Origin of the sequence: Catenulispora subtropica (assembly GCF_039531675.1) — a bacterium.
GTDB classification, from domain to species: domain Bacteria; phylum Actinomycetota; class Actinomycetes; order Streptomycetales; family Catenulisporaceae; genus Catenulispora; species Catenulispora subtropica.
Genome location: NZ_BAAAQM010000042.1, coordinates 1 through 55,214, shown reverse-complemented (window position 1 = coordinate 55,214; position 55,214 = coordinate 1). Strand labels below are relative to the sequence as shown.

Here is a 55,214-nt window from a genome sequence, read left to right as displayed (position 1 = left end):
TCTGACCTCCACCCGCCGTCTGGTGGCCGGCGCCCGTCAGCACTTCAGCGACGTGGCGTTGGTGATCCACCCCGATCTGCTGCGCGGCCGCCGCCTCGGCAACCTGGTCCTTGTGGCCTCCGACTCCCCGTTGCCGGTCGACGGGCTGGCGGCGCGCACCGCTTCCGACTCCTTCGGCCACCAGGTGCTGCACGGCCCCGCCCTGGACGATTTCCAAGGCGACGCCGAGCCGCTGACGGACGCCGAACTGGCCGTGTAGAGCCCTGACCGTCACCCCGCCAGCGACCCGGCGATCCCCTCCGCGCCGTCTCTGCCGCCCCCACGCCGCGCCGCCCGCCACGAGTACCCGGCCACCAAAGACCGCAGCCTCTGCTCCGTCACCGCGTCGACGGGTGTCAGCACCACGATGCGCTGCTCGGCTCCGCCGCCGGCGGCGAGCATGTCGTAGGCGACCGTCATCAGGCCCGCGGTGGGATGCGCGATGCGCTTCACCCCGCTGGTGCGTTCGTCGACGGTGTGGTCTTCCCACCAGCCGGCGAACTCAGGGCTCTGGTCGCGCAGCTCGGCGACCAGCTCCTCGAGACGGGCGTCATGCGGGTAGCGGGCCAGGTTCGCACGGAGCGCGCCGACCGTCTCGCGGGCGATCTGCTGCCACGACAGCTGGGTGCGGCGCGAGCCCGGATCCAGGAACAGCAGATGGGCCGCGTTGGCGGCCGGGCCCCTGCCGAAGTCCTCGCCGAACATGGCCGAGGCGGCGGCGTTGTGGGCCAGGATGTCGAAACAGTGGTCGATGATGTAGGCCGGGAGCAGGGGCATGCCGTCCAGGACCGCGCGCAGGGAGGACGCCACCTCGGCGGTGGGGCAGGGCAGCCGGCGCGGGGGTGCCTCGCCGCGCGCCGTCAGGTGCAGGTACTCGCGCTCGGCCGGCGACAGGCGGAGCGCTTCGCCGATGGCGTCCAGCACGCCGGAGCCGGGGGCGCCGGCCCGGCCCTGCTCCAGCCGGATGTACCAGTCGATGCTCACCGCGGCCAGTTCGGCCACCTCCTGGCGGCGCAGGCCCGGGGTGCGGCGGCGGCCGGTGCTGCGCAGCCCCACGTCGTCCGGGCTCAGCCGGCCGCGCATGGCGACCAGGAACTCCCCCAGCGCGTTCCGGCGGGTGGTACGCGGGGTACCAGGCTTCGAAGACTCTCCCTGGACTTCCCCGCCGACGCGAGACTCGTGACCCATGAACAAGAAGACGAAGGTCACGGTCGCCGGCGTTGCGACCGCCGCCACATTCGCCGCCGGGGCCGCGACCGCCTACGCGGTGGTCTGCGACAAGTTCGGCTACAGCCCGGTGCGCAACGGGATCCAGAAGTCCGCGGCGCACTTCAAGGTCACGTCCCCCGACCTGACCGACGGCGGCTGGTTCCCGGCCGCCGACGTGTGCGCGGGTCCGGAGACCACACCGCGGCTGGCCTGGTCCGGCGCCCCGGCCGCCACCAAGAGCTTCGCCGTGGAGATGTTCGACCCGGACGCCCCCACCGGCAGCGGGTTCTCGCACTGGCGGGCCTGGGACATCCCGGCCGGCACGAGCACCTTCGGCGGCCAGGCGCCGGTCCCGGCCGGGACCGTGGTGGGCGTGAACGACGGCGGCGACGCCTTCTACGACGGGCCGTGCCCGCCGGCCGGCGACGTCACCCACCACTACAAGATCCGCGTGCTGGCGCTGGACACCGCCGACCTGGGCCTGCCCTCGGCCGGCACCAGCACCGCGCTGTCCGGGTTCGTGCTGGGACGGCACGTCATCGGGGTGGCCGAGATGACGGTCCTGGCGAAGCAGTAGCCTGCGACAGGCGTATCAAAAAGGCCTCGTGTCTGCCGGATGGTGGACATCCGGCCGTTATCCGCCCGGATGTCCGTTACCGGAGCTCCGGAGATGTCGTTGAGGCCCCGGGGAGTCGTTGTCGGCTCCCCTCAATCCACGACATCCGAGGAAGATCCATGCACGCCTTTGTCAGGAAGGGCCTGCTGCTGTCGGTCGCGACCGGCACAGTGGTCCTGGGCGGCGCGGCCGCCGCCAGCGCGGCGACGTCCGCCACGGTCAACGGCTTGACGGCTGACAGCCCCGGCGCCGTCGCCGGCAACACGGTCCAGGGAGCGGGCGACGCCCCGATCCAGGTCTGCGGGGACACCGGCGCGGCCGGCGCCGCGCTCGACGGCGCGTACGGCGACGACTGCCGGGTGCTCGGCGGCCGCGCCGCGGCCGACGGGTTCGCCGCGCACAGCCCCGGCGCCGTGTCCGGCAACGTCGGCTCGCTGGCCGCGAACGTCCCGGTGGAGGCCTGCGGCCTGGACGCCGCGGCGGTCGCCGCCGCGGTGCAGGCGGACGGCGACCACTGCGTGGACGGGCACACCGCGGCCGTCGCCCACGGCGCGGCGGTCGACTCCCCCGGCCTGGTCTCCGGCAACGTCCTGCAGCTGGCCGCGAACGCGCCGATCTCGGTCTGCGGGGACTCGATCGCGCTGATCGGGTTCCACGACCAGGCCGACGGCAACACCTGCGTGAACGGCGGGCCCGAGCACTCCGGACCGCCGATGGGCCCGCCGGCGGGGACTCCGCCCATGGGCCCGCCCTCGATGGACCCGCCGCCGATGGGTCCGCCCCCGATGGGCCCGCCGCCCCCGGTGCCGTGCCCGCCGCACGCCGCCTAGAACGCGACTGAACGCGACTGAACGCGGCTGGAACACGGCTGGAACACGGCTGGAGCCGGACCTTCCGAGCACCGCGGCCCCCGGCGGGGACCGTACGCGGTAGCCGGCCGGACCCCCTGGCAGGACCTGTTCAGCAGCGCAACCGCGGGATCCCCCCGCGCCGGAGCCGACGTCACTCCGGAACGGGCCCACGGTCAGGACACTGGACAGCATGAAGGACGCCCACCCGCGTACGGGGTGGGCGGCCTTCGTCGTCCTCCGGGCTACCGGCTACCGGCTACCGGCCGCCGGTGCCGGCGGCCGGCCCGGCGTCAGGCGCTGACCGGCGGCGTGGCCTCCGGCGCGGCCGGCGGCAGCGTCCCGGACTCCAGCTGCGAGGCGTCCTCCGGCACGTTCTCCTTCGGGCCGGCGGTGAACGTGAACCGCTGGTCGGACTCGGCGGCACCGGTCTCCTTGGAGACGTCCACCGTGATCAGCTGGCCGGCGCGCACCTCGCCGAACAGGATCTTCTCGGACAGCGGGTCCTCGATGTAGCGCTGGATCGCGCGGCGCAGCGGGCGGGCGCCCAGCACCGCGTCGTAGCCCAGCTCCGCGATCAGGCCCTTGGCGTCGTCGGTGAGGACGATGCCCATGTCCTTGTCCTTCAGGCGGGCGTCGACCTTGCTCATCATCAGGTCCACGATCGCCTTGATGTCGGTCGTCGACAGCTGCGGGAAGACCACGGTGTCGTCGACGCGGTTCAGGAACTCGGGGCGGAAGTGCTGCTTCAGCTCGTCGTTGACCTTCGCCTTCATCCGCTCGTACGGGGCCTTGGTGTCGCCCTGGGCCGCGAAGCCCAGGCCGAAGCCCTTGGAGATGTCCCGGGTGCCCAGGTTGGTGGTCATGATGATCACCGTGTTCTTGAAGTCCACGACCCGGCCCTGGGAGTCGGTCAGGCGGCCGTCCTCCAGGATCTGCAGCAGCGAGTTGAAGATGTCCGGGTGCGCCTTCTCGACCTCGTCGAACAGCACCACCGAGAACGGCTTGCGGCGCACCTTCTCGGTGAGCTGGCCGCCCTCCTCGTAGCCGACGTATCCGGGCGGGGAGCCGAACAGCCGCGAGACGGTGTGCTTCTCGGAGAACTCGGACATGTCCAGCTGGATCAGCGCGTCCTCGTCGCCGAACAGGAACTCCGCCAGCGCCTTGGCCAGCTCGGTCTTACCGACGCCGGACGGGCCGGCGAAGATGAACGAACCGCCGGGGCGCTTCGGGTCCTTCAGGCCCGCACGCGTGCGCCGGATCGCCTGGGACAGGCCCTTGATGGCCTGGTCCTGGCCGATGACGCGCTTGTGCAGCTCGTCCTCCATGCGCAGCAGGCGGGAGGTCTCCTCCTCGGTGAGCTTGAACACCGGGATGCCGGTGGCGGTCGCCAGGACCTCGGCGATCAGCTCCTCGTCGACCTCGGCCACGACGTCCAGGTCGCCCTGCTTCCACTCCTTCTCCCGGCGCGCCTTGGCGCCCTGGAGCTGCTTCTCCTGGTCGCGCAGGGCCGCGGCCTTCTCGAAGTCCTGCGCGTCGATCGCGGACTCCTTCTCCTTGCGCACGTTCGCGATCTTGTCGTCGAACTCGCGCAGGTCCGGCGGCGCGGTCATCCGGCGGATCCGCATCCGGGAGCCGGCCTCGTCGATCAGGTCGATGGCCTTGTCCGGCAGGAACCGGTCGGAGATGTAGCGCTCGGCCAGGGTCGCCGCGGCCACCAGGGCGCCGTCGGTGATGGACACCCGGTGGTGCGCCTCGTAGCGGTCGCGCAGGCCCTTGAGGATCTCGATGGTGTGCGCCACCGAGGGCTCGGCCACCTGGATCGGCTGGAAGCGGCGCTCCAGGGCGGCGTCCTTCTCGACGTACTTGCGGTACTCGTCCAGCGTGGTCGCACCGATGGTCTGCAGCTCGCCGCGGGCCAGCATCGGCTTCAGGATCGACGCCGCGTCGATGGCGCCCTCCGCCGCGCCCGCGCCGACCAGCGTGTGCAGCTCGTCGATGAACAGGACGATGTCGCCACGGGTGCGGATCTCCTTGAGCACCTTCTTCAGGCGCTCCTCGAAGTCACCGCGGTACCGGGAGCCGGCGACCAGGGCGCCGAGGTCCAGGGTGTACAGGTGCTTGTCCTTGAGCGTCTCCGGGACCTCGCCCTTGACGATGGCCTGGGCCAGGCCCTCGACCACCGCGGTCTTGCCGACGCCGGGCTCGCCGATCAGCACCGGGTTGTTCTTGGTGCGGCGGGACAGCACCTGCATGACCCGCTCGATCTCCTTCTCGCGCCCGATCACCGGGTCAAGCTTGCCCTCGCGGGCGGCCTGGGTCAGGTTACGGCCGAACTGGTCCAGCACCAGGGAGGTGGACGGCGTGCCCTCGGCCGGGCCGCCGGCCGCCGCGGCCTCCTTGCCGCCGCCGGAGTAGCCGGACAGCAGCTGGATGACCTGCTGGCGCACCCGGTTCAGGTCCGCGCCCAGCTTCACCAGCACCTGTGCCGCGACACCCTCGCCCTCGCGGATCAGGCCGAGCAGGATGTGCTCGGTGCCGATGTAGTTGTGGCCCAGCTGCAGCGCCTCGCGCAGCGACAGCTCCAGGACCTTCTTGGCACGCGGGGTGAAGGGGATGTGGCCGGACGGGGCCTGCTGGCCCTGGCCGATGATCTCCTCCACCTGCTGGCGGACCGCCTCCAGCGAGATGCCGAGGCTCTCCAGGGCCTTGGCGGCCACACCCTCACCCTCGTGGATGAGGCCGAGGAGGATGTGCTCGGTCCCGATGTAGTTGTGGTTGAGCATCCTGGCCTCTTCCTGGGCCAGGACGACGACGCGCCGTGCGCGGTCGGTGAACCGTTCGAACATTCCTCATCGCTCCCCGGAGCGTCGCGGGCTGACGTGTGGATCCAGTAACTGCGATCGTTCGCTTGCCCTGGTGTGTTGCTAGTTCCGTGCGGTGCCAAACCAGTTGTCCCCGCCTGGGGTACAGGCGGGCTCGCAACCGATGCTAGTCCCGCCTTCCCTCGCAGGTGGCGCGACTTACCCGGGGTGGGTCCGGCCGCCGCGTCCCGCAAGGCCTTCCGTCAGTCCAACTCGCCGCCTCTGACGTGGTGTTCCCGGTGCCGGGGTGGAAGACCCGAATAGGGTGTACGCCAAGAGCGAACGGGGAGGTCGATCCACATGCCGGACGTGGTCTCCGTACCGGAAGCCGCGGGGCGCGAGGCGCTGGCGAGACTGCTGGGGTACGGGCAGCCGGCGGTGGCCCCGGGGCCGGTGGCGCTGTCCGCCGGCGGGCGGGTGCTGTTCTACGTGGCCACCGGGGGTGCCGAGGACCTGCCGGAGCTGCTGGAGTGGCTGGACTGGGGCGGGGTGCGGCTGGACCTGACCGCGGTCGCCGAGGCCGAGCTGACCGATCCGCCGGTGCGCTGGCTGCACCCGGCCACGGTGCCGATGCAGCGTCCGGGGGACGGCGGGGCCGAGGGGGCCGACGGGGCCGCTGGAAGTCCCGGGCCCGCCGGGTCCGAGGGGACGGCCGCGCGGCGTGACGCCTATCCGACACCCGGGCTGCCCGAGCCGCCGGAACTGATCGCGCTGCTGGCCACCATCGCGGCCGCCTGCCACCGGCTGGCTGTCGCCGCGGCCCGCTGAGCGGGCGCTCAGCGCGCCGGGGCGCCGTCCCCGGGCAAAGATGCGGGGATCGCGGCGCGAACCGCTCTGAGACCCCGCCCAGGGCGCGGAAGATCACCCTGAAGTGCGGGCCGCCCGGCCGGCCCGGGGCGAACCAGGCCGACCGTTCGACCGGGCTCGCCGCGGACGCTATTAGTGGGCGGCGTTGTAGCGATTCATGAGGTCGGTCGGAATACGGCCCCGGTCGCTGATTTCCACGCCCTGGGAGCGCAGCCATTCACGGATGTGCTTGGTGTCCCGCCGCGCCGGACCGGTGCCGTACTTCCGCCGGCCGGAGGAGGCGGCGTTGTGCGCCGTCACCTGGGTCGCGGCGGCGACGTACTTCTCGAGCACCTTGCGCAATTCCTTCTCGTGCCCCTCCGAGAGATCGATCTCGTAGGACTTCCCGTCGAGGCCGAACTTCACGGTGCTGGCACCCTCGGAGCCGTCGAGGTCGTCGTGAATCACCACGGTCGTGCGCTTGGCCATCGGGCGGCCCGCCTTTCTCGGGTACGGGTTATTCCGCCAGTCAGCAAAGCGCATTCCGCTGGTGAAATCAAATCCCGTCTCGCGGTGCGCGCACCGTCCTACAAGATCCGCAGCATGCGCGTATTGCCCAGAGTGTTGGGTTTGACCTGCTCCAAGTCCAGGAACTCCGCGACCCCGCCGTCCGCCGACAACGACAGTTCGGCTTCGATCTGGGGCGGGACCGGGACCCCGCTGATCTCGGTGAATCCGTGCGCGGCGAAGAAGTCCACTTCGAAGGTGAGGCAGAACAGCCGCCGGACCCCGATGCGCGCGGCGGTACGCACTAGTTTGTCAAGGATTCGCGCGCCGATCCCCATCCCGCGGCATTCCGGGTCCACCGCCAGCGTGCGCACTTCCGCGAGATCCAGCCAGAAGACGTGCAGCGCCCCGCAGCCGACGATTCGGCCGTCGCCGTCGTGTTCGGCCACCCAGAACTCCTGGATGTCCTCGAAAAGTGTGACGTCCGGCTTGTCCAGGAGGATGCCTTTGTAACGGCCGAGGAGTTCCCGGATCGCCGTGACATCGTCGGTGCGGGCCCGGCGCACGGTGAAATCGGAGGGCCGGGGGGCTGGAGTCATCCGAACAGGTCGCTTCTCACATCGGCGGGATCGGCCCCGGCGGACGCCAGGACGTCGAGGCAGGCCTGGACCGTCGCGGTCGAGCCCACGGCCACGCCGCCCCACCCGGACAGCGTCCCCCCGCCGGCCAGCGCCCGGACGTACTCGTCCAAGTGCTGGGGCAGCTCCTCGGCGGCGCCCAGGTGGACCACGGTCGCGTTGCCGTGCGCGGCGGCCAGCTCGGCCAGGCGTTCGGCCAGGTAGTGGGTGTCGCCGGCGTCCTCGGCGGGGACCGGGCCCGCCTTGGCGGCCTTCGCGGTCTTGGCGGTCTTCTTCGCGGCGCCGGAGGCCGCCTTGCCCGCGGCCGGCGCGGCCTTCTCGGCGGCCGTCTTCTTCGCCGCGGACTTCTTCGCCGGCTTGGCGGCCCGCAGCGAGTCCCCCACCACCACGTGCACCGGCCGGTCGTCCCCGGTCCGCGCGGCCTCCTCCAGGAGCGCCACGATCGGCGCGAGCCCGGTCCCGTGCCCGACCGCGATCAGACGCGAGGCGCCGGCCGGGAACGCCAGCTCACCGACCGGGGCCGCGATCCGGATCCGGTCGCCGACCTCCAGTTCGTCGTGCACCACGGCGCTCAGCCGGCCGCTCTCGGAGCGCTGGACGTGGAACTCCAGGACGGAGTGCTCCGCACCCTGCTCCTCGGCGGGCGCCGCGGCGAACGAGAAGTCCCGCCACACCCACGGCAGCCGCCCGAGTTCGATGGCGGCGTACTGCCCGGCCTGGTACGGATACGGGAAAGCGGTCTTGGCCCGAAGCCGGACCACGTCCTCCGCCATTCGGTCTACGGCGACCACTTCGGCCTCCCAGTAGGCGGGCCCCTGGGCGTCGGCCTCGGCGGCGATCCCGAGCATCGCCGAGGCCACCATCGTCAGCTCGTCCACCCAGGCCACAGCGGCCTCGTAGGTCCACGCCTCACCTATGGTGCGCTCCAGGGCCGTCATCACCGACCCGGCGAAGGCGCGGTAGTGCGGTTCGCGCACCCCGTACTTGCGGTACTCCAGCGCGAGGCGGCGCAACAGGGGAAGCAGGGCGCCGGGGCGGTCCAGTTCGGTGACGACCCGCTCGGCGACCTCCAGGGTCCGCTCGTCGCGGCGCTTCGGATCGCCGACGAAGTACTTCTGATAGCGCGGGTTCGAGGTGAAGAAGTCCTCGTACAAGGCGGCCGTGAATACCTCCGGCCGGGCCACGACGGCCGCGAATCCCTGCCGGACCAGCGTCAGGGCTTGCGCGCGGTGGGCCATCAGATCGTCGTTGAGGGATTCGCCGTCCACAGCCAGAACTTCCGTCACGCGCGCCACATTACAGGGACGCTATGCGGCGCCGGACCGCGTACCGTCCTTCGGTCCGAACCGCGGGTCGTTCCGTTCCGCTTCGAGTTCCCGGGCGCGCGCCTCGGCACGCTTCTGAGGGTTCTGCGACACGACGATGAGCCGGATCACATAGATGAACACGCCCGCCATCAGGATCGAGGGCACATATAGCCCCGCATTGCCCATCATCGTGTCGCTTCCCCCTCGGGACGAGGTGATTGAGAACCCTGTCGGAATGTTTTACACGGGCTTGACGAACGGGAACAGGATGGTCTCCCGAATCAGCTTGCCGGTCAGCGCCATCAGGATCCGGTCGATGCCGGCTCCGATGCCGCCGGCCGGCGGCATGGCGTACTCCAGCGCCCGCAGGAAGTCCTCGTCCAGCTGCATCGCCTCCGGGTCGCCCCCGGCGGCCAGCAGCGACTGCTCGGTGAACCGCGCGCGCTGGTCGACCGGGTCGATCAGCTCGGAGTAGCCGGTGCCCATCTCCGCGCCCCAGCCGACCAGGTCCCAGCGCTCGGCCAGCCGCGGGTCGGCGCGGTGCGCCCGGGTCAGCGGCGAGACGTCCTTCGGGAAGTCCCGGTAGAACGTCGGCAGCACGGTCTTGTCCTCGACCAGGTGCTCGTACATCTCGAGCACGACCTGGCCGCGGGTCCAGTCCGGCGCGTAGGGGATGCCGGCGGCGTCGCACAGCTTCTTCAGCGCACCGATCTCGCTGTCCGCGCTCACCTCTTCGCCGAGCGCCTCGGAGATCGCCTCGTTGACCGTGGTCGAGCGCCACTCGCCGCTGATGTCGAACTCCTCGACCTCGCCCTCGGCGTTCACCCGGCGCGCCACCTGGGCGCCGAAGATGGCCTCCGCGCCCTCCTGGATCACCTGCTGCGTCAGCTTCTGCATGACGTTGTAGTCGCCGTAGACCTCGTAGGCCTCCAGCATGGTGAACTCGGGGCTGTGCGTGGAGTCCGCGCCCTCGTTGCGGAAGTTGCGGTTGATCTCGAAGACCTTCTCCACCCCGCCGACCAGCAGCCGCTTCAGGTACAGCTCCGGCGCGATGCGCAGGTAGAGCTTCATGTCGTAGGCGTTGATGTGGGTCTCGAACGGCCGGGCGTTGGCGCCGCCGTGGATCGGCTGCAGCATCGGCGTCTCGACCTCGGTGTAGCCGCGGTCGGCCAGGCTGCCGCGCAGCGAGCGCACCAGGTCCGAGCGCGTGAACAGCATCCGCCGCGCCTCGGGGTTCACGATCAGGTCGACGTACCGCTGCCGCACCCGGGCCTCCGGATCGGTCAGGCCCTTGTGCTTGTCCGGCAGCGGCCGCAGGCACTTCGCGGTGATCGCCCAGCTGTCGACCATGATGGAGAGCTCGCCGCGCCGCGAGGTGATGACCTCGCCGGTGACGCCCACGAGGTCGCCGAGGTCGATGTCGCCCTTCCAGGCGTCCAGCGACTCCGGGCCGAGCCGGTCCAGGGAGAACATGGCCTGGATCTCGAACTCGCCCTCGCGCAGCGTGGCGAAGCACAGCTTGCCGCCGGTGCGGGACAGCACGACCCGGCCGGTGACCCCGACCTGCCGCCCGGTGGCGGTGTCGGGCTCCAGGCCGGTGTACTCCGCCCGCAGCTCGGCGATGGCCGTGGTCCGCGGGTAGCCCACCGGATACGGATCCACCCCGCGCTCGCGCAGTTTGTCCAGCTTCTCCCGGCGGATGCGGATCTGCTCGGGAGCGTCGGACTCGGGCTGCGCCGGAGGCGGGGTGGTTTCGGTCATGGGTCAAGGCTACTTGGCCCGGTTCCGCGGCTCGCAACCGAATACCAGTCAGTGGTTACGTGGCGCCCGGCCGCGGACGGTCAGCCGCCGAAGGCCGGGTAGGCGGGCAGGTCGGCCGCGCGCCAGTGCCCGGTCGCGGCCAGCAGCGCGCGGAAGGCGGCCGCGACGGCCGGGAGCTCACCGGCCCGCTCGAGCGCGGCGGCCGTGGTGTCCCAGCGGTAGCGGAGGATCTCGCGGATGCTGGCGACCTTCCGGGTGCGGTGCATCGGGCGGTCCTCCTCGCGGACGCGGTCGAACAGCGCCACCGTCATCGCGGCGACGAACGCCACGGTCGCGAGCCGGACGCCGGGCCGCCATACCCGGTCGTCGGCGAGCTCGGGGTACGCCGCGACGACCTCGCCGCGGTACGCCCGCTCGGCCTCCAGCGAGAACGTCTTGGGAAGGCGGAACACACACCAGCAGGTGGCGAACGGCATCCGGGTGTAGGCGGCGTCCAGGAACACCGAGTGGAAGCCGGCGCCCTCGAAGTCGATGGGCCGCAGCCCCTCGGCGGTCAGAAGGTTGTTGTCCGGGCAGATGTCGCCGGGCGAGAAGACCTGGAAGCGGTCGCCCTGGAGCGCGGTGATCGCGTCGAGACCGTCCGGCGCCGCGATGCCGAGCCCTTCCAGGAAGGCGGAGAACTTCCCGACGTACTCCTCGAGCCACGGATCCGGCGCAGTGGACAGCTCATGCCCGCGCCCGACGCTGGCGGCCGCCATCCGCCCGTAGACGGTGGCCCACTCGACGAGCGCCGTGCGAGCCTCCTTCTCGTCCCCGCCCAGCAGAACGTCTGCGAGGTTCCGTGCCGTGCCGAGGTCCTCCATGACGATCAGCCGGAGCTCGTCGTCGGCGGCCAGCAGGCGCGGGCCCAGGTCGGTGAACCGCAGTCCGCCGGACTCGGCGGCGTAGGCTCCCTGCTCCCCGTGCGCCTTGAGGATCACCGTCGCGCCGTCGTCGGCCCGGCGGACCCGCAGAACCGTGCTCCGCAGGCTGCCGCCCAGATCCACCGGACCGCTCAGCCCGGTCCCCAGCAGCATCTCGGCCGCCGAGACGATCTCCGACGTTTCCATCAGCCCCCCGTGGGTCTTCGTCAGTTCCCGGTGTTGCGCTCGTACACCAGCCGCAGCCCGACCAGCGTGAGCCACGGCTCGTGCGCGTCGATCACGTCGGACTCGTCCAGCACCAGCGACGCCAGCCCGCCGGTGGCCACCACGGTGACGTCGTCCGGGTCCTCGGCCATCTCCTCGGCCATGCGGTGCACGACGCCGTCCACCTGACCGGCGAAGCCGTACAGGATCCCGGACTGCATGCACTCGACGGTGTTCTTGCCGATGATGCTGCGCGGCTTGGTCAGCTCGATCTTCCGCAGCTGGGCCCCGCGCATGCCCAGGGCCTCGACCGATATCTCGATGCCCGGCGCTATGGCCCCGCCCAGGAACTCGCCCTTGGCCGAGACCGCGTCGAAGGAGGTCGCGGTGCCGAAGTCGACGACGATGACCGGGCCCTCGTACAGGTAGTGCGCGGCGAGGGCGTTCATGATGCGGTCGGCGCCGACCTCCTTGGGGTTGTCGACCAGGATCGGGACGCCGGTCTTCACCCCCGGTTCCACCAGCACGGTCGGTACGTCGCCGTAGTGGCGGCGGCTCATGTCCCGCATCTCGTGCAGCACCGAGGGCACCGTGGAGCAGATCGACAGGCCGGACAGGCCGCCCGGCTTGCCGGCCGTCGGGTGCTGGTTCAGCAGGCCCTGGGTCATCACCGACAGCTCGTCGGAGGTGCGCCGCGGGTCGGTGGCCACGCGCCAGTGCTCGACGATCTCCTCGCCGTCGAACAGGCCGTAGACGGTCTGGGTGTTGCCGACGTCTATGGTCAGGAGCACGGGGCTACTTCCCTTCTTCGCGGAAGTCCGAGCCGATGTCCAGGATCGGTGCCGAGTGGGTCAGCGCGCCCACCGAGATGTAGTCCACGCCGGTCTCGGCCACGGCCCGCGCCTGGTCCAGGGTCAGGCCGCCGGAGGCCTCCAGCCGGGTCCGGCCGTAGAGCTCGTTGCGCCCCGTGATCTGCACGGCGGCGCGCATCCGCTCCGGTGTGAAGTTGTCCAGCAGGATCAGCTCGGCCCCGGCCGCGAGCACGCCCGGCAGCTGGTCGAGGGAGTCGATCTCGACCTCGATCGGCAGCTCGGGGCGGGCCTTGCGGAGCGCCTCGAAGGCCTCGACGACGCCGCCGGCGGCCACCACGTGGTTGTCCTTGACCAGCCCGGCGTCGGACAGCGACATCCGGTGGTTCACACCGCCGCCGCAGCGGACCGCGTACTTCTCCAGGGCGCGCAGGCCCGGGGTGGTCTTGCGGGTGTCGCGGATCTTCGCCCCGGTGCCCTCGACCGCGTCCACCCAGAGCCGGGTCTGGCTGGCGACACCGGACAGGTGGCACAGGAGGTTGAGCGCGGTGCGCTCGCCGGTCAGCAGATCGCGGGTGCCGCCGGTGACGGTGAGCAGCACCGAGCCGGGCTCGACGCGGTCGCCGTCCCGGGCGACCCGCGTGACCTTGGCGGTGCCCTGGGAGATCAGGTCGAACACGGCGGCGGCGACCGGCACGCCGGCGGCCACGCCCGCGGCCCGCGCCGTGAAGTCGGCGGTGGCCGTGGCGGCGGCCGGGACGGTCGCCTCGGTCGTGGCGTCCGGGCCGTCGGCCAGATCCTCGTCCAGCGCCATCATGATGACCGAAACCACATAGTCCGGGTCCAGGCCGGCGTCGGCCAGGGCCTTGGCGGTCTCCGGGGACAACGAGCTCATCAGGGCCTCACTCCATCCGTCTCCGCGCTGCGCAGCGGTTGTTTCTCGGTGACCAGCCGTCCGGTGGCCGGGTCCAGGTGGTGGACCAGGCGCACCAGCCACCGGTCGGCGCTTTCCGGGAAATCCTCGCGCCAATGCGAGCCGCGTGTCTCGTTCCTCAGGGCGGCGCCCTTCACCAGGGCGCTGGCCAGCAGATGGAGGTTGGTGGCCTCCCACGCCTCCACGTGCGGGCTGTCGGCGGTCCGGGCGGCGAGCCGCTCCAGCTCGTCGGCGGTCCGGTCCAGGGACTGCGCGCTGCGCAGCACGCCGGCGCCGGTCGTCATGGTGTGCTGCACCTCGGCCATCACGCCGGGCTCCAGCAGCACGTCCTGGGCGTCGGCCGGCGCCTCGACCGGGACCGGCGTCTCGGTCCAGGGCAGCCCCTTGGCCAGGTCGGCGCCGATCCGCTCGGCGAAGACCAGGCCCTCCAGCAGCGAGTTGGACGCCAGGCGGTTGGCGCCGTGCACCCCGGTGCACGCGGCCTCGCCGCAGGCGTAGAGCCGGGGTATGGAGGTGCGGCCCCAGGTGTCGGTGCGGATGCCGCCGGAGGCGTAGTGTTCGGCCGGCGCGACCGGGATCCGGTCCTTCGCCGGGTCGATGCCGTGCTTGAGGCAGGACTCGAGGATGGTCGGGAAGCGCTGGGCCCAGAACTCCTCGGAGAACTCCGCCACGCCGGTGCGGGCGTCCAGCCACATGTGCGGCTCGCCGGTCTCGGCCATCCGCCGCATGATGCCCTTGGCGACGACGTCGCGCGGCGCCAGCTCGGCCAGCGGGTGCTGCCCGACCATGAACCGCACGCCGGCGGCGTCCACCAGGTGCGCGCCCTCGCCGCGGACCGCCTCGGAGATCAGCGGCTGCTGGCCGCGGGCCGCGCCGCCGAGCCACATCACGGTCGGGTGGAACTGCACGAACTCCAGGTCGGCCACCCGGGCGCCGGCCCGCAGCGCCATGGCCACGCCGTCGCCGGTGGCCACCGACGGGTTGGTGGTGGCGTCGAAGACCTGGCCCATGCCGCCGGTGGCCAGCACCACGGCCTTGGCGTGCACCGCGCCCACGCCGTCGCGCGCGCCCTCGCCCATGACGTGCACGGTGACGCCGGCCGCGCCGCCGTCCTCGTCCTTGAGCAGGTCCAGCACCAGCGCGTGGTCGATGACCTCGATCTCGCCGATGGTGTGCTCCAGGGCCGCGATCAGGGCCCGGGAGATCTCCTTGCCGGTGGCGTCGCCGCCGGCGTGCGCGATCCGGTCGGCCAGGTGCCCGCCCTCGCGGCCCAGCGCTATGGAGCCGTCGGCGGTCTTGTCGAACTCGGCGCCCAGGGCGATCAGGCGGCGCACCGCCGCCGGGCCCTCGGTGACCAGGATCCGCACCGCGTCCTCGTCGCAGACCCCGGCGCCGGCGACCAGGGTGTCGCGCATGTGCGCCTCGGGGCTGTCGCCGACGCCGAGCGCGGCGGCGATGCCGCCCTGGGCCCAGCGCGTCGAGCCGTCTTTCAGGCGGGCCTTCGTCACCAGCAGGACGCTGCCCGCCTGGCGCGCCGCCAGCGCCGCGGTGATGCCGGCCACGCCGGATCCCACCACGACCGTGTCCGCGTACGCCCGCCACCCCGGCCGGGGCGCCCTCAGCCGCTGGACCATCTCTCGCCCACCCGTCTCCGTACCGATCGCCGGTACCCGTCAGTTCGCGGTCACGTCGCCCCGGGTCAGGACCTCCGAGCCCGGGATCGCCTCGGCCGGATCGGCGCCCAGGGCGATGATCCGGTTCTCGGTGTCGACGTGCACCACCTTCGGCTGAAGCGTACGCGCCTCGGCGTCGTCCACTTGCATGTAGGAGATCAGGATGACGAGGTCTCCGGGGTGCACCAGGCGCGCGGCCGCGCCGTTGATGCCGATCACGCCGGTGCCGCGGGCCCCGGGTATGACGTACGTCTCCAGGCGGGCGCCGTTGTCGATGTCGACGATCGCGACCTGCTCGCCGGGCAGCAGGTCCGCGGCGTCCATCAGGTCCTCGTCGACGGTGACCGAGCCGACGTAGTGCAGGTCGGCCTGGGTGACCGTGGCCCGGTGGACCTTGGACTTGAGCATCGTGCGGTACATCAGTGCGCTCCGGGGTGTGAGGAGACGGTGAGGGTGAGGGGGACGTTGTCGATCAGGCGGGTGCCGCCGACGCGGGCCGCCATCGCGAGCACAGCATCACCTGTGAACGCTGGAGGCACCTCGGAAAAGTCCTCGGGGTCGACTAGCGCGAGGTAGTCCACGCTGAGCCGGCCGGCGGCGACGGGCTCGGCGAGCACCGCGTCCGCGGCCGCCCGGACGGCGTCGGCGCCGGCTCCCCCGGCGGCCGCGTCCCGGCCCGCGAACAGCGCCCGCGAGAGGCTGAGCGCGATGGTGCGCTCCTCGGAGCCCAGATAGCGGTTGCGGCTGGACTTGGCCAGGCCGTCGGCGTCGCGCACGGTCGGCACGCCGACGATCTCCACCGGCATGTTCAGGTCCAGCACCATGCGGCGGACCAGGGCCAGCTGCTGGGCGTCCTTCTCGCCGAAGAACGCGGCGTCCGGACGCGTCAGATTGAGGAGCTTGTTCACCACGGTGAGCACACCGGTGAAGAACCCGGGGCGGAACTCGCCCTCCAGGACCTCGCCCATCGGCCCCGGGGCGACCTTCACGATCGGCTGTCCGCCGGGGTAGACGTCGTCGACGGACGGCGCGAAGGCCACGTCCACACCGGCCTCGGCGCACAGCTTCAGATCGTCGTCGAGGGTGCGCGGGTAGCGGTCGAAGTCCTCGTTCGGGCCGAACTGCAGCGGGTTCACGAAGATGGTGGCGACGACCAGGTCGCAGTCGTGCCGGGCCTGCCGCAGCAGCTCCAGATGGCCCTCGTGCAGGGCGCCCATCGTCATCACGACGCCCCTGCGGCCGTTGGCGAAGCCGTCCAGGTAGGGCTGGAGCCCGGCCCGGGTGGAAACGAGCGCGGTCATGCGTCGGCCTCCTTGTTCAGCACTCCGAGCAGGGATTCGGCTTTCTCGGCGGACAGCTGCCCGGAGGCCAGCGCGCGGTCGGCGGTCAGCCGGCCGAGCGCGCGGTAGCCCTGGGCGGCCTGCGGGTCCTCTTTGCGGAGGACGGCCAGGTGCGCGGCCACGGTCCCGGCGTCGCCGCGGACCACGGGGCCGGTCAGGGCCAGGTCGCCGGAGCGCAGCGCGTTGTCCAGGGCGGCGCCGAGCAGCGGGCCCAGCATCCGGCCGGGCTCGCGCACTCCGGCCGCCGCCAGCAGGTCCTCGGCCTGCGCGACCAGGGTGATCAGGTAGTTGGAGCCGTAGGCCAGGGCGGCGTGGTAGAGCGGCCGGGCCGCCTCCTCTATCCACTCCGGCTCGCCGCCCATCTCCACCACCAGCGCCTCGGCGATGGGGCGCAGCGGGTCCGGGGCGGTGACGCCGAAGGAGCAGCCGGCCAGGCGCGCGACGTCCACCTCGGTGCCGGTGAAGGTCATCGCCGGGTGCAGCGCCAGCGGGAGCGCCCCGGCCCGGGTGGCGGGGTCCAGGACGGCGTACCCGTGCCGGCCGGAGGTGTGGACCAGGATGGTGCCGGGCCGCACCGAGCCGGTCGCGGCCAGGCCCTCGACCAGGCCGGGCAGTATGTCGTCGGGGACGGTGAGCAACAGCAGATCGGCGGCCCGTACCACGTCCTGCGGCGGCAGGAGCGGGACGCCGGGCAGCAGCTTGTCGGCGCGGCGGCGGGACGCCTCGGACACGCCCGAGGCGGCGACCACGCGGTGGCCGGCGCGCTGCAGGGCGGCGCCGAGGGCCGCGCCGACGCGGCCGGTGCCGACCACGCCGACCGCCAGGCGGGACTCTGCGGAATCCATGGGCTCTCGATATCTGTCGATCCAGTCCGCGGGGGTACCGGTCGTATCAAAATGATGGCGGGATCAGGGTATCCCGTCGGAGCCCGCCGGTCACCACTCGCCCACCGCGGCGCGCGGGGGACGCGGCGTTTTCCGGTATCCGAGCTGGTCTGACGGGTTCGACTTCCGTTCTGCCAAGATCTACCCATGCCACGCGACGCGGGCTCGGTCGGCGAGTTCACCCGGGAGATGCTGGGCCGTGGCCAGACCACCCTGCGCGCCGGCGTCGAGCGCTCCGTGCGGGCGCTGCGGCTGCACGGCGTGCGGCACTGGTTCCGGCGCGAGCGGGACGCGTTCCGCCAGACCCTGAAGACCGCCCTGGCCTGCGCCGTGGCCTGGGAGCTGGCCAAACACGTGATCTACCACGGCAGCCCGCAGGTGCACGCCGTCCTGGCGCCGGTCGCGGTGCTGATCACGATACAGGTGACGATCTACCAGACCTTCCGCCGCGGCCTGCAGCAGGTCGCGGCCGTGGTGCTGGGCGTGTTCGCGGCCCTGGCGCTGGCCAACTACGTCGAGCTGAGCTGGTACACGCTGTCCGTCATGGTGATCATCGCGCTGATGATCGGCCGGACGCTGCGCCTGGGCACCCAGGTCAACCAGGTCGCCACCACTTCGCTGCTGGTCTACAGCCTGGGCCGGGGCTACGGCCTGGAGCGGGTCTGGGACACGCTGATCGGCGCCGGCGTGGGGATCGTCGCGAACGCCGCGGTGGCCCCTCCGACGTACAGCGACACCGCGGCCAAGGAGCTGGCCGACCTCGCCGACGACCTGGCCCAGCTGTGCCGGGACGTGGCCATCGCGCTGCGCGACGGCACCTGGACCGCGGCCGACGCCCGCAAGTGGCTGGACCGCTCGCGCGGCCTGTTCGGCGACTCCCAGGACACCGAGGACGTCGCCGACCAGGCCGAGGAGGCGGTCCGCTACCACCCGCGCCGCTCGTCGCTGGAGGCCGAGGTGAACCGCGTGGACCAGGCCGCGATCTGCCTGAGCCACGTCGCCGCGCAGCTCAACGGCCTGCTCCGGGGCCTGTACGACCTGGCCAACGGCAACCGCGGGCTCCCGGCCACCACCGAGGTCCCCCGGGCGCTGGGGATACTGCTGCTCGACGTCGGCCGGGCCCTCAACCGCTTCGGCCGCCTCCAGATCCCGGACCGCAACAGCCGTCAGGTGCTGGAGGAGCTGAAGGTCATCATCACCGCCGCGGACGACCACCAGCTCTCGGCGATAGAGGACATGCTGCCGATAGGGGCGCACGCGGTCGAGCGCTGGTCGGTCCACGGCGCCCTGCTCGACAACGCCCGCCGGATGCTCTACGAACTGGACCCGGTGGGCGGTCCGCACACCCTCGCCATCCCGCCGATCGCGCCCGCGCCGGTGGCGAGCGCCTCGACTTAGAGATGATCAGCGTATGACTTTCCTGGACCAGGTCGACCGCACCTCGCTCGCCGCCGCCCGGCACTTCGCAGCCCACGAGGACGGCGCGGTCGTCCGTGAGGACGCCGGGCTGTTCATGGTCGCGTCGGCGTATCCGTTCGTGCGGTCGCTGTTCTACAGCTCGGCGCGCCGCTTCGACCGCGGCGTGCCGGCCGAGAAGGCGATCGCCGCCCTGCGCGCCTTCGACGACGAGCACGGCAGCCACCTGAACCTCTGGCTGTCCCTGGAAGGCGACCCGGACCTGGTGGCCGCCGCCGAAGCCGCCGGTCTGACGCGCGGCATCGAGCTCGAAGACATGGCGACCGCGACGCCCCCCGCGCTGCCCGAGCCCGCGCCCGGCGTCGAGCTGGTGCGGGTCGCGGACGCGGCGACGGCCGACGCGTTCGGCGACGTCCACCGCGCTCTGCGGGCCGAGGCCGATCAGGACCCGGAGTCGGTGCTGCACTTCGCGTCGCACGCCGTGCTCCTGGACCCCCGCGTCCACGCCTACGTCGCGTACCTGGACGGCGCTCCGGCCGCCTGCGCCATGGCCTTCCGCCACGAGGAGACCGCGGGCCTGTTCTGGGTCGCGACCAAGACCGAGGCCCGCAACCGCGGCCTCGGCGCCCTGGTCTCGGCCGCGCCGGTGCGCTCGGTGTTCCAGGACGGCGCGGAGTCGGTGACGCTGACGGCGACCGCGCTGGGCGCGCCGGTCTACCGTCGACTGGGGTTCGAGCGCTTCTCGACCCGCACTCGCTACAACTCCTGACTCCCCAGAAAACGCAGTAGGGCGCGCCCCTTATATAAGGAGCGCGCCCTGACTGTCTCGGACCGGTCGGACTACTTCAGCTTCGTCCCCACGGAACGCAGGTCCTGGCAGGCCTCGACGACGCGGGCCGCCATCGCCGCCTCCGCCGACTTGCCGTAGGTGCGCGGGTCGTAGGTCTTCTTGTTGCCGACCTCGCCGTCGACCTTCAGGACGCCGTCGTAGTTCTTGAACATGTGGTCGGCCACCGGCCGGGTGAAGGCGTACTGCGTGTCGGTGTCGATGTTCATCTTCACCACGCCGTAGTCCAGCGCCTCGCGGATCTCCTCCAGGGTGGAGCCGGAGCCGCCGTGGAAGACCAGGTCGAAGGGCTTGTCACCGTGGCCGGGGTGCTTGGCCGCGACCGCGTCCTGGATGTCCTTCAGGATGCTCGGGCGGAGCTTGACGTTGCCCGGCTTGTAGACGCCGTGCACGTTGCCGAAGGTGGCCGCCAGCAGGTAGCGGCCCTTCTCGCCCAGGCCGATGGCGTCCGCGGTGCGCAGGACGTCCTCGGCGGTGGTGTAGAGCTTCTCGTTGATCTCGTTGGCGACGCCGTCCTCCTCGCCGCCGACGACGCCGATCTCCAGCTCCATGATGATGTTCGCCGCGGCACACTTGGCGAGCAGCTCCTGCGCGATCTGCAGGTTCTCGTCCAGCGCCACCGCCGAGCCGTCCCACATGTGGGACTGGAACAGCGGGTTCTGACCGGCCTTCACGCGCTCGGCGGAGATGTCGACCAGCGGCCGCATGAAGCCGTCGAGCTTGTCCTTCGGGCAGTGGTCGGTGTGCAGGGCCACCGTGATGTCGTACTTCGCGGCCACCACGTGCGCGAATTCGGCGAGCGCGACCGAGCCGTCGACCATGTTCTTCAGCGAGCCGGACAGGTACTCCGCCCCGCCCGTGGAGACCTGGATGATGCCGTCGCTCTCGGCCTCGGCGAAGCCGCGCAGCGCGGCGTTCAGCGTCTGGGAGGAGGTCACGTTGATCGCGGGGTAGGCGAACCGGCCGGCCTTGGCCCGGTCCAGCATCTCGCGGTAGACCTCAGGGGTCGCGATAGCCATCGCTCTGTCTCCTCGGTTGGGACGGTCGCACTCGGATTAGCGCTGCTGGGGCGCAGTTTAGCGGCTTCGGTGCCGTCCGCCCGAAGCGACCGAATCGCGGTCGTCCCCGCCGGCCGCGGCGGGCGCGCCGGCCCCGGCCTTGCGGGCCTTGCGCCACTCGAAGAAGATCGGCGTGACCGAGAGCAGCACGATGACCAGCGTGATCGGGATGATGTACTTGTCGACCTTGTCGGCGCTGATCGCGTTGCTGGCCAGCCGGCCCAGCAGCAGCACACCCTCGGCCCAGATCACACCGCCGATCACGTTGGCGACGAAGAACTTCTTGGCGGGCATCTCCAGCACCCCGGCCACCGGGTTCATGAAGGTGCGCACGATCGGGATGAAGCGCGCCAGCACCACGGCCTTGGTCGGGCCGTACTTGTTGAACACGTCCTCGGCCTTGTCCACGTGCTCGCGCTTGAACAGGCGGCTGTCCGGCTTGTCGAACAGCGGCCGCCCGAAACGGGCGCCGAGGAAGTGACCCAGCTGGGCCCCGGCGACCGCGCAGACCGGCACGGCGACCATGAGCAGCGGCAGCGACAGGTGGTGGGTGTTGGTCACCCCGTCGGAGCTCTTGCCCGACAGGGTGAGCAGACCGGCGATGAACAGCAGCGAGTCGCCGGGCAGGAAGAAACCGACCATGAGGCCGGTCTCGGCGAAGATGATCGCGCAGACGCCGAGCACGGCGAAGTTGCCGAGCGCGTTGATCCAGTCCGTCGCGGAGATCGGATTGAAGGCCAGCAGGTGGGCGGCCAGGGAGGAGGTCACAGGTCGAGGCTACCTTGTCGTTACTACAGCGTGTGGCAGATGGACGGGGACGAGCCCGGGGGAACCGGGCCGGGGCGAGCCGGGACGATCCGAGACGGGCCTGGAGCGCTCCGGTCAACCCGCCAGGTGCAGCGAGCCCACCATACCCAGCAGCGCCGCGTCATAGGCGGGGTCGGATGACACCACCGTCACCACGGCGGCCTTCGGGCCGCCCGCCGTACCGCCGGCCGGGACCAGCTCCCACAGCATCGGCCGCACGCCGGAGCCCTGGTCACACGTCACCGCCCACTCGTGGTAGACGGCGGTCTGGGCCCCCGCCGAGCTCCCCGCGCCGCCCAGCACGTACTTCGCGGACGAGCGCAACGGCATGGAGTCCTGGACCTTGTCGGCGGAGCCGGGCTTGGCGGTCGGGCAGGTGATGTCCGAGGCGGCGTCCACGGCCTTCGGCCACCAGCCGGTGGCCTTGGTCGCGGTGCTGCGCGGCCACGCGTCCGAAGCGGCGTCGGACTTGAGGTACAGCGCGTCCACACCGCAGGGCAGGCCGGCGGCCGCCGCGGCGGCGCCACCTCCGGCGCCGGTGGTGCTCGCGCCGCTCGGCGCCGCGCCGGCGGCCTTGGCCTTGGGCGTGACGCACGCCGAGGTGGCGTCGAGCGGCGCGACCTGCCAGCCGTCGGCGAGCGCGAAGTGCAGCGTGGCGACCGACGTCTCGGCCGCGGCCGGCGTGGGCGTGGCACTCTGGCTGCTCTCGGTGCTCGGAGCGCCCTGCGCGCTGGGCTGGGTCGCCTGGGTGTCCGGCGCGGCCGCGGTCGACGGGGCCGTGGAACCGGGCACCGAGGTCCCGCCGGACCCCGCGCCGACGGTGTTGCTCTTGTCGTCCGGCAGCTGGGCCCCCACGAAAACGCCGCCGACCAGCGCGGCGGCGACGGTGGCGGGCACCAGGAACCGTCGCCAGGACCACAGCCCGGCGCGCTTGGCCTTCAGTCCCGCGGTGTGCTCGTTCGGCGGGATGCCGGGCCGGAGCGTGGAATGCGTGACGAGTTCGCTGCGCGCGGTCAGTGCGGCGCGCAGTCTCGTCTCGATCTCTAGCTCGTCCCGCTGTTCCACAGCCCGCACCCCAAAGTGTTGACACCCGCAAAGATTCCGGCAGGTAGACGCACGAGGCGCCCTTCCGGTTGCGTCGGTTCGGCAAAGAGTCCGTGCCGAACCGCCCGCCCCTTTCTCAAGTACTACACGCCCAGGTCGTCCAACGTATAGGCCGTGTAGTAAGGAAGCTGTTCGGCCGCGATCGCCTCGGCGGCCCCGGTGGCCCGGTCCACGATGGTGGCCACCGCCACCACCTCGGCGCCGGCCTCGCGGAGCGCGCGCACCGCCTCCAGCGGCGAACCGCCGGTGGTCGAGGTGTCCTCGACGGCCAGCACCCGGCGGCCGGCCACCTCCGGGCCCTCGATGCGGCGCTGCATGCCGTGCGCCTTGGCGGTCTTGCGGACGACGAACGCGTCCAGGGCCCGGCCCTGCGCGGCCGCGGCGTGCAGCATCGCCCCGGCCACCGGGTCCGCGCCCATGGTCAGGCCGCCGACCGCGTCGAACTCCAGGTCCTTGGTGAGCTCCAGCATCGTGATGCCGACCAGCGGAGCCGCGGCGCCGTCCAGAGTGATCCGGCGCAGGTCGAGGTACCAGTCGGCCTTCAGACCGGAGGAAAGGGTGACTTCTCCGCGCACCACCGCCTTGGCCTGGATCTCCTTGAGGAGGGCTTCGCGGGCGGGGCTGGGCTGGGCGACGATCGGCGCGTGAGACATGTCCTTAAGGGTACTAAGGGTAGCCGCCGCGTCGCCGCCCAGGACTGCCTCTCGCCTCAGGCGGCGGACTACGCCTAGGCTCGACCGGGTGAGCGCGGTGTCCGTGCCGTGGCCGAAGCTGTCTAGTTGTCTGCTTTTGGGAGCCGTCCGTGGCGATGATGTGTGCCGTCAGCTTCACCCGCTATGGCCGTCTCTATTACTACGCGCCGGGACCGATCACCCCGCGGGTCGGGGACAAGGTGCTGGTCCCGACCTCCGCCGGACCCGAGGTCGCCGAGTGCATCTGGGCGCCGCAGTGGGTGGACACGTATGAGGACGCGGAGATCGGCGGCCTGGAGGACCTGGTCGGCTTCGCGAGCCCGGACGACCTGGCGCGCGACGAGCGCGGCCGGGAGCGGCGGGCCCGGGCACGCGTGGTGGCCAAGCGCCAGATCCGCGAGCAGGGCCTGCCGATGAAGGTCGTCGGCGTGGACTACGTGGAGGCCGAGAAGCAGATCACCGTGTACTTCTCCGCGCCGCAGTACGTCGACTTCCGCGAGCTGGTGCGGACGCTGGCCCGGGAACTGGACGCGCGGATCGAGCTGCGGCAGCTGGGCGCCCGGGACGAGGCGCGGATCCAGGGCGGGATCGGCCCGTGCGGACGCGACACGTGCTGCTCGACGTTCCTGAAGGACTTCGAGCCGGTGTCGGTGCGGATGGCCAAGGACCAGGACCTGCCGGTGAACCCGCTGAAGATCTCGGGGGCGTGCGGACGGCTGATGTGCTGCCTGAAGTACGAGCACCCGTTGTACATCGACACGAAGGCGAACGCCCCGGCGCGCGGAGAGAAGGTGATGACACCGGAGGGGCCGGGACGGGTGGTCGGGCTGAACGTGCCGTCGGAGACGGTGAAGGTGCGGCTGGACGAGACCGGCCGCACGTGCTCGTGCTCGCTCGCCTCGGTTTGCGGATCGCGGCAGGAGTACGAGTCGTCCCGTAAAGACGGCTCCATGAGGTGGGACGCTGAGGACGATGCTGCTGGCCAGTAGCGCTCTGCGCGTGCGGGACTGAACCACTCGCGACTTAAGGGACTTTCAGCCCTATTTTGGCCGCGACCGCCGTGCGACGGTGAGTGGGAGACCGCAGTTTCGATCACGCCCTGTAGCCGTCGTGTGGCGGCCCAGGTGGTCGTCGACCCGAGGCGGTCATCGTCGGAGGGCGCGCTATGCGGGCGACAGACGACGCTCCACAACAGCCATCTCACGGGCGCTCGGCCGCGGACCAGAAGGCCGCCGTAGACAAGTCATCGCACCGCAGCATGGCGCCGCATCGGCCCGAGTTCCAGCGGACTCGGCGAGCGACCAAGTGGGCGAAGGCGAAGTATGCCGGGTCCTGGGCTGAGGATCTGTGGGATCGGCTCGGTGCCATCGATTTCATGAATCAGGCCATGTTGCTGGCGGCCATCCTGTTGTTGTGCGCCATTCCCTTCATGCTGATCGCGGCGGCTCTGGCGGGACGATCGGCGGTGTCGGGGCTGGCGGTGCGGTTGGGACTGAGCCAGCAGGCCGCCGAAGACGTCGGCCACCTGTTCACCTCCTCCGAGGCGACTCGCGCGGAGGTCACGGGCCTGTCGTGGCTGTTCTTCGTCCTCGGCGGGGTCGCCGCGGCCAGCTCGATCCAGGTCCTGTACCAGCGGGTGTTCCACCTGCCGTCGCGGGGCGCGCTGGACAGGCTGCTCGCCCTGATCTGGCTGGCGCTGGCCGTCGGCTGGTTCTTTGTAGAGACCTCGATGGAACAGCCCTTCCACAAGAGCGCGCCGGTGCTGTGGTGGATCGTCAACGTCCCGGCCTTGTGCGGCTTCTGGTGGTTCACAATGTGGTTCCTGCTGGCCAAACGGGTGGCCTGGCGGCAGCTGCTGCCGTGCGCCGTGTTCACGGGCCTGTTCTGGGTCGGCATGCTGGTGGTGTTCCACATCATCTTCTCCGGCATGGTCACCGGCTACTACCGGGAGTACGGGGCGATCGGCGTGGTGTTCGCGCTCATGTCGTTCCTGATCGCGGTGGGGGTCGTGATCATCCTGGGAGCGGCCTGCGGCATGGTGTGGCGCGAGCGCGACATGTCCTTCCGGGCCGCCGCCGCGAAACGGCGGAGACCGTCATGAACGCCGGCGGCGGAACGGCGCCCCGACCCTCGCTCCGGGCGGTCACCTGGACCGCCGTGCGTGCCACCGGATCGACAGCCGGGCTGGTGACCTTGTATTACCTGATGCCGCTGGACCACACCTCGGCACCCCTGGCCCTGACCATTCTGCTCATCGGACTGGTGGGGTTCACCGCCCTGGTCGCGAGTCAAGTGACCGTGATCGTCCGTTCCGGCCATCCCGCACTCCGCGCCGCCGAGGCGCTGGCCATCACCGTGCCCTTCTTCGTACTGCTGTTCGCCGGCACCTACGTGGCGCTGGCCAACCTCTCGCCCGCCAGCTTCGGCATCCACCTCACCCACACGGACGGGCTCTACTTCACCGTCAGCGTGTTCTCCACCGTCGGCTTCGGCGACATCACGGCGAAGACCGAGACCGCGCGGTTGCTGGTCACCGTCCAGATGCTCGCCGACCTGATCATCATCGGCTTGGCCGTCAGGGTGATCCTGCGCGCGGTCGACCGCGGCCGCCGGCGCCGCACAGCACGAGACGGTTCGGTCCACGACGAATGAACCGATGATCGGCGCCTGCCACGATGCGGTGGGACGCGGAGTAGCTCTGGTGTGGAATCGGACGTTTGTGGATAGCAACCCACACAACTATCCGTACCGTATATAGCGCACCCCTGAGGTAATGCGTAGAAGGAGAGCCACCCGTGAACCCGAGTCCGACAACACGGCGGGCCCTGGCGTTGACCGCCGCCGGCGCTCTCCTGACCACCGGGTGCGGCGGGAGTACGCACGCGACGCAGAAGGCTTCGGCGCCGGGCGGACGCGGCAGCTCCACGGGCTCCGCCGCTTCGGCGCGTGCCGCCGGGGACGCGATCCCGGCGGACCTGAAGCGGTTCTACGACCAGAAGCCGAACTGGAAGCCGTGTGTGACGGACACCAGCGGACCGGGGTGGACGTGCGCGAAAGTCGACGTGCCGCTGGACTACTCCGACCCCGCGAAGGGGTCGACGTATGTGATGGTGACACGGCGCGCGGCGACCGGGCCCGCGAACCAGCGGGTGGGCTCCCTGCTGCTGAACCCCGGCGGTCCGGGCGGCGCGGGGATCGAGTACGCGCAGGACCCGGAGGTCGTCACGAAGAACATCTCCGCGCACTACGACCTCGTCGGCTTCGACCCGCGCGGCGTCGGCCAGTCCGATCCGGTCCGGTGCTTATCAGACGACCCGAAGGCCATGGACGCGTTCGTGGCCACCGACCCGATGCCCCGCACCGAAGCGCAGGTCGCCGAGGTCGTGAAGCAGGCGAAGACGATCGGCGCCGCGTGCCAGGACAAGTCGGGCCGCATCCTCCCCTACGTCGGCACCCCTAACGCGGCCCGCGACATGGACGTCATCCGCGGCGTCCTGGGCGACGACAAGCTGCACTACCTGGGCAAGTCCTACGGCACCTACCTGGGCGCCGTCTACGCCGGCCTCTTCCCCCAGCGCACCGGCCGCCTGGTCCTCGACGGCGCGATCGACCCCACCCTCTCCGCCAAACAGATGAACATCGCCCAGGCCCAGGGCTTCGAGAAACTCATCCGCGAATTCGCCACCGACTGCACCACCAAGCCGAAATGCCCCCTCGGCACCGACCCGAACAAAGCCGTCGGCAAACTGATGAGCTACCTCCAGTCCCTCCAAGACCACCCAGCCTCCACCCGCGACGGCGACCGCACAGTGAACTACGCCCTAGGCCTGACCGCAGTCCTCCAAGTCATGTACGTCCCCCAGTACTGGAGCGACCTCCGCGAAGCCCTCAGCGCCGCCATGGCCGGCGACGGCAGCCGCCTCCTCCAGTGGGCCGACCTCTACAACGACCGCACCAACGGCGTCTACGACAACCAAACCGACGCCAACATCGCCATCAACTGCCTGGACCGCCCCGACCCCGACGCCCGATCAGCCCAGCAAATCCAGGACAAAGAAATCCCGGACTACAAATCCCAAGCCCCCCTCCTCGGCGAAATGCTGGCCTGGGCCGACCTCTCCTGCGCCACCTGGCCCACCAAACCCCAAACCACCCCCGCCCCCATCACCGCCCCAGGCAGCGCCCCCATCCTGGTCGTAGGCACCAAAGACGACCCCGCCACCCCCTACCCCTGGGCCCAAGGCCTGGCCAAACAACTCCAGAACGGCCACCTCCTCACCTTCACAGGCAGCGGCCACACCGCCTACACCCGCGGCTCCCAGTGCATCGACAACGCAGTGGACGCCTACCTCCTCCAAGGCACCGTCCCCGCCAACGGAATCACTTGTGACGTCAACCCCTAGCGTCAGGTACACTCGTGCACCGGCCCGCGGTGCATGCTGACGGGTCGGGCCTCCTTAGCTCAGTCGGCCAGAGCGACGCACTCGTAATGCGTAGGTCGTCGGTTCGATTCCGACAGGAGGCTCTTCCTAGAGGCCAGGTCAGAGACTTCTGACCTGGCCTTTTAGCATCTCCGGCGACGCATCGCCTCGCCGAGCAGACCCCCTCGCATAGCCTGGTCCCATGAGCGGCGACTACCGAGTGAAGCGGGCATATGACGCACCGTCGAAGGCTGACGGGAAGCGGGTTCTGGTGGATCGGTTGTGGCCTCGGGGGGTGCGCAAGGAGGAAGCGGAGCTCGATGAGTGGGCTAAGGATGCGACGCCCTCGAATGAGCTGCGGAAGTGGTACCACGAGAACCCGGATGGGTATCCGGTGTTCGTGGAGCGGTACGACGCCGAGTTGGAGGGGGAGCCGCAGCGGAAGGCGATGGAGCAGGTACGGGCGTTGCATGCCGAGCACACCGTCACGCTTGTCACCGCTGCTAAGGACGTTGAGAGCTCGCATGTGCCGGTGTTGCTGCGGCGCCTTGAGGAAGGGGCGTAGGGGGTCGGCGTCGGGGGTGTTAGGGCCCTGCGGTACAAAGGAATCCGGAGGGAATGCCATGAGATTCCAGACGCAGGTTGACATCGACGCTGGCGTTGAAGCGGTGTGGCGGGTCCTCACCGATGTGGAGGACTGGCCTAAATGGACTGCCTCCATGACCTCTGTGCAGCGCCTTGAGCGGGGAGAGCTCGGGGTCGGGAGTAGTGCGCGGGTGGTGCAGCCGAAGCTGAAGGCCGCCGTTTACACCGTCACGGAATGTGAGCCGGGGAAGTCCTTCACGTGGGAGATGAAGACCACCGGGGTGAAGGTGCGGGCTGGGCATGACCTGGAGGATCTGGGTGGGGGCCGGACGCGGATGGTCCTCAGTGTGGAGCAGTCCGGGGCGTTGAGTGGGCTTGTCGCTGCCCTGTTCGGGAAGCGCGCTCGAGAGTACGTCAGCATGGAGGCCCAGGGCCTCAAGAAGGCGGCGGAGTCGCTCGCGACGGGCACGGGGGCGGAGTAGCGACGGGGCCGGGTTAGTGGCCCGGGGCCGCAGAGTCTTCCTCAGTTCACCGTGGCCGTCGTGTCGAGCTGCCAGCTGCTCGAGCCGATGTCGTAGTCGTAGATCGGGCGTCCCTTGGCGCCGCTGGTCTGGAACGGTCGGCCGTGGTCGTCGATCCGCACGGTTCCGCTGCGGTCCCCGCTGCTCCAGTCCAGCTCCAGGTACCAGCTGACGTTCGACGACATGGCGTGCGCGTAGACGGTCAGCACCTGCGGGTCGGTCTTGGAGACCTTGAAGGGGAAGTCCACCGCGGGGACCACTGTGTCGCCTTCTGCGCCGGCTTTGGCGTGGACGAGCGGTCGGTCGGCGTCGAGGTTCACGTCGAACGAGGCTGGTACCAGGCCACCACCGCAGCCCGACGCCATCGAGTAAGCCGACCACGGCAGCGATGCCGCCTTGCTCATGGTGCGGACATGGAGGGAGTGCAGGACCACGGTGTCGCTGGACACTCCCTGCACCGCCAGTTCCAGCTTCATCGTCCCGGCGGGCACGGCCCCGAGAGCCTTGGCCCACCCCCGTGCGTCCTGCTCGGCGGGCGGCGGCGGGACTTCAGACGGCTTTCGGTTGAGGAGGTACCACTGCCCGCACTTGTCCTCCCACTGGTAGGGGCGAATATCTACCGATATGGGGACGGGGAGGGAAGACGAAGAAGAGGGAGAGGTAGGAGGAGCAGGTGTAACTGAAGCGCTGAGGGAAGGAGAAGCCGCCGGAGAAGTAGTTGGAGAAGTGACCGGGGAAGAAGAGGGCGCGGAAGGTGAAGAAGTCCCGGCCCCTGCCGCATCCGACGCCCCGGACGACCCCGACGCCGCGAAAGCCACCCCCGCCACCACCGCTCCGACCCCCAGCACCGCGACCACCGCGAGCGCGGGAAGCAGTCTGCGTAGTGGCTCCGGCCGTTGCTCTGGTCCTGGTTCCGGTCCTGGTTCCGGTCGTGATTCCGATCGAGGCGCCAGCTGAGGCTCCATAGAAGCGCCCAGTCGCGGTTCCAAAGGCGCCGGCACTGGCGACTCGCGGGGAATCTCCACCACAGCAGGAGCCACCTCAGCGCCCGTTGAGGAACGCCCCTCCACCGCCGCCATCCACAGCCGGTAAAGCTCGGCCATCTCCGCCTGCGTGGCGCCCGTCAGTCGTGCGAACTTCTCGATCGTCGCGTACTCCGGAGGGACAGACTCGCCGCGCACATACCGGTGCAGTGTCGACGTCCCCACGTGCAGGCGCTTGGCGAGGACCCCGTAGCTGAGCTCGGAACGTTCCTTCAGCGTCGCCAGCAGTTCTGCGAAACCGCCCGTCCCCGAGGCCACGCGGCCCACCTCCCGTCCCGGATCCGCGTCCCATCCCCTGCGTGAATCCGCAGCTCATGGTACGGGAATGCGTCCCACCCCCGGCAGAAGACTGTTCCACCCCCGGTGCGGGCCGTTCTGGAACGGACAGGCTTCCGAGCCATGACGAACCGCATCGCCACCCGGAATACGAATCTGCTCGCCGTCGCCGCGATCGCCGCGTCCGCCCTCGTCGGGTTGACGGCGTGTGCCAGCGGAGCCAAGCCGTCCCAGGCCGACGCCGGCTCGCCGACCGTCACCGCCGTCGGCGCGCCGAGCACCGGGCAGTCGGCCACCGGGGCGTCGCAGTCGCCCGCGGGGAGCCCGGCGACCACGACGGGTCCGAGCCGGGGGCAGACTCAGACCGCATCCCAGCCGTCCGCCCCGAAGTCCACGCCCAAGTCCAGCCCCAAGACTTCCGCCAAGAAGTCCGCCCCGCCCTCCGGCCTCGCCGCCGACTGCACTCCCGGCCAGCTCAAGGCCACCGTCACCGCACTCACCCGTCCCATCAACCACGTCCTCCTCACCGTCACCAACACCGGCAACGCCGCCTGCAGCGTGTACTACTACCCCGGCCTGCGCTTCGACGCCGATCAGCAGGCCGAGACCCAGGCCGTGGAGGACAGCAAGCCCCAGGCCGTCATCACGATCGCCCCGGGGGAGTCCGGCTACGCCGCCATCGGTACCTCGGCGGCCGACGGCTCGGGTGGTGGTGGGAAGGTCGAGAAGCAGGTCGAGGTGTTCCTGGAATCCCGCGACCAGTCCGGGTCCCTGCCCGGGTCGCTGGTCCTGCCCCTGCCGGCCGGCACCTACGTCGACGGGAGCGCCTTCGTCACCTACTGGCAGTCCGACCTGCAGAGCGCCATCGTCTGGTGACGCGGGGCGGCCCTCGCCGGGTCCGCGGGCGGCCCGTCCGGTCGTCCGCAGACCCGGTGTTCCGACGGCGCGCAGAATCACCCGCGCCGTCGAACCGTCAGCGCCACCGGCCTGCTTGTCAACTCAGCGCATTACCGTGGTTGCATGGAGTCATCGACGCCGGGGGTACGCGCCGCGCTCGCCGTCCCCAGCTTCCGCCGGCTCTGGATCGCGCTGTCGCTGTCCAGCCTCGGCGACTGGCTCGGGCTGCTCGCGCAGTCCTCGCTCGCGGTGTCGCTGGCCGGCGGCGGCTACGCGGGGCGCTCGTACGCGGTGGCCGGGGTGTTCGTGCTGCGGCTGGTGCCGGCGGTGTTGTTCGGGCCGATCGCGGGGGTGGTGGCCGACCGGCTGGACCGGCGCTGGACCATGGTGGCCGGGGACGGGGCGCGGTGCCTGCTGTTCGCCTCGATCCCAGTGGTCGGGACGCTGTGGTGGCTGCTGGTCGCGACCTTCCTCATCGAGATCGCGGCCATGTTCTGGATCCCGGCCAAGGAGGCCACGGTCCCGAACCTGGTGCCGCCCCGGTTGCTGGAGTCGGCGAACCAGGTCTCGCTGCTCACCGCCTACGGCACCGCGCCGCTGGCCGCCGGCGTCTTCACCGTGCTGGCCCTGGTGACGAACACGCTGGCCAACCACTTCGCCTTCTTCACCGCGAAGCCGGTCACGCTGGCCCTCTACTTCGACGCGCTGACCTTCCTGTTCTCGGCGCTGACCATCGCGCGGCTGAGCGGCATCCCGGCGCACTCGGCCACCGAGCGCGCGGCGCGCCGGCAGCACCGCGTCGACAGCCGGTCGCCGCTGCGCACGCTGCTCGACGGCTGGCGCTACCTCGCCGCCGACCGCCGGATCCGCGGCGTCATCATCGGCACCACCGGCGCGTTCGCGGCCGGCGGTGCGGTGATCGGCCTGGCCCGCACCTACGTCGGCGACCTGGACGGTGGCCAGGCCGGCTACGGCGTCCTGTTCGGCGCGGTGTTCCTGGGCCTGGCCGGCGGCATGGTGTCCGGGTCGCGGGTGCTGGCCGGGCTGTCGCGCGAGCGGCTGTTCGGCCTGGCGATCACCGGCGCGGGGCTGGTGCTGTGCGTGTTCGCCGTGGTGCCGAGCCTGGTGGTGGGCGTGGTGTGCGCGCTGGTCGTGGGCTTCCTCGGGGGGACGGCGTGGATCACCGGGCAGACCATGCTCGGCCGGGACGTCGCCGACGAGCTGCGCGGCCGCACCTTCGCCTTCGTGCAGTCGCTGATCCGGGTGACGCTGGTGCTGATCCTGGCGGTGGCCCCGGCCGTGGCCGGTACGGTCGGGGCTCGCACGATCGACCTGCCCGGCCCGGCGTCGATCACGTACGGCGGCGCCGCCATCACCTTGTTCGCGGCCGGTCTGATGGCCGCGGGCGTCGGGTGGGTGGCATACAGGATGATGGACGACGTGCCAGGGAAATCGTTGCGGAAGGAACTGAGGGACGCGCTCCGGCGCTCCCCCTCGTCGACGCGCGCCGCCGGAGGCGGGCGCGGGACGGCGCCGGCGGCTGAGCCGGAAGGCGGTGCCGGCCTGCCGCCGAGCCCGGGACGGCGCACCTATCCGGGCACCTTCATCTCCTTCGAGGGCGGCGACGGCAGCGGCAAGTCCACCCAGCTGGCGGCCCTCGCCGAGTGGCTGCGCGGCCGCGGCCACGAGGTCGTGGTCACCCGCGAGCCCGGCGGCACGGCGCTCGGCACCGAGGTGCGCGGCATCGTCCTGGACGCCCGCAACGCCGGCGCCATCTCCCCGCGCGCCGAGGCCCTGCTCTACGCCGCCGACCGCGCCGACCACGTGGAGCGCGTGATCCGTCCGGCGCTGGAGCGCGGCGCGGTGGTCCTCACCGACCGCTACATCGACTCGTCGCTGGCCTACCAGGGCGGCGGCCGCGAACTCTCGCAGCGCGAGGTGGAGCTGCTCTCGCGCTGGGCCACCCAGGGCCTGATGCCCGACGTCACCATCCTGCTGGACCTGGACCCGACGGTGGCCGCCGGCCGCCGCACCGGCCCGGCCGACCGCCTGGAGCTGGAGTCGGCGGACTTCCACCGCCGGGTCCGCAACCACTACCTGGAGCTGGCCGAGGCCGATCCGCAGCGCTTCGTGGTGATCGACGCCGCCGCGCCGATCGACCAGATCACCGGCCGGATCCGGGCCCGGCTGGAGGGGCGGATCCACCTGTCCCGCACCGAACAGGCCGAGGAGAGCGCCCGCCAGGAGGCCGACGCCGCCATGCTGGCGCGGCTCCGGGCCGACCAGCTGGCGCTGCTGTCGGAAGAGGAGCGGCAGCGGGCCGCCGCCGAGGCCGAGCGGCAGGAGCGGGAGCGCGCGGCCCGGGAGGCGCGCGACGCGGCCCGGCACGAGCACCGGCAGCGGCTCGAGGAGAGCGCCGCCCGGGCCGAGCGGGAGGCGGCGGCACGGGCCCGCGAGGCCGCGGAGCGGGATCTGGCCTCGAACATCGCGCGGGCCGACAAGTCCGCGGCGCCGCCGGACCAGATCGCGACCGGCGCCCGGGCCGCGGCGCAGGCCCAGGAAGCCCGGGAGCAGGCTCGGGAGCAGGCGCGCGAACAGGCGCGCCCCCAGTCCCCCGCGCAGCGTCCCGAGGACCACCGCACCGACCCTCAGCGCCCCGACCCTCAGCGTCCCGACCCTCAGCGCACTGAACCTCAGCGCACCGAATCCGCGGACATCGCGGCGCCCTCCGCCCGCGGCGAGTGGGAGGTCCCGGACTACGTCTCCGAGCCCGAGTTCGACGACGAGGGCGAACCCGAGGGCCTGTCCCTGGCCGACGAGCTGCTCGGCGCGCGCCGGCAGCCCCGCCCGCACGGGTCCCGGGAGGATTCGTGAGCGCCGCCGGCGGCGGGACCGCCTTCGAGTCCTACGGCGTCTGGACCGACCTGGTCGGCCAGGACCACGTCAGCTCCGACCTGGTGCAGGCCGCGCTCGGCCACGGCATGACCCACGCCTGGCTGCTCACGGGCCCGCCCGGCTCCGGCCGGTCGACGGCGGCCCGCGCGTTCGCCGCGGCGTTGCAGTGCACGACCCCCGGCGAGCCCGGCTGCGGTCACTGCCTGGGCTGCCGCACGGTGCTCGACGGCACCCACCCGGACGTGCTCCAGCTGGCCACCGACCAGCTCTCGATCGGCGTCGCCGACACCCGCCACCTGGTGCGCCGCTCGTCGATGACGCCGGCCTCGGGCCGCTGGCAGGTGCTGCTGATCGAGGACGCCGACCGGCTCACCGAGGCGGCCGGCAACGTCCTGCTGAAGGCCGTCGAGGAGCCCTCGCCGCGCACCGTGTGGATCCTGTGCGCCCCGGGCCGCGACGACATGCTGCCGACCATCCGCTCCCGCTGCCGCCACCTGCTGCTGCGCACTCCGCCGTCGGCGGCGGTGGCCGAGATCCTGGTGCGGCGGGACGGCGTCGACCCGGTCCGGGCCCGCGAGGCGGCCCGTGCCGCGCAGGGCCACATCGGCCGTGCCAAGCGCCTGGCCACCGACGACGAGGCGCGGGCCAAGCGCGCCGAGGTGCTGGCCCTGGCCTCCTCGCTCACCGACATAGGGTCGGCGCTGGCGGCGGCCCAGAAGCTGGTCGACGCGACGATGGCGGAGGCCAAGCGCACCGCCGAGGAGCGCGACGCGGTCGAGACCGCCGAACTCCGTCTCGCCCTGGGCTACCAGGAGGGCTCCCGCAAGGCGGTGCCCGGCGCGGCCGGCGCCTTGAAGGAGCTGGAGACGCGGCAGAAGAAGCGCGGCACCCGCATGCAGCGCGACTCGCTGGACCTGGCCCTGGTCGACCTCGCGGCCTTCTACCGCGACGTCCTCGCGGTCCAGCTCGGCGCGCTCGGCGGCCCCGCCGGCGACGTGACCGAGCCGATCCACGACGACCAGTACGCCGCGGTCCGCAAAGTGGCCGCCACCGGGTCGCCCGAGGCCACGCTGCGGCGGATCGAGGCGGTGCTGGAGTGCCGGAAGGCGATAGAGCGGAATGTGGCGCCGCTGCTGGCGGTGGAGGCCATGGCGGTGAGTCTGCGGTAGGGCGGCGCGTTCCCTGCGCGGCAGCGGCCCCTACACCGCCACCCGCCACGGCCGCACCGCCGCCACCGGCGTCGCCTCCCGAGCGGCCCGTTCCCGGTGCTCCTTGGGGCTGATCCCGCGCACCCGCTTGAAGGCGGCGCTCAACGCGAACGCGCTGCCGTACCCGACCTGCTCGGCCACCGACGCGATCGTCGCCGCGGGATCGCACAGCAGGTCGGCGGACAGCGCCAGACGCCAGTTCGCCAGGTACGCCATCGGCGGCTCCCCGACCTCCGTCGTGAAGCGGCGCGCCATCGCCGCGCGTGACACGTGTGCGGCGTCGGCGAGCTCTGCGACGGTCCACGGATGCGCCGGGTCGTCGTGCATCAGCCGCAGCGCCGTCCCCACGACCGGGTCGTCCTGCGCGCGGTACCAGGCCGGCGTCTCCACGTCCGGCCGCGCCAGCCAGGTCCGCAGCGCCACCACGGTCAGCAGGTCCAGCAGCCGGTCCAGGACGGCGTCCTGCCCCGGCGCGTCCCGCGCCACCTCGGCGCCCAGCAGCGGGATCAGCGGCGTGTCGCACTCCCCGTTGCGCAGCACCGCCAGCGGCGGCAGCGCCGCCAGCAGCGGTGCGCAGATCTCGCTGAGCACCTGGTAGGTACCGGTCACCAGCACCGTGGCGCCGTCCGGGGCGTTGCCCCAGCTGCGGGTGCCCAGCGTGCGCAGGTCCCCCAGCTCCTCGCCGGACGGCGTCGTGCAGCGCTGTCCGGGGTGGATCACGGCCTGCGGCGCGGTCTCCGGGGCGTCGGCGAACACGTACGGGTCCGGGCCGCGCAGAATCGCCAGGTCCCCGGGGTGGAGCTCGGTCGGCGGCGCGGTTTCGGGCACCACCCACGCCGTCCCGGAGACCACCGCGACCAGTGTCAGCGGCGCGCGGTCCTGCACCCGCAGCGACCAGGGCGGCGTCAGCAGTGAGCGGAGGAGGAAGGCCCCCTCGGCGCGCGGCCCGTTCAACAACCCGGCGATCACGTCCATCCCTCGACTGTAGACGATGGCGTATGGATGTGTGGAGTCTGAGCCATTCTGCATCTCACTTCGGACCGGTGTACTGGAGCACATGAACGAGAACACGAGCGAGAACACGAGCACCGCCCAGACCGCCGCCGACTCCACCACCGCCCCGCTGACCCTGGTCCTCGGCGCCTCCGGCAAGACCGGCCGCCGTGTGGCCGAGCGTCTGGAGGCGGCCGGAGCGGACGTCCGCCGCGGATCGCGCAGCGCGAGCCCGGCCTTCGACTGGGAGGACCCGGCGACCTGGCCGGCCGCCCTCGAAGGCGTCTCCGCCGTCTACCTGTCCTTCTTCCCCGACCTGGCCGTGCCCGGCGCGCCGGAGGCCATCGCGGCCTTCGCCGAGCAGGCCCGGCGCGCCGGCGTCCGCCGCGTGGTCCTGCTGTCCGGGCGCGGCGAGGTCGAGGCCCAGCGCGCCGAGCAGGTGATCGCCGGGACGGCCTTCGACTGGACCGTCGTGCGGGCCAGCTGGTTCGCGCAGAACTTCTCCGAGGGCGCGTTCCTGGACGCGGTGCTCTCCGGCGAGGTGGCGCTGCCGGTCGGGGACGTCGGCGAGCCCTTCGTCGACGCCGACGACATCGCCGACGTCGCGGTCGCCGCGCTCACCGAGGACGGCCACCACGGCCGGGTCTACGAGGTCACCGGGCCGCGCCTGCTGACCTTCGCCGAGGCGGTCGCCGCGATCGCCCTGGCCACCGGGCGCGAGATCGCCTTCGTCCCGATCCCGCTGGACGCCTTCACCGGCTACCTCGCGGAGGCCGGGGAGCCGCAGGAAGTCATCGACATGCTCGCCTACCTCTTCACCGAAGTCCTGGACGGCCGCAACGCCCACGTCACCGACGGCGTGTTCCGCGCCCTGGGCCGTCAGCCCCGCGACTTCGCCGACTTCGCCTTCACCGCCGCCGAGAACGGGGCTTGGAAGTGACCGCGAACACCAGAGGAGCCGCCGTCCTGACCTCGGCCACGGTCGTCACGGGCCTGATCGCCGGCACCTACTACGCCTTCGCCTGCGCCGTGATGCCGGGCCTCGGGGCTTCCGGCGACCGGACCTTCATCGAGGCCATGCAGAACATCAACACGAAGATCGAGAATCCGGTGTTCTTCCTGAGCTTCTTCGGAGCGCTGGTGCTGCCGGCGTGGGCCCTGCGCAAGTACTGGAACGACCGCCGGCTGCGGATGTGGATCGCCGCCGGGCTCGGGCTCTCCGTGATCGGCCTGCTGACCACGATGGGGATCAACATCCCGCTGAACAACGACCTGGCGGCGGCCGGGAACCCGGCGAAGATCACCGACCCGGCGGCGGTGCGGGCGCACTTCGAGAACACTTGGAACACGTGGAACATCGCGCGGGCCGTGCTCAGCACTGGAGCGGCCGCCTGCCTGGCCCGGGCGATGCTGCTCCTCGGCAAGAGTGGGCGGGAGCAGGCGCTCTACCCGCCGGTCCTGGAGCGGAACCAGACCTGGGCGCGCGTTTGATCAACACGGAGCACCACCGCGGAGGGCCCTGCGGGATTCGTTAGAGAATCCCCAGGGCCGTTTCGCTTTAGCGGGCTATCCCTCGGAAACGCAGAAGGGATGTCCTTCGGGGTCTGTGAGGACGGTCCATCCGCTGCCGCCGGGCTGGAACTCCGGGAGCTTCGCGCCGGCTGCCAGCAGTTCGCGGACTGCCGCCTCCTTGTCGGCGGCCTTGAAGTCGAGGTGCGCGTGCTTGGCCGGGTCCGGCCAAGACGGACCCCGGTAGCCCTCGACTCGTTGGAAGCCGAGGCCGACCGGGCCGTCGCCGATATAGACGAAGTCGCCGTCGGACTCGGAGATGCTCCAACCGGTCGCGACGCAGTAGAACTCGGCCAGCGCGACCGGGTCGGCGCTGTCGAACATGATCGTGGAGAGTGTCACAGGGGCGTTCATGGGCACGAGGATGTCCCGGCGGCGCGGTCGCGGTCTTGAAGATTCTTGCTGGCAGCGTCTGTCAGAGGCGGCCCGTACCGTCGGAAGGGTGCAGACCGCCGTCACGCTCGCCGCCCGGCCCGAGTTCTCGGTGCACGAGGTGACATGCCTGGGTGGTCATGCGGCCTGGTCTCCCAGTGAGGAGCACCAGGCGCACCGGCTGGTGCTCGTCCGGCGGGGACGGTTCCGGCGGGCGGTGAACGGCGCCGAATCCGACCTGGACCAGACGACCGCGTATCTGGCCGCACCCGGAGAAGAAGAACGATTTGCGCATCCAGCAGGCGGAGACCTGTGTACCTCGATTGCGTTCTCTGCGGATCTATGGGGACGGCTCCCTATAGGGACTTCCGTATATGTAGACGCGCGTATGGAACTTGCGCATAGACGACTGCTTATAGCCGCGGCTACCGGAGACCCAGACTATGCGACAGCCGAGGAACTTCTGAAGCTGGTAGCGATCGCAGCGGGTTTCACAACTCGGGCTCTACCGACCGATGACACTTTGGCGGCCGCGGCTCGGGACGCGATCATCGCCGACGTCCCGCAGGCGGCGAGCCTCTGCTCGCTCGCCGATCTGCTCAGCGTGTCACCGTTCCGGCTCAGCCGAGTCTTCTCCCGGCGGACCGGGGTGTCGCTGACCCGCTACCGGAACCGCGTGCGCGTGGGGCGCGCCATGGAGCGCCTCGGCGGCGGCGAGACGGCCCTCGCCGACCTCGCTGCCGAGCTCGGCTTCGCCGACCAGGCGCACCTGACGCGGACCGTCCGGGACCACGTCGGCCACACACCGGTGGCGCTGCGCCGACTGCTGACCGGCGGGAACGGCGGGTGAGCAGGCGAAGGCCCCGCAGGATCCTGATCAATCCGGCGGGGCCATATGCGCGCTCTTCACTTGTGTCCCCGAATGCAGGAGGAGGGCAGCCTGCCTACACCCGGGCCGACTGGGCCGGCGCCCGCAGCCCGTGCCGGTTCAGCGGTACCGTCGCGACCTGCCGTAAGGGCTGTGAGCCGGGCGGCACGGCCGCACCCGCCGAGGCCGGTGCCGGGGCCGCCGCAGGGGCCGGAGCCGGGGCTGGCACGGAGCCGGCCGGAGCGCCGGGCCCGGCCGCGACGGTGGCGTACGCCGCCTCGGCGAGCAGCAGCCGCAGCTTCATGGCCTCGGCCAGCTTGCCCGGATCGTCGTCCTGGCCGCCGTAGGGCACGTCGATGGTCTCGATGACGCAGCGCGCCACCTCGTTGCCGGCCGCCTCGGCCAGGGTTCGGGTGAACGCCACCGCCGCCTCGTGGAACGGGGCGGGCTCCTCGGCCGCGGCGCGCATCCGCTCCAGGGCCGCGGCCAGCTGCTCGCGCTGCGGCGGGTGGATGCGGCGGGCGGCCAGCTCGGCCATCAGCGTCAACAGGGCGGTGCGCACCTCGCCGAGCTCCTCGACCAGCTCGGGGGAGGACTCGTACTCGAGCTGGACCGAGAGGACCAGCGGGTCGAGCAGGTTCCACTCGGCCTTGGGGCGCACGGTGGTGCCGCGGCCGTGCCGGATGCGCAGCACCCGCTTCTCCTCCAGGGCCTTGAGGGCCTCGCGCAGGATGGTGCGGCTGACCGCGAACTCGGCCGCCAGGGCCGCCTCCGGGGGCAGGTCGGTGCCCGGCGGGAACTCGCCTTCCAGTATGCGCAGCAGCAGCCGCTCGACGACGGCGTTGGCGAGGCGGGCGGGCCGGATGACCCGGTGGACGTTCCATCCCTCGACGTACATGCTGCTGGTGCTCCTCGGATCGTACTGCTCGCGTCGCTGGATGCGGGGCATCCAGCCATCCGGTGTGATGTACCGACTTGCGCGCCAATGTACGAGCCGAGGTCTGCTCAAGGCAGCTTTCTGAGGGCTATTCCATCCTAAATGATGAATCCGCGCCCGCCTGGTCGGCGCGCTGTCGCCGTCGACGCTTGATCAGCAGGAACAATGTCAGAGCGGTGATCACCGGAAGCCAGCGGCTCTTCTCGTAACGGCCCTGCCAGACCGGCTCCAGCGGATCATCGGAAAGGGAATCGTCGCCGGTCGATTCCCGTGATTTATCGGACGGCTCCGGAGCGGTCGACTCGGATTCGATCTCAGCCTCAGCCTCAGCCTCGGCCTCAGTGTTCTGCGAAGCCTCGACGGTTTCCGGCGTCTCGGGCGCTTCCGAGACTTCCAGGACCTCCGAGTCCTCTGAGTCTCCCGAGTCCTCCGAGTCCTCCGAGCCCTCCGATGCCTCCATGGCTCGCCCGGCGGCCTCCACGGCCTCCAGGTAGTCCGCGGCCAGCACGTCCACCCACGTCGCCGCCAGCTGCGTGACCGCCGCGTGCCAGTCCTCCCGCGCGAACTCCAGCGCCCGCCCGGACAGCTCCAGCTCCGGCACCACCGAGACCAGCGTCCGCTCCCCCGCGTCGCCGGCCGGCGCCAGCGTGATCCGCAGATACCCGGCCAGCGCGCCGTTGCCGCGCGCCTGGGCGGCGTCCACGGCGATGTCCAGCGTGCCCCTGTGCGCCTCGGCCCCCGCTATGCAGCCGGTGCCGCGGTAGGTGATGGTGTTCCCGGCGGTACCGGCGCCGACCCGCAGCTTGAGGCGGCCGGCCACGACGTCGCCGGCCACGCCCTCGGGTCCGTCGGCGGGCGGTACGGGGTGCACCGCGTCGACCGTCAGCCCGGGAACCGCGCGGGCCATCTTCTCGGGATCGGTGAACGCCAGCCACAGTGTGCGGTGCCGCACCGGCACCTCGACTTCGAACGTCATCGCGTACCCACCCCCTTGCCGGATGTCGGCCGCGTGCGCACGGCCGCTCGAACTGCGTGCCTGGTGGCACGTTACCAGCGCTTGGACATCCCGCGGCTGACCTTGGTCACCAGATTCCGGGGGACGAGCTTGGCGACCGCGGTGAGCGCCTTGTACTGCACACTCGGGACACTGATCGGCACCCCGCGCCGCAGGTCCTTCAACGCGCCCTCGACGATCTCGTCGGCCTCCAGCCACATCCAGCCCGGGATGTCGGCGGTGTCGATGTCCGCCCGCTCGTGGAACTCGGTGTGGGTGAAGCCCGGGCAGACGGCGATCACCCGCACGCCGGTGCCGTGCACCTCGGCGGCGACCGACTCGCTGAAGTTGGTGACCCAGGCCTTGGCCGAGCTGTAGGTGCCGCGCGGCACGAAGCCGGCGACCGAGGAGACGTTGATGATGGCGCCGCGGCCGCGCTCGATCATTCCCGGCAGCGCCGCGCGGGTGAGCCGCAGCACGGCGCGCACCAGCACGTCGAGCAGCATCTCCTCGTCCTCGACGGGATGCGACAGGAAGGCCGTGCCGTGGCCGAAGCCGGCGTTGTTGACCAGGACGTCCACCCCGCGCAGCGGGTCGGCGAGCCGGTCCTCGACCAGCGCGCGCCCCTCGGTCGTGGCCAGGTCGGCGGGGAGCACCTCGACGTTGCCGGCCCCGAGCTGCTTCAGCTTGGCGGCACTGTTCTCCAGACGCTCGACGTTCCGGGCCACCAGCACGAGGTCGTAGCGGGCCGCCGCGAAACGGCGGGCGAACGCGGCACCGATGCCGGCCGTCGCCCCGGTAATCAAGGCCGTCGTCATGGTCTCAAGCCTGGCATGCCCCCTCCGGCGCCACCAGAGGGGGGTGCCGGTGCAGGACCGTCCTGGTGGCGACCACGTCCCCGCCGCCGACGGCGTGCGGGTAGGTGTGCCAGGTGCGCCAGAGCACCCCGTGCAGCCGGGCCGGCAGAGGCTCGACCACCACGGCCGTGACCGCGTCGGGGATGGAGGGGAAGACGGCGACCGTGGCGTCGGGCAGCGCGCCGGCGTAGTCGTGCAGCGCGAGCGCCCAGGCCGGGAAGTGCTCGGCGTCGACGGCCCGCACCTCGCAACGCACTTCGTAGTGGTAGCCGTCGTCCAGCTCGCGCTCTATGGCGATGGGCAGCGGTCCGGGAGCGGGTTCACGGCAGGCGACCGTCTCCCGGCAGATCAGCCGTTCCCCGACGCGTACCAGGATCTGGTGCGACGCCCCGAGGATGCGGACCTCGACGTCGAGGAGACCGACGGGGTGGAGGCCGGTGTGTAAGGGAGGTTGGTCTGGGGCTTCCAGGGACCAGGAGAGTTCTGATGCGCGGACATCCCTATAGGGGACCGATAAGGGGGCGATCACTCTCAGTCAACGAGTCAGCCGGTTCCACGGTCACGAGAAAAGCGTATGGTCCGATGAATCGATGACGGGCGGCCGAGGCCCCGGCGGACCGGCGCCTAGCGCCGTCGCCCCTTCCCGTTGCCGCCCTTGCTCCCGCTCCCCTTGCCTCCCTTGCCGCCCTTCCCCTTGCGCTCGCGGCCCTCCCGGCCGTGCTCCGTCTCGCGCGCCATCACATGCTTACGGCGGCCGACCATCGGCAGGCCGACCATGCCCAGACCGGCTCCGGCCAGGCAGGTGTAGAGCCACCAGCCGTGGCCGTCGGCGATGAGGCTCTTGCGGAAGGGCAGCAGGACGACGAAAGCAGCAGCCCACAGGCCGATGCCGATCCAGATAACCTTTGCCTCGTTGATCTGCATCGGCTCCAGTTTGGGGCGGCCGGCGCGTCCTCGGGGGGCCGTGCGCCCGGACGGGTCACGCTCCGGCGTGCCCTCCGGTTCCTCCGCGCGGCGCCTGCGGCCCTGGGTTGTCATGTGGACAGGATATCGGCGGGTGATCTCACCGGGTGAGGAGTAGGGGTAGCGGTGACAGTTCAGGTGGGTGGCGCCGGGTCTCCCGGTGGGGCTGGGGTGGCCGAACGCGTCTTCAAGGTGCACGAGCGGGGATCGTCGTTCGTCCGTGAGGTCCGGGGCGGGCTGGCCACGTTCTTCACCATGGCGTACATCCTGGTGCTGAACCCGATCATCCTGGGCGGCGCCAAGGACAAGTTCGGGCACACGCTGAACCACACGGCCCTCGTCACGTCCACCGCGGTGGTGGCCGGGGTGATGACGCTGATCATGGGCGTGGGCGGGAACCTGCCGCTGGCCATCGCCGCCGGGCTGGGGCTGAACGGGGTCGTGGCCTTCACCCTGGCGCCGACCATGTCCTGGCCGGACGCGATGGGACTGGTGGTGCTGGAGGGCCTGGGCATCTGCCTGCTGGTGGTGACCGGGCTGCGGCAGAAGATCATGGACGCCATCCCGCTGGCCATGAAGAAGGCGATCGGCGTCGGCATCGGCCTGTTCATCGCCTTCATCGGCCTGGTCGACGCCGGCTTCGTCGGCAAGGGCGCCGGCACCCCGGTGACCCTGGGCGCGGGCGGCACCCTCAAGGGCTGGCCGATGTTCGTCTTCTGCGTCGGACTGCTGCTGACCTTGTGTCTGCTGGTCAAGCGCGTCCCCGGCGCCCTGCTGATCTCGATCGTCAGCACCACCGTGCTGGCCATCGTGGTGAACGAGATCGCGACCGTCCCCGACGCGGCCTGGGGCACCATCGCCCCCAAGGTCCCGCACGGCGTCGTCGCGCATCCGAACTTCAGCCTGCTCGGACAGTTCAGCCTGTTCGGCGGCTTCCACACCGCGGGCTTCCTGACCGCCCTGGTCTTCGTCTTCACCCTGATCCTGGCCGACTTCTTCGACGCGATGGGCACCATCATCGGCGTCAGCGGCGAGGCGGGCCTGCTCGACGACCGGGGCCGCCTTCCCGGCATCGGCCGCGTCCTGTTCATCGACGGCCTCGCCGCCTCCGCCGGCGGCGCGGGCTCGGCCTCCTCCAACACCTGCTTCGTCGAGAGCGCCGCCGGCGTCGGCGAGGGCGCCCGCACCGGCCTGGCCAACCTGGTCACCGGCGTCCTGCTCTTCCTGGCGGCGTTCCTGACCCCGGTCCTGACCATCGTCCCCTCCCAGGCCGCGGCCCCCGCCCTGGTCGCCGTGGGCTTCCTGATGATGACCCAGGCCAAGGACATCAACTGGGACGACTGGGAGATCGCCGTCCCCGCCTTCCTGACCATCGCCCTGATGCCGTTCACCTACAGCATCACCAACGGCATCGGCGCCGGCTTCATCCTGTTCTGCGTGCTGAAGGTCGTGCTCGGCAAGGCGCGGGACGTGAACTGGCTGATGTGGGTCGTGGCGGCGTTCTTCGTGGCGTACTTCGCGCTGGATCCGATCAAGCAGGCGCTGGGGATCGAGTGATCAGAGGACGGTGAGACCGGTCAGATCGATTTCGAGAGGGAAGGGGCGGCTTGTCTTGAGCAGTCCTCGGTGTACAGCGACGAGGTGATAGGTACCGTCGGACGCGAGTTCGTGGGCGTGGACGACGGGTTCCCCGGCTTCGTTCTCGATCCGCCAGAAGTCCGGGATGCCGGCGGCCGCATAAAGCTGGGGCTTGCGTTCCCGGTCACGGATCTCCGATTCCTGGGACACCACTTCGACGACCAGGATGGCCTCAGCCACCGGCAAGTCCGTCTGTTCAAGACCTCGGAAGGCTGCTTCGGTGACGACCGACAGATCAGGTTCCGGCCGCTGCCTTGGAGCCAGGGTAATGGTCATCTCGCGCATGACAACCAGACCATCAGGAGCCTGTCGGCGTAACTCGTCCCTGAGCCCGTCGATGACGGCCATGTGGAACATCGATTGCGGACTCACGAATACCAGGCTCCCGTCGATCAGCTCAGTGTGCGGAGGCAGATCGGGAATCCGGTCGAGGTCTTCGGCTGTGTAGCCCTCCTCGGGAGGGGTGAGCCACTCAGGCAGCCGCACTGCAATCATAAGCACAGGGTACCTCCAGGAACAGATTGTTGCTCTGCCGATACCCAGTGTGCACACACCAGCGAACCCCCGCGCCGATAACAGCGGCAATCACTCATTCAGCCCATTGCCAGGCTTCGAACAAGCGCGACTACCGCCCTCGCGCCTTCACCAGCCCCGTCTCATAAGCCAGCACCACCGCCTGCACCCGGTCGCGCAGTCCGAGCTTCATCAGGATCCGCCCCACATGGGTCTTCACCGTGGCCTCGGACAGGAACAGCTTCGACGCGATCTCCGCGTTCGACATACCCTGCGCGACCAGCAGCAGCACCTCGTGCTCGCGCTCGGTCAGCACGTCGAGCTCCGGCGGGGCGGGTTCGGACTCGGACGGGAGCAGCGGGGCGAACTTGTCCAGCAGGCGCCGCGTCGTCGACGGCGCCACGACCGCCTCGCCGCTGTGCACCGCGCGGATCGCGGCGAGCAGGTCCGGGGGCGGGACGTCCTTCAGCAGGAAGCCCGAGGCTCCCGCCTTCAGGGCCGCGAAGGCGTACTCGTCCAGGTCGAACGTGGTCAGCATCAGGACCCTGGGCCGCTCGCCGCGCACCACCAGTTCGCGGGTGGCCGCGACGCCGTCCAGGCGCGGCATGCGGACGTCCATCAGCACCACGTCCGCTTCGAGGGTGCGCATCAGGTCCAGGGCCGCCTGGCCGTCGCCGGCCTCGCCGACCACCGCCATGTCCGGCTGGCTGTTCAGCACCATGCGGAAGCCGGTGCGGAGCAGTTCCTGGTCGTCGACGAGGACGATGCGGATGGGGCCGGTGGGCTCGGGGGCGTCGTAGGGCGCCTCCGGGAGGGTCTGGCTCAAGGTGTTGACTCCTGGGGTTCGGCCGGCGGTGCGAACCGGTCGGCGGATTCCGATGCGGACTCCGGAGCGGGGTACGGCAGGATCGCCTCCACAGCGTAGCCGCCGGAGATGTGGGGCCCGGAGACGAGCGTCCCGCCGAAGACCGACACCCGCTCGCGCATCCCGACCAGACCGTGGCCCATACCGTCGGTCGGGGCGGCGGCGCCGCGGCCGTTGTCCACGATCCGCAGCAGCAGACAGTCGTCGGTGTAGACCAGCCCCACCGAGGCCCGCACCTCCGGGCCACCGTGTTTGCGGGTGTTGGTCAGCGACTCCTGCACGATCCGGTACACCGCCAGCGCCAGCCCGGTCGGCATCTCCCAGGGCACGCCCTCCACCGTCAGCGTCACCGGCAGCCCGGTCGAGCGCACTTGCTCCAGCAGATCGCCCAGCTGCTCGATGCCGGGCTGGGGCGCGTAGTTGCCGGCGTCGTCGGCCGAGCGCAGCACGCCGAGCATGCGTCGCATCTCCGTCAGGGCCGTCCGCCCGGTCTGCGAGATCGCCAGCAGCGCCTTGCGCGTCGCTTCGGGGTCCTGGTCCAGCGCGTACGTCGCGCCGTCGGCCTGCACCACCATCACCGACACGTTGTGCGCCACCACGTCGTGCAGCTCCCGGGCGATGCGCGCCCGCTCGGCCGCCGCGGCGATCTGTGCCTGGGCGTCCCGCTCCCGCTCCAGCCGCTGAGCCCGGTCCTCCAGTCGCACGTAGTACTCCCGTCGGTAGCGCATCGAGTCGCCCATCACCCAGAACAGGCCGATCAGCCCGCCGACCAGGATGGCGACTATGACGAAAGTGCCCCAGTCGACATGGTTGTCCCCGAAGGCGGCGGGGTTCGCCCGGCACGCCGACCGGTACCCCTCCGCCACCGTGTCGCAGTTGTTGTCGTCGTAGGCGTGGATGATCTGCAGCTGGATCAGCGCCCCGGCCAGCGTCAGCAGCATCGCCGGGATCGACCACCGGCGCGGGCGGTACGCCGCGACGGTGTACAGGTAGATCAGGAACGCCGCGTCGACGATGTTGAACGCGACCTTGCCCCCGAAGAACCCGAGGAACGCCGCCGACGAGGCCACCGCGAACACCGCCAGCGGCCAGCGCCGCCGGAACACCAGCGGCACCGCGATCGCCACCGTCAGCGGTACCACCAGCGCCCGGTTCAGCGGAGTGGCGCCATCGCCGGCGGACAGCGCCGACACCACTCCGAAGAACAGCAGAAACGCGGCGGGCAGGCCGTCGATCAGCTTCGGATGGCGCTGGATCCAGGCGTACAAACGGGACACGCCCCCAGCGTAGGCGCGCCCCAACTCGCCCGACATGGCGCGCCGGGATGATCCGGCGGTCATCCTCAGGTCGCACGAGCTGCGCGATAGCGTGACGCCTGTGACGGAATGGGTGACGTGGCGCACAGCGATGGAGCGCGCCCTCTACGGTGACGACGGCTTCTACCGCCGCCCCGGCGCCGGCCCGGCCGCGCACTTCCGCACCTCCGCGCACAACCCGGTGTTCGCCGAGGCCGTCGGCCGCCTGCTGCTCCAGGTCGACGAGCGGCTCGGACATCCGGACCGGCTCGACTTCGTCGACCTGGCCGCGGGACGTGGCGAGCTGGCAGCCGGTGTCGCGGAGTGGCTGACGACCCGGTCACCGGACACCGCCGCGCGGCTCCGCACGATCGCGGTCGACCTCGGCCCGCGGCCGGAAGGACTGCCGGAGACGGTCGCGTGGGCCGCCGAGGCCCCGGACGGGATCGTCGGCCTCCTGTTCGCCAACGAGTGGCTGGACAACGTCGTCTGCGACGTCGCCGAGGTCGACGAGGACGGCGTGGTCCGCCTCGTCGAGGTGGACCCGGCGACCGGTGCCGAACGACCGGGCGCGCCCCCGGACCCGGCCCAGCGCGCGTGGCTGGCCCGCTGGTGGCCCCTGGACGGCGCCGGCCCCGGCGCGCGCGCCGAACTCGGCCTGGACCGCGACGCCGCGTGGCGGTCCGCCGTCGGCCGCCTGGAGCGGGGCCTGGCGGTCGCCGTCGACTACTCCCACACCGCCGCCTCCCGCCCCCGTTTCGGCACCCTCACCGGCTACCGCGACGGGCACCAGGTGCCGCCCGTCCCGGACGGCTCCTGCGACATCACGGCGCACGTGGCGCTGGACGCGTGCGCGGCAGCCGTCGCCGCTCCCTCCTCCGGCGTCGGGACCGTCCTCACCACCCAACGGGAGCACCTGCGCGATCTGGGAATCTCCGGTACGCGCCCCGACCTGTCGCAGGCTTCGACGGATCCGCTCGGGTATCTCCGAGGCCTGAGCCGTGCCTCGGCCGCCGCCGAACTCACCGATCCGGACGGACTGGGGGCGTTTGGCTGGCTGCTGACGTTCTCCGACTGCTGAGACGGTTTTCCGCCAATCGGACGGGGTAGAACATACGATCGAGGTGTTCGGCGGTCAGCGCCGAACGCCCCCGGACAACACCCTCGCAACGATCCTCGGCGCACCGGTTTCCGCCACCCGGCTTTGGGGTAGAGCGTCCGATTGCGCCCCGACTTTGTCAGACCCGCTCGATAGAATGTGTGTATGACAGCATTCTTCAGCAAGAAGGATCTGGAGCGGCTGGCCGGGCCGCGCGCCTATCAGCGGGGGGTAGCCTCCGTCCCGGCCGTCGACGCCCTCGGGACCTCGGGGGCGGAGATCACCGCGACCGTCTACGGTTCCGAGCCGTGGCAGGTGCGGCTGGACCGGCGGCCCGCCGGCCTGGACTTCTCCTGCGACTGTCCGCGCGGGATGGCCGGGGACTTCTGTCGCCACTGCGTCGCGGTCGGGCTGGTCTACCTGGACGGCCCGGTGTCCAAGAACCGCAGCGCGGAGGTCGCCGCCGCACAGCGGGAGATCGCGGGCCTGCGGCGGCTGCTGGGCATCCTGGACCGCGAGGACCTGATCACGCTGCTGCTGGACTGCGCCCACGACGACCACGACCTGCGCCGGCACCTGGCGGCCCGGGTGGACGCGCTGGTGCAGCCGGGCAGCGACGTCAACGACACCGAGCTGCGGCTGGCCGACGTCCGGGCGCTGACCGACCCGGCCAGCGCGATCCCGGTCTACAAGAAGCACATCGAGGCCCGGATAGCGGCCCGCAACCGCCGGGACTACGCCGAGGCCGCCCGCTACCTGCAGCACCTGAAGGCCGCCTACCAGCGGCTGCACCGCAAGTCCGAGGCCGTGGCCTACATCGAGGGGCTGCGCGCGGCCAACGCGCGCAAGCTCAACCTGCTCGAGGAACTGGCCAAGCGCGGGCTGTAGCGGTACGCGAACGGCCGACGGCCGCCATGGGGTGGCGGCCGTCGGCTCCCCGTTCGCCGGGCCCGGCTCGGGCCCGTGAGGGCTTCCCAGCCCCATGCGACTCGCTCAGCCGGCCCAGCCGCGCTCAGTCCTGCTCAGCCCTACCCAGGCCTACTCAGACCTGCTCAGACCTCGTCGTCCGCATCATGATCCGCACCGTGCCCCGCCGCCGCCGCGGCCAGCCGCTCGCGCCGCTTCATCAGCACGAACCACAACACCAGCGCCAGGCACACCGCGAACAGCCCGGCCGCGACCAGGATCGTCGCGCTCGCCGACCCCGTCGACGCGCTCGGCGTCCCCGCGGCGACCGGCGCCCCGTCCAGAGCGGTGTCCGGTGTCGCCGCGGTGGCGGTGGCCGGCGTCGCCGACGGCGTGGCGGTCGGGGTGCCGGTGGCCGACGACGCCGGGTCCGAGGGCGACGACGCCGAGTCCGACGGGGTGGCGCTCGGCGACGTCGTCGACGTCGCGGTCGGGGTCGGCGCCGCCACCGGCTGCACCGTCAGCGTCCCCCCGGTGGACTGCCGGTCGGCGATCGTCAGCCCGATCGGCCCGAAGCCGAGCGGCACCGGGTTCACCGCCGCCGTCCCGGAGTTCAGCGTCATCCGCGCGGTCAGCTGCACCGAACCGCCGGCGGGCAGCGCCAGGTCCGGGAAGACCGTCCCGCTCACCCCGCCGGTCACCGAAGGGTCGGCGTCCACCGGGACCGTCTGCCACGACCCGCCGACCTGCGCCTCCAGCTTGATGTCGGCGGCGCCGAAGCACTTGCCGGTCTGCGGGCACGCCTTCAGGTACAGCTTCACCGGCACGTGCGCGTAGTCCACGTCGGTCGGGTTCGCCAGCCGCCCGGTCACCACCAGCGGCGTCCCGGCCTGCACCGCGGCGGTCAGCCCGTCGGCCCGGAACGTCGGCTCGGTCACCGGCGCCGTGCCGACCGCGGTCGCCCCGTTCGCCGCGGCCGCCACCTTCACGTCGTCCAGCACCGTCGTCCCCGGCGACACCCGCAGCCGGACCTGCTGCGAGCCCCCGGCCGGCACGGCCACCTGGACCGACACGTTCAGCGACGTCCCCACCGCCGGTCCCACCGGCACCGGCCGCCAGTCGGCCGTGTCCGCGTCGTACCGCTCGACCCGCAGCGGCATGCGCGTCACGCCGCCGCCCTCCGCGGTCAGCGTGGTGTCCACGGCGCCGGTGTAGCCCTGGCCCGCCGTGTCCTTGGCCGTGACGTCGATCTCGCGCCCGGCCAGTTGCCGCCCCGGCAGATCCACCGGCAGCTGCCTGGGCAGCGTCAGCGTCAGCTGCACGCCGTTCGCCGCCACCCCGCTCACGGTCTGGACGGCCGGCGTCGCCGGCGGCGTGGCGACCGGTCCGGATCCGTCGTCCGCCGCCGCGGCCGCCTCCGCCGTCATCGCACCGGCCACCGCCAGACCCGCCGTCAGACCCGCTGCCAGCACACGGAGCCCTCGCCTCATGTCCGTCCCCTGATCCCGCCCGTCGGCCCGCACGGCCCGGGCCTCCCACCTGCAAGACGCGAGAGGGGCGCGGAGGTTGCGTTCCGTCATCGAACCGTGATCGACGGAGATCCCGCCGCGGACCGCCCATGCCGGCCCCGCGCAGGCCCCGCGCCCGCCCGGCGCTCCCCCGCGCCGGACCGGCGCCCCGGCCGGGCCCGTGCATGAGGCAAAATGACCGCCATGACCTCCCAGCAGCTCACCGAGCGGATCGCCGGCACCGGAACCGGGCTGGAGACCACCGACATGGTGCTCAACATCGGCCCGCAGCACCCGGCCACGCACGGCGTGCTCCGGCTGCGGCTGGTGCTGGACGGCGAGCGCATCGTCTCGGCCGAGCCGATCATCGGGTACATGCACCGCGGCGCCGAGAAGCTGTTCGAGGTGCGCGACTACCGGCAGATCATCGTGCTGGCCAACCGCCACGACTGGCTGTCGGCGTTCGCCAGCGAACTGGGCGTGGTGCTGGCCGTCGAGCGGATGCTGGGCATGGAGGTGCCGGAGCGCGCCACCTGGGCCCGCACCCTGCTCGCCGAGCTCAACCGCCTCCTCAACCACCTGATGTTCCTGGGCTCCTATCCGCTGGAGCTGGGCGCGATCACGCCGATCTTCTACGCGTTCCGCGAGCGCGAGGAGATCCAGGCGGTGATGGAGGAGATCTCCGGCGGCCGCATGCACTTCATGTTCAACCGGGTCGGCGGCCTGAAGGAGGAGCTGCCGCTGGGCTGGACCGGCCGGGTCCGCGACGCGGTGGCCCTGGTCCGCTCGCGCATGGCCGACATCGACCGGCTGATCACCGGCAACGAGATCTTCCGCGCCCGCACCCGCGGCGTCGGGGTGCTGACCCCCGAGCAGATCGCCGCCTACGGCGTCTCGGGCCCGATCGCCCGCGCCTCCGGCGTCGACTTCGACCTGCGCCGCGACGACCCCTACCTGGCCTACGGCGAGCCGGAGCTGCGCGACCGGCTGAAGGTCGTCACCCGGGACGCCGGCGACTGCCTGGCGCGCTTCGAGGTGCTGCTGGACCAGGCCCACGTCTCCCTGGACATCGCCGAGGCCTGCGCCGACAAGCTGGACGCGCTGCCGGCCGGCCCGATCAACCAGCGGCTGCCGAAGATCCTCAAGGTGCCGGAGGGCCACACGTACGCGTGGACCGAGAACCCGCTCGGCATCAACGGCTACTTCCTGGTCTCGCACGGCGACAAGACCCCGTGGCGGCTGAAGCTGCGCTCGGCGTCGTTCAACAACATCCAGGTGCTCTCCGAGGTGCTGCCCGGTCACCTGGTGGCGGACATGGTCGCGATCCTCGGCTCGATGTTCTTCGTGGTCGGGGACATCGACAAGTAGCCGCCGGACACGCGTAGGCCCCGCCGGAACGACGGGGCCTCACGGGGGCGGGGGCGAAACGACGCCGAGCGCCTCAGGCGGTGCCGGTCTCCCGGTGCTCCACCTTGCGCATCTGCTGCGTCTCGTCGTGCATCGTCAGGTCGATCGGGGCCGCGCCCCGGGTCTCGGCGCTGAGGTACGGCCGGTACAGCCGCTCCGGCGGCACCGGACGCGCCGAGGGCACCGGGGTCAGGCCGTCCTCACGCTGGCGCGGCACGACCACGCCGGGCACCGTGTACGGCTCCGCGCCCGGGCCGGCGATCGCCCCGGCCACGTCGAACCCGACGTCCTCGCGCACCGACAGCACCGCCGGGCGCAGCGGCCGCGGGGCGTTCGCGGGCTGCTCGTACGCGGCGGCCAGGATCGGCGAGGGCTGCACCGGGACCGCGGCGGCCGGGCGCAGGTCGATCTCCTTGCCGGTGTGGGCGCCGCGGCTCTGGGCGGGGCGGGTGTCGTGGCCGTTCGGGCCGGCGTGGCCGCCCCGGCCGCCGGAGACCGCGTGGTTGCCGTAGTCGTCCTCGAAGGCCTGGACCGAGTCGTAGACCGCGTCTTCGTACACTTCCGCGTAGACCGCGGGCTCCTCGTAGACCTCGACGGCCCCGTAGCCGTCGTAGCCGGCGTGCGCGCCGTAGCCGTTGAGGGCGTCGTACGAGCTCTGATAGGCCGGGGTGTACGCCGCGGCGTAGCGCGCGTCGTGCACCGCCACCGGCTCGAAGGTCTGGCCCGGCTCGAACGGCTGCACCTGGGCGAAGGACTGCACGGCCGAGCGCGTCAGCTCGGCGGCCGCGGTGGTCTGCTGCACCCAGGCCGACAGCACGGCCAGGTCGTGCTCGGCGCGCACCCGCGCGGCCTCCGAGGCGTCGGCCCGCGCCTGCTCGGCGGAGACCCGCTGCTCGAAGAGCACCACGATCTCCTCGGCGGCCAGCACGTCGGTCTTCAGCTGCGAGATCTGCTTCTCCCGGCGCCCGACCTCGTACCGCAGCTCGGCGGCGTGGTCGTCGCGCAGCCCGGCGACCAGCTCGCGGCGCGTGCTCCGGTCCCGCCGCACGGCGAGCATCGCCAGCGAGGAGAACACCGCCCCGGCCGCGGCCATGCCGACGCCCAGGCGCAGGTGGAAGGGGTCGTCCCAGACGAGCATGGTCGCGATCCCCGCGGCCGCGCCGGTCAGGGACGTGGTGGTGGCGACGATCGAGGGCCATGCCGGGCCGGCTATGTCGCCCCCGCGCCGCTGGGCTTGAAGCTGCCGAGCGTGACGCATGGCCGAAGGCTACTGGTTGCGACCTCGCACGGACAAGCGAAACGTACGAGCGATACCGGAACCGCGGGTATCAAGATCTTGCAATTGCGCAGAGACCGGACATAACGGAGCGTGTCAGATCCCTGACCAGCTCAGTGCCCCGCACCGGTGCGCCGGACCGGGTACGTGCCCTCCGGCCGCTTCCGGACCGAAGCCGACCCCGAGCGGGGCGGCGAGGAGGTCTTGTTCCCGTTCTTCGGCAGCCCGTCCTCCGGGCCGCTGGGCGGCACCCGCAGCACGTACTCCAGGTACAGCGCCGCCGCCACCAGCGCGACGCCGGCCAGCACGGTGACGCCGCAGACCACCGCACGGCTGCGGTAGACGTCGATGTCCAGGTTCCCCAGCAGGTAGACCGCGTAGCCGGCGTAGACGCCGGAGACGATCGCGCCGACCATCGAGGACGCCTTGGCGAACATCACGGCGCGCGCCGCCTGCAACGGGTCCACCGGCTTGGCCGGGCGCTGCCCGGGCAGGATCGGCGGCGCCGGCTCGCCCTCCACGGTCCGCCGCACCGCCTCGCGCTGCGCCTTGAGCCGCGAGCGGAAGGCCAGGGCGGTGGCCAGGATGATCGCGGCCAGGATGGCCGGGGTCAGCGGTGCGGAAGCCGGGACGCCGGGCGGCGTGCCGTAGTGCGACCAGAGCTGGACGCCGCCGTACGACAGGGCGCCGGTCACCAGGAACGCGGTCACGAGTGCCAGGGGGCGGGTGGGCTTCACAAGTCCACGGTACGCGGACGGCGGCCCGGGCCGCGAGCCGCTCGGCCGGGTGATCGCCGGGCTCAGGAAAGCACCAGCTCCAGGTCCTCCCGGCGGACCGCGCCCTGCGCCTCCGCGCCGCCGAGCCCGGCCAGCAGCTCGGCGATCGGCCCGGCGCCGGCCAGCACGTCGTCCGGCCGCACGTCGTGCCACGGCGCCAGCACGAACGCGCGCTGCGCGGCCCGCGGGTGCGGCAGCGTGAGCTCGGCCGCGGCCGAGACCAGGTCGTCGACCTGGACGATGTCGATGTCGATGGTCCGCGCGCCCCACCGCGTCTCGCGGACCCGGCCCAGGGCCTCCTCGATGGCCTGCGCGCGCATCAGGAGCATGTCCGGCGACAGCGCCGTCACCACGCCGACCACCGCGTTGAGGTAGTCGTCCTGCGGCTCGGCGCCCTCCTCCAGCAGCGGGGCGGTCTCGTAGACCGGCGAGATCCAGGAGATGGTCAGGCTGGGCGTGTCGGCCAGCGAGTCCACGGCCGCCTGCAGGTTCTCCAGCCGGTCGCCCAGGTTGCCGCCGAGCGCCAGCACCGCGGCGTGCATCCGCGGCGCGTCGGTGAGGGGGACCTGGTTCATACCGCCGACCCGCCGTTCTCCGGCGGCCGCTCCATCGCGTCCGCCAGGTCCTCCCGTGTCCGCACCACGGTCACGGTGACGTCCTCGAACGGCACCGTGATCGGCGCGTCCGGTTTGTGCAGCGTGACCTCGACCTCCTCCACGAGGGGGTACTCCAGGCACGCGACGGCCATCCGGGCCACCAGCGTCTCGATCAGGTTGACCGGCTCGCCCTCGATCAGCGCCACGATCCGTTCGGCGACCTCGCCGTAGTTCACGGTGTCGTCCAGCGCGTCGGAGGCGGCCGCCCGCCGGGTGTCCAGACCCAGCGTGACGTCGACCAGGAAGGTCTGGCCCTTCTCGCGCTCGCGCTCGAAGACCCCGTGGTGGCCGCGTCCCCGCAGGCCGTGCACTGTGACCCGGTCGAGGCGCTTTGGTTGAGTAGACATCACGACGAACATACCGGGGCGCTCCGCGGGGCGCCGTCCCGGGATCGCCTGGACGGGCTGACCTGCGAAGAAGATCGAACTGGTCCGGCCGGTCCGCATCCGGTCCGCGGCCGGTCGCCCGCCTAGGGCGTGGGTTGGCTGTGGCCGGTCGTCCGGCGCCGCCGGGCGCCGCCGATCAGCCGTCGCGCCCCGTCCGACTTCTCAAACGCGCCCTAGTCATTCCGGCCCGTTGCCGGCGCCGCCTGGTCGGCGCGAAAATGTGC

At 71.5% G+C, this 55,214-nt stretch carries 56 protein-coding genes, 1 tRNA gene and 1 pseudogene (1 of these 58 running past the window's edge); 23 read left to right on the top strand and 35 right to left on the bottom strand.

Going from position 1 to position 55,214, the window contains the following annotated elements; translation table 11 throughout:
• Positions 1-259, top strand: partial view of a spermidine synthase gene (locus tag ABD466_RS30150; RefSeq protein WP_344660595.1) — the end only. 584 nt of this gene lie to the left of the window's left edge; only the last 259 of its 843 coding nucleotides appear in the window; its start codon lies beyond the left edge, outside the window; the stop codon is at positions 257-259.
• Between the two features lie 11 nt (positions 260-270).
• On the opposite strand, the gene ABD466_RS30145 is transcribed toward ABD466_RS30150, so the two are convergent.
• Positions 271-1,227 (bottom strand): helix-turn-helix transcriptional regulator, encoded by a 957-nt coding sequence (locus tag ABD466_RS30145; RefSeq protein ID WP_344660594.1) that lies wholly within the window; start codon positions 1,225-1,227, stop codon positions 271-273.
• Here ABD466_RS30145 and ABD466_RS30140 point away from each other — a divergent pair.
• Positions 1,226-1,825, top strand: coding sequence for a YbhB/YbcL family Raf kinase inhibitor-like protein (locus tag ABD466_RS30140; protein WP_344660593.1), 600 nt, complete (start codon positions 1,226-1,228; stop codon positions 1,823-1,825). The genes ABD466_RS30145 and ABD466_RS30140 overlap by 2 nt on opposite strands.
• 158 nt (positions 1,826-1,983) lie before the next feature.
• Entirely contained in the window at positions 1,984-2,694 is a 711-nt protein-coding gene (locus ABD466_RS30135) for a chaplin family protein (RefSeq protein ID WP_344660592.1), read from the top strand.
• A gap of 311 nt (positions 2,695-3,005) precedes the next feature.
• On the opposite strand, the gene ABD466_RS30130 is transcribed toward ABD466_RS30135, so the two are convergent.
• Entirely contained in the window at positions 3,006-5,561 is a 2,556-nt protein-coding gene (locus ABD466_RS30130; protein ID WP_425558783.1) for an ATP-dependent Clp protease ATP-binding subunit, read from the bottom strand.
• 315 nt (positions 5,562-5,876) lie between these two features.
• Between ABD466_RS30130 and ABD466_RS30125 the strand changes: the two genes are divergently transcribed.
• Positions 5,877-6,344: a hypothetical protein gene (locus ABD466_RS30125; RefSeq protein ID WP_344660591.1), complete on the top strand. Its 468-nt coding sequence runs from the start codon at positions 5,877-5,879 to the stop codon at positions 6,342-6,344.
• Between the two features lie 171 nt (positions 6,345-6,515).
• Here ABD466_RS30125 and ABD466_RS30120 read toward each other — a convergent pair whose 3' ends face one another.
• From ABD466_RS30120 to ABD466_RS30065, 12 genes are all read right to left on the bottom strand, one after another.
• Positions 6,516-6,851: a histone-like nucleoid-structuring protein Lsr2 gene (locus tag ABD466_RS30120; protein ID WP_344660590.1), complete on the bottom strand. Its 336-nt coding sequence runs from the start codon at positions 6,849-6,851 to the stop codon at positions 6,516-6,518.
• Between the two features lie 98 nt (positions 6,852-6,949).
• Positions 6,950-7,468 (bottom strand): amino-acid N-acetyltransferase, encoded by a 519-nt coding sequence (locus ABD466_RS30115; protein ID WP_344660589.1) that lies wholly within the window; start codon positions 7,466-7,468, stop codon positions 6,950-6,952.
• Positions 7,465-8,793: a globin domain-containing protein gene (locus ABD466_RS30110; RefSeq protein ID WP_344660588.1), complete on the bottom strand. Its 1,329-nt coding sequence runs from the start codon at positions 8,791-8,793 to the stop codon at positions 7,465-7,467. The genes ABD466_RS30115 and ABD466_RS30110 overlap by 4 nt, the downstream gene beginning before the upstream one ends.
• A 21-nt stretch (positions 8,794-8,814) precedes the next feature.
• The gene (locus ABD466_RS30105) at positions 8,815-9,003 is read right to left on the bottom strand and encodes a hypothetical protein (protein WP_344660587.1); all 189 of its coding nucleotides are present in this window, start codon (positions 9,001-9,003) and stop codon (positions 8,815-8,817) included.
• Positions 9,004-9,054: 51 nt separating this feature from the next.
• Positions 9,055-10,575, bottom strand: a complete 1,521-nt coding sequence (lysX, locus tag ABD466_RS30100) for a bifunctional lysylphosphatidylglycerol synthetase/lysine--tRNA ligase LysX (RefSeq protein ID WP_344660586.1) — start codon at positions 10,573-10,575, stop codon at positions 9,055-9,057.
• 80 nt (positions 10,576-10,655) lie between these two features.
• Positions 10,656-11,684, bottom strand: coding sequence for a hypothetical protein (locus tag ABD466_RS30095; RefSeq protein WP_344660585.1), 1,029 nt, complete (start codon positions 11,682-11,684; stop codon positions 10,656-10,658).
• A 20-nt stretch (positions 11,685-11,704) separates the two neighbouring features.
• Positions 11,705-12,493, bottom strand: a complete 789-nt coding sequence (locus ABD466_RS30090) for a type III pantothenate kinase (protein WP_344660584.1) — start codon at positions 12,491-12,493, stop codon at positions 11,705-11,707.
• Positions 12,494-12,497: 4 nt separating this feature from the next.
• Positions 12,498-13,406: a carboxylating nicotinate-nucleotide diphosphorylase gene (gene nadC, locus ABD466_RS30085; protein ID WP_344660583.1), complete on the bottom strand. Its 909-nt coding sequence runs from the start codon at positions 13,404-13,406 to the stop codon at positions 12,498-12,500.
• Positions 13,406-15,079, bottom strand: a complete 1,674-nt coding sequence (locus ABD466_RS30080) for an L-aspartate oxidase (RefSeq protein ID WP_344660582.1) — start codon at positions 15,077-15,079, stop codon at positions 13,406-13,408. The genes nadC and ABD466_RS30080 overlap by 1 nt, the downstream gene beginning before the upstream one ends.
• A 39-nt stretch (positions 15,080-15,118) precedes the next feature.
• Positions 15,119-15,538, bottom strand: coding sequence for an aspartate 1-decarboxylase (gene panD, locus ABD466_RS30075; RefSeq protein WP_344660581.1), 420 nt, complete (start codon positions 15,536-15,538; stop codon positions 15,119-15,121).
• Positions 15,538-16,419 (bottom strand): pantoate--beta-alanine ligase, encoded by an 882-nt coding sequence (panC, locus tag ABD466_RS30070; RefSeq protein WP_344660580.1) that lies wholly within the window; start codon positions 16,417-16,419, stop codon positions 15,538-15,540. Before panC ends, panD begins: the two co-directional genes overlap by 1 nt.
• Positions 16,416-17,303, bottom strand: a complete 888-nt coding sequence (locus tag ABD466_RS30065; RefSeq protein WP_344660579.1) for a Rossmann-like and DUF2520 domain-containing protein — start codon at positions 17,301-17,303, stop codon at positions 16,416-16,418. The genes panC and ABD466_RS30065 overlap by 4 nt, the downstream gene beginning before the upstream one ends.
• A gap of 186 nt (positions 17,304-17,489) precedes the next feature.
• Between ABD466_RS30065 and ABD466_RS30060 the strand changes: the two genes are divergently transcribed.
• Positions 17,490-18,740, top strand: coding sequence for an FUSC family protein (locus tag ABD466_RS30060; protein ID WP_344660578.1), 1,251 nt, complete (start codon positions 17,490-17,492; stop codon positions 18,738-18,740).
• 13 nt (positions 18,741-18,753) lie between these two features.
• Positions 18,754-19,527: a GNAT family N-acetyltransferase gene (locus ABD466_RS30055; protein ID WP_344660577.1), complete on the top strand. Its 774-nt coding sequence runs from the start codon at positions 18,754-18,756 to the stop codon at positions 19,525-19,527.
• A gap of 71 nt (positions 19,528-19,598) precedes the next feature.
• Here ABD466_RS30055 and fbaA read toward each other — a convergent pair whose 3' ends face one another.
• The 4 genes from fbaA to pyrE all read right to left on the bottom strand — a co-directional run bounded on the left by fbaA (position 19,599) and on the right by pyrE (position 23,227).
• Positions 19,599-20,624: a class II fructose-bisphosphate aldolase gene (gene fbaA / locus ABD466_RS30050; protein WP_344660576.1), complete on the bottom strand. Its 1,026-nt coding sequence runs from the start codon at positions 20,622-20,624 to the stop codon at positions 19,599-19,601.
• Positions 20,625-20,681: 57 nt separating this feature from the next.
• Entirely contained in the window at positions 20,682-21,431 is a 750-nt protein-coding gene (locus ABD466_RS30045; RefSeq protein WP_344660575.1) for a DedA family protein, read from the bottom strand.
• 114 nt (positions 21,432-21,545) lie between these two features.
• Positions 21,546-22,535: a hypothetical protein gene (locus tag ABD466_RS30040; protein ID WP_344660574.1), complete on the bottom strand. Its 990-nt coding sequence runs from the start codon at positions 22,533-22,535 to the stop codon at positions 21,546-21,548.
• A gap of 122 nt (positions 22,536-22,657) precedes the next feature.
• Positions 22,658-23,227, bottom strand: a complete 570-nt coding sequence (gene pyrE / locus ABD466_RS30035) for an orotate phosphoribosyltransferase (protein WP_344660573.1) — start codon at positions 23,225-23,227, stop codon at positions 22,658-22,660.
• 155 nt (positions 23,228-23,382) lie between these two features.
• Between pyrE and ABD466_RS30030 the strand changes: the two genes are divergently transcribed.
• From ABD466_RS30030 to ABD466_RS30000, 7 genes are all read left to right on the top strand, one after another.
• The gene (locus tag ABD466_RS30030) at positions 23,383-24,255 is read left to right on the top strand and encodes a PSP1 domain-containing protein (protein WP_344660629.1); all 873 of its coding nucleotides are present in this window, start codon (positions 23,383-23,385) and stop codon (positions 24,253-24,255) included.
• 386 nt (positions 24,256-24,641) lie between these two features.
• Entirely contained in the window at positions 24,642-25,367 is a 726-nt protein-coding gene (locus ABD466_RS30025; protein WP_344660572.1) for a YhjD/YihY/BrkB family envelope integrity protein, read from the top strand.
• Complete coding sequence (locus ABD466_RS30020; protein ID WP_344660571.1) at positions 25,364-25,918, top strand: potassium channel family protein; 555 nt, start codon at positions 25,364-25,366, stop codon at positions 25,916-25,918. The genes ABD466_RS30025 and ABD466_RS30020 overlap by 4 nt, the downstream gene beginning before the upstream one ends.
• Positions 25,919-26,061: 143 nt before the next feature.
• Positions 26,062-27,669, top strand: coding sequence for an alpha/beta hydrolase (locus tag ABD466_RS30015; protein WP_344660570.1), 1,608 nt, complete (start codon positions 26,062-26,064; stop codon positions 27,667-27,669).
• A 48-nt stretch (positions 27,670-27,717) separates the two neighbouring features.
• Positions 27,718-27,791: transfer RNA gene (locus ABD466_RS30010), tRNA-Thr, on the top strand.
• Positions 27,792-27,889: 98 nt separating this feature from the next.
• Positions 27,890-28,252, top strand: coding sequence for a DUF488 domain-containing protein (locus tag ABD466_RS30005; RefSeq protein ID WP_344660569.1), 363 nt, complete (start codon positions 27,890-27,892; stop codon positions 28,250-28,252).
• A gap of 58 nt (positions 28,253-28,310) precedes the next feature.
• Entirely contained in the window at positions 28,311-28,754 is a 444-nt protein-coding gene (locus ABD466_RS30000; protein WP_344660568.1) for an SRPBCC family protein, read from the top strand.
• A gap of 41 nt (positions 28,755-28,795) precedes the next feature.
• Here ABD466_RS30000 and ABD466_RS29995 read toward each other — a convergent pair whose 3' ends face one another.
• Positions 28,796-29,284: a hypothetical protein gene (locus ABD466_RS29995; RefSeq protein WP_344660632.1), complete on the bottom strand. Its 489-nt coding sequence runs from the start codon at positions 29,282-29,284 to the stop codon at positions 28,796-28,798.
• Positions 29,285-29,896: 612 nt separating this feature from the next.
• Positions 29,897-30,094, bottom strand: a pseudogene (locus ABD466_RS29990) (helix-turn-helix domain-containing protein); the annotation flags it as partial.
• 141 nt (positions 30,095-30,235) lie between these two features.
• On the opposite strand from ABD466_RS29990, the gene ABD466_RS29985 reads away from it, so the two are divergent.
• From ABD466_RS29985 to ABD466_RS29975, 3 genes are all read left to right on the top strand, one after another.
• Entirely contained in the window at positions 30,236-30,988 is a 753-nt protein-coding gene (locus ABD466_RS29985; protein WP_344660567.1) for a DUF4232 domain-containing protein, read from the top strand.
• Positions 30,989-31,132: 144 nt separating this feature from the next.
• Positions 31,133-33,883 carry a dTMP kinase gene (gene tmk / locus ABD466_RS29980; RefSeq protein WP_344660566.1) on the top strand — a complete coding sequence of 917 codons (2,751 nt, stop codon included), beginning with the start codon at positions 31,133-31,135 and terminating at the stop codon, positions 33,881-33,883.
• On the top strand, positions 33,880-35,073 hold the full coding sequence (locus tag ABD466_RS29975) for a DNA polymerase III subunit delta' (RefSeq protein WP_344660565.1): 1,194 nt from the start codon (positions 33,880-33,882) through the stop codon (positions 35,071-35,073). Before tmk ends, ABD466_RS29975 begins: the two co-directional genes overlap by 4 nt.
• Positions 35,074-35,103: 30 nt before the next feature.
• Here ABD466_RS29975 and ABD466_RS29970 read toward each other — a convergent pair whose 3' ends face one another.
• Entirely contained in the window at positions 35,104-36,087 is a 984-nt protein-coding gene (locus tag ABD466_RS29970) for an AraC family transcriptional regulator (protein WP_344660564.1), read from the bottom strand.
• 82 nt (positions 36,088-36,169) lie between these two features.
• On the opposite strand from ABD466_RS29970, the gene ABD466_RS29965 reads away from it, so the two are divergent.
• Both ABD466_RS29965 and ABD466_RS29960 read left to right on the top strand, forming a co-directional pair.
• Entirely contained in the window at positions 36,170-37,045 is an 876-nt protein-coding gene (locus tag ABD466_RS29965; protein ID WP_344660563.1) for an NAD(P)H-binding protein, read from the top strand.
• Entirely contained in the window at positions 37,042-37,596 is a 555-nt protein-coding gene (locus tag ABD466_RS29960; RefSeq protein ID WP_344660562.1) for an anthrone oxygenase family protein, read from the top strand. The genes ABD466_RS29965 and ABD466_RS29960 overlap by 4 nt, the downstream gene beginning before the upstream one ends.
• A 75-nt stretch (positions 37,597-37,671) precedes the next feature.
• On the opposite strand, the gene ABD466_RS29955 is transcribed toward ABD466_RS29960, so the two are convergent.
• On the bottom strand, positions 37,672-38,028 hold the full coding sequence (locus ABD466_RS29955) for a VOC family protein (RefSeq protein ID WP_344660561.1): 357 nt from the start codon (positions 38,026-38,028) through the stop codon (positions 37,672-37,674).
• A 541-nt stretch (positions 38,029-38,569) separates the two neighbouring features.
• Here ABD466_RS29955 and ABD466_RS29950 point away from each other — a divergent pair.
• Positions 38,570-38,896, top strand: coding sequence for a helix-turn-helix domain-containing protein (locus ABD466_RS29950; RefSeq protein ID WP_344660560.1), 327 nt, complete (start codon positions 38,570-38,572; stop codon positions 38,894-38,896).
• Positions 38,897-38,990: 94 nt separating this feature from the next.
• Here ABD466_RS29950 and ABD466_RS29945 read toward each other — a convergent pair whose 3' ends face one another.
• The 5 genes from ABD466_RS29945 to ABD466_RS29925 form a co-directional block, all read right to left on the bottom strand.
• Positions 38,991-39,863 (bottom strand): FadR/GntR family transcriptional regulator, encoded by an 873-nt coding sequence (locus tag ABD466_RS29945; RefSeq protein WP_344660559.1) that lies wholly within the window; start codon positions 39,861-39,863, stop codon positions 38,991-38,993.
• A 76-nt stretch (positions 39,864-39,939) separates the two neighbouring features.
• Positions 39,940-40,827, bottom strand: coding sequence for an SRPBCC family protein (locus ABD466_RS29940; RefSeq protein ID WP_344660558.1), 888 nt, complete (start codon positions 40,825-40,827; stop codon positions 39,940-39,942).
• A 71-nt stretch (positions 40,828-40,898) separates the two neighbouring features.
• On the bottom strand, positions 40,899-41,663 hold the full coding sequence (locus ABD466_RS29935; RefSeq protein WP_344660557.1) for an SDR family NAD(P)-dependent oxidoreductase: 765 nt from the start codon (positions 41,661-41,663) through the stop codon (positions 40,899-40,901).
• Positions 41,664-41,667: 4 nt separating this feature from the next.
• On the bottom strand, positions 41,668-42,231 hold the full coding sequence (locus tag ABD466_RS29930; protein ID WP_344660556.1) for a DUF2617 family protein: 564 nt from the start codon (positions 42,229-42,231) through the stop codon (positions 41,668-41,670).
• A gap of 95 nt (positions 42,232-42,326) precedes the next feature.
• Entirely contained in the window at positions 42,327-42,740 is a 414-nt protein-coding gene (locus tag ABD466_RS29925) for a DUF2530 domain-containing protein (protein WP_344660555.1), read from the bottom strand.
• A 51-nt stretch (positions 42,741-42,791) separates the two neighbouring features.
• Between ABD466_RS29925 and ABD466_RS29920 the strand changes: the two genes are divergently transcribed.
• Positions 42,792-44,222, top strand: coding sequence for an NCS2 family permease (locus ABD466_RS29920; protein ID WP_344660554.1), 1,431 nt, complete (start codon positions 42,792-42,794; stop codon positions 44,220-44,222).
• Here the strand turns inward: ABD466_RS29920 and ABD466_RS29915 are convergent, their stop codons facing one another.
• The 3 genes from ABD466_RS29915 to ABD466_RS29905 all read right to left on the bottom strand — a co-directional run bounded on the left by ABD466_RS29915 (position 44,223) and on the right by ABD466_RS29905 (position 46,958).
• Entirely contained in the window at positions 44,223-44,798 is a 576-nt protein-coding gene (locus ABD466_RS29915) for a Uma2 family endonuclease (protein WP_344660553.1), read from the bottom strand.
• A gap of 130 nt (positions 44,799-44,928) precedes the next feature.
• Positions 44,929-45,642 carry a response regulator gene (locus tag ABD466_RS29910; RefSeq protein ID WP_344660552.1) on the bottom strand — a complete coding sequence of 238 codons (714 nt, stop codon included), beginning with the start codon at positions 45,640-45,642 and terminating at the stop codon, positions 44,929-44,931.
• Positions 45,639-46,958 (bottom strand): sensor histidine kinase, encoded by a 1,320-nt coding sequence (locus tag ABD466_RS29905; protein ID WP_344660551.1) that lies wholly within the window; start codon positions 46,956-46,958, stop codon positions 45,639-45,641. Before ABD466_RS29905 ends, ABD466_RS29910 begins: the two co-directional genes overlap by 4 nt.
• Positions 46,959-47,049: 91 nt before the next feature.
• Between ABD466_RS29905 and ABD466_RS29900 the strand changes: the two genes are divergently transcribed.
• Both ABD466_RS29900 and ABD466_RS29895 read left to right on the top strand, forming a co-directional pair.
• Positions 47,050-48,057 (top strand): SAM-dependent methyltransferase, encoded by a 1,008-nt coding sequence (locus ABD466_RS29900; protein ID WP_344660550.1) that lies wholly within the window; start codon positions 47,050-47,052, stop codon positions 48,055-48,057.
• Between the two features lie 183 nt (positions 48,058-48,240).
• Positions 48,241-48,963, top strand: a complete 723-nt coding sequence (locus ABD466_RS29895; protein WP_344660549.1) for an SWIM zinc finger family protein — start codon at positions 48,241-48,243, stop codon at positions 48,961-48,963.
• Positions 48,964-49,127: 164 nt separating this feature from the next.
• On the opposite strand, the gene ABD466_RS29890 is transcribed toward ABD466_RS29895, so the two are convergent.
• On the bottom strand, positions 49,128-50,471 hold the full coding sequence (locus ABD466_RS29890) for an LPXTG cell wall anchor domain-containing protein (protein ID WP_344660548.1): 1,344 nt from the start codon (positions 50,469-50,471) through the stop codon (positions 49,128-49,130).
• A 213-nt stretch (positions 50,472-50,684) separates the two neighbouring features.
• On the opposite strand from ABD466_RS29890, the gene ABD466_RS29885 reads away from it, so the two are divergent.
• Complete coding sequence (locus ABD466_RS29885; protein ID WP_425558782.1) at positions 50,685-51,857, top strand: NADH-quinone oxidoreductase subunit D; 1,173 nt, start codon at positions 50,685-50,687, stop codon at positions 51,855-51,857.
• Positions 51,858-51,930: 73 nt separating this feature from the next.
• Here ABD466_RS29885 and ABD466_RS29880 read toward each other — a convergent pair whose 3' ends face one another.
• From ABD466_RS29880 to folB, 4 genes are all read right to left on the bottom strand, one after another.
• Positions 51,931-53,154, bottom strand: a complete 1,224-nt coding sequence (locus tag ABD466_RS29880) for a hypothetical protein (protein ID WP_344660546.1) — start codon at positions 53,152-53,154, stop codon at positions 51,931-51,933.
• Positions 53,155-53,285: 131 nt separating this feature from the next.
• Positions 53,286-53,909 carry a DUF3180 domain-containing protein gene (locus ABD466_RS29875; protein ID WP_344660545.1) on the bottom strand — a complete coding sequence of 208 codons (624 nt, stop codon included), beginning with the start codon at positions 53,907-53,909 and terminating at the stop codon, positions 53,286-53,288.
• Between the two features lie 62 nt (positions 53,910-53,971).
• Positions 53,972-54,523, bottom strand: coding sequence for a 2-amino-4-hydroxy-6-hydroxymethyldihydropteridine diphosphokinase (gene folK / locus ABD466_RS29870; RefSeq protein WP_344660544.1), 552 nt, complete (start codon positions 54,521-54,523; stop codon positions 53,972-53,974).
• Positions 54,520-54,951: a dihydroneopterin aldolase gene (folB, locus tag ABD466_RS29865; RefSeq protein WP_344660543.1), complete on the bottom strand. Its 432-nt coding sequence runs from the start codon at positions 54,949-54,951 to the stop codon at positions 54,520-54,522. The genes folK and folB overlap by 4 nt, the downstream gene beginning before the upstream one ends.
• Positions 54,952-55,214: the final 263 nt, after the last annotated feature.

Excerpts from the sequence above, each read along its gene's own strand:
- ABD466_RS30140 (WP_344660593.1), top strand. The coding sequence starts at position 1,226 with ATGAACAAGAAGACGAAGGTCACGGTCGCCGGCGTTGCGACCGCCGCC.
- ABD466_RS30145 (WP_344660594.1), bottom strand. The coding sequence starts at position 1,227 with ATGGGTCACGAGTCTCGCGTCGGCGGGGAAGTCCAGGGAGAGTCTTCG.
- ABD466_RS30135 (WP_344660592.1), top strand. The coding sequence starts at position 1,984 with ATGCACGCCTTTGTCAGGAAGGGCCTGCTGCTGTCGGTCGCGACCGGC.
- ABD466_RS30130 (WP_425558783.1), bottom strand. The coding sequence starts at position 5,561 with ATGTTCGAACGGTTCACCGACCGCGCACGGCGCGTCGTCGTCCTGGCC.
- ABD466_RS30125 (WP_344660591.1), top strand. The coding sequence starts at position 5,877 with ATGCCGGACGTGGTCTCCGTACCGGAAGCCGCGGGGCGCGAGGCGCTG.
- ABD466_RS30120 (WP_344660590.1), bottom strand. The coding sequence starts at position 6,851 with ATGGCCAAGCGCACGACCGTGGTGATTCACGACGACCTCGACGGCTCC.
- ABD466_RS30115 (WP_344660589.1), bottom strand. The coding sequence starts at position 7,468 with ATGACTCCAGCCCCCCGGCCCTCCGATTTCACCGTGCGCCGGGCCCGC.
- ABD466_RS30105 (WP_344660587.1), bottom strand. The coding sequence starts at position 9,003 with ATGATGGGCAATGCGGGGCTATATGTGCCCTCGATCCTGATGGCGGGC.
- lysX (WP_344660586.1), bottom strand. The coding sequence starts at position 10,575 with ATGACCGAAACCACCCCGCCTCCGGCGCAGCCCGAGTCCGACGCTCCC.
- ABD466_RS30095 (WP_344660585.1), bottom strand. The coding sequence starts at position 11,684 with ATGGAAACGTCGGAGATCGTCTCGGCGGCCGAGATGCTGCTGGGGACC.
- nadC (WP_344660583.1), bottom strand. The coding sequence starts at position 13,406 with ATGAGCTCGTTGTCCCCGGAGACCGCCAAGGCCCTGGCCGACGCCGGC.
- ABD466_RS30080 (WP_344660582.1), bottom strand. The coding sequence starts at position 15,079 with ATGGTCCAGCGGCTGAGGGCGCCCCGGCCGGGGTGGCGGGCGTACGCG.
- panD (WP_344660581.1), bottom strand. The coding sequence starts at position 15,538 with ATGTACCGCACGATGCTCAAGTCCAAGGTCCACCGGGCCACGGTCACC.
- panC (WP_344660580.1), bottom strand. The coding sequence starts at position 16,419 with ATGACCGCGCTCGTTTCCACCCGGGCCGGGCTCCAGCCCTACCTGGAC.
- ABD466_RS30065 (WP_344660579.1), bottom strand. The coding sequence starts at position 17,303 with ATGGATTCCGCAGAGTCCCGCCTGGCGGTCGGCGTGGTCGGCACCGGC.
- ABD466_RS30060 (WP_344660578.1), top strand. The coding sequence starts at position 17,490 with ATGCCACGCGACGCGGGCTCGGTCGGCGAGTTCACCCGGGAGATGCTG.
- ABD466_RS30055 (WP_344660577.1), top strand. The coding sequence starts at position 18,754 with ATGACTTTCCTGGACCAGGTCGACCGCACCTCGCTCGCCGCCGCCCGG.
- fbaA (WP_344660576.1), bottom strand. The coding sequence starts at position 20,624 with ATGGCTATCGCGACCCCTGAGGTCTACCGCGAGATGCTGGACCGGGCC.
- pyrE (WP_344660573.1), bottom strand. The coding sequence starts at position 23,227 with ATGTCTCACGCGCCGATCGTCGCCCAGCCCAGCCCCGCCCGCGAAGCC.
- ABD466_RS30030 (WP_344660629.1), top strand. The coding sequence starts at position 23,383 with ATGATGTGTGCCGTCAGCTTCACCCGCTATGGCCGTCTCTATTACTAC.
- ABD466_RS30025 (WP_344660572.1), top strand. The coding sequence starts at position 24,642 with ATGAATCAGGCCATGTTGCTGGCGGCCATCCTGTTGTTGTGCGCCATT.
- ABD466_RS30020 (WP_344660571.1), top strand. The coding sequence starts at position 25,364 with ATGAACGCCGGCGGCGGAACGGCGCCCCGACCCTCGCTCCGGGCGGTC.
- ABD466_RS30005 (WP_344660569.1), top strand. The coding sequence starts at position 27,890 with ATGAGCGGCGACTACCGAGTGAAGCGGGCATATGACGCACCGTCGAAG.
- ABD466_RS30000 (WP_344660568.1), top strand. The coding sequence starts at position 28,311 with ATGAGATTCCAGACGCAGGTTGACATCGACGCTGGCGTTGAAGCGGTG.
- ABD466_RS29985 (WP_344660567.1), top strand. The coding sequence starts at position 30,236 with ATGACGAACCGCATCGCCACCCGGAATACGAATCTGCTCGCCGTCGCC.
- tmk (WP_344660566.1), top strand. The coding sequence starts at position 31,133 with ATGGAGTCATCGACGCCGGGGGTACGCGCCGCGCTCGCCGTCCCCAGC.
- ABD466_RS29970 (WP_344660564.1), bottom strand. The coding sequence starts at position 36,087 with ATGGACGTGATCGCCGGGTTGTTGAACGGGCCGCGCGCCGAGGGGGCC.
- ABD466_RS29965 (WP_344660563.1), top strand. The coding sequence starts at position 36,170 with ATGAACGAGAACACGAGCGAGAACACGAGCACCGCCCAGACCGCCGCC.
- ABD466_RS29955 (WP_344660561.1), bottom strand. The coding sequence starts at position 38,028 with ATGAACGCCCCTGTGACACTCTCCACGATCATGTTCGACAGCGCCGAC.
- ABD466_RS29945 (WP_344660559.1), bottom strand. The coding sequence starts at position 39,863 with ATGCCCCGCATCCAGCGACGCGAGCAGTACGATCCGAGGAGCACCAGC.
- ABD466_RS29940 (WP_344660558.1), bottom strand. The coding sequence starts at position 40,827 with ATGACGTTCGAAGTCGAGGTGCCGGTGCGGCACCGCACACTGTGGCTG.
- ABD466_RS29935 (WP_344660557.1), bottom strand. The coding sequence starts at position 41,663 with ATGACGACGGCCTTGATTACCGGGGCGACGGCCGGCATCGGTGCCGCG.
- ABD466_RS29925 (WP_344660555.1), bottom strand. The coding sequence starts at position 42,740 with ATGACAACCCAGGGCCGCAGGCGCCGCGCGGAGGAACCGGAGGGCACG.
- ABD466_RS29915 (WP_344660553.1), bottom strand. The coding sequence starts at position 44,798 with ATGATTGCAGTGCGGCTGCCTGAGTGGCTCACCCCTCCCGAGGAGGGC.
- ABD466_RS29895 (WP_344660549.1), top strand. The coding sequence starts at position 48,241 with ATGACAGCATTCTTCAGCAAGAAGGATCTGGAGCGGCTGGCCGGGCCG.
- ABD466_RS29890 (WP_344660548.1), bottom strand. The coding sequence starts at position 50,471 with ATGAGGCGAGGGCTCCGTGTGCTGGCAGCGGGTCTGACGGCGGGTCTG.
- ABD466_RS29885 (WP_425558782.1), top strand. The coding sequence starts at position 50,685 with ATGACCGCCATGACCTCCCAGCAGCTCACCGAGCGGATCGCCGGCACC.
- ABD466_RS29880 (WP_344660546.1), bottom strand. The coding sequence starts at position 53,154 with ATGCGTCACGCTCGGCAGCTTCAAGCCCAGCGGCGCGGGGGCGACATA.
- folK (WP_344660544.1), bottom strand. The coding sequence starts at position 54,523 with ATGAACCAGGTCCCCCTCACCGACGCGCCGCGGATGCACGCCGCGGTG.
- folB (WP_344660543.1), bottom strand. The coding sequence starts at position 54,951 with ATGTCTACTCAACCAAAGCGCCTCGACCGGGTCACAGTGCACGGCCTG.